General features: G+C 58.0%; 45 protein-coding genes and 1 pseudogene (2 of these 46 cut by a window edge). 21 read left to right on the top strand and 25 right to left on the bottom strand.

From position 1 onward, the window contains the following. The 4 genes from birA to V7Q49_RS15215 all read left to right on the top strand — a co-directional run. Positions 1-134, top strand: partial view of a bifunctional biotin--[acetyl-CoA-carboxylase] ligase/biotin operon repressor BirA gene (gene birA, locus V7Q49_RS15230; protein WP_333853243.1) — the end only. It extends 829 nt beyond the left edge of the window; 134 of the gene's 963 nt are visible here — the last part of the coding sequence; its start codon lies off the left edge, out of view; its stop codon occupies positions 132-134. Between the two features lie 174 nt (positions 135-308). Then, positions 309-2315: a biofilm formation regulator HmsP gene (gene hmsP, locus V7Q49_RS15225; RefSeq protein ID WP_333853241.1), complete on the top strand. Its 2007-nt coding sequence runs from the start codon at positions 309-311 to the stop codon at positions 2313-2315. Positions 2316-2473: 158 nt separating this feature from the next. Continuing rightward, positions 2474-3760, top strand: coding sequence for a C4-dicarboxylate transporter DctC (gene dctA / locus V7Q49_RS15220; protein WP_333853239.1), 1287 nt, complete (start codon positions 2474-2476; stop codon positions 3758-3760). A 226-nt stretch (positions 3761-3986) separates the two neighbouring features. Then, entirely contained in the window at positions 3987-5432 is a 1446-nt protein-coding gene (locus tag V7Q49_RS15215) for a M16 family metallopeptidase (protein WP_333853237.1), read from the top strand. A gap of 105 nt (positions 5433-5537) precedes the next feature. On the opposite strand, the gene V7Q49_RS15210 is transcribed toward V7Q49_RS15215, so the two are convergent. Beyond that, positions 5538-6467: a sugar kinase gene (locus V7Q49_RS15210; RefSeq protein ID WP_333853235.1), complete on the bottom strand. Its 930-nt coding sequence runs from the start codon at positions 6465-6467 to the stop codon at positions 5538-5540. Positions 6468-6699: 232 nt separating this feature from the next. On the opposite strand from V7Q49_RS15210, the gene pdeH reads away from it, so the two are divergent. Both pdeH and V7Q49_RS15200 read left to right on the top strand, forming a co-directional pair. Further along, positions 6700-7470, top strand: a complete 771-nt coding sequence (pdeH, locus tag V7Q49_RS15205; protein ID WP_333853233.1) for a cyclic-guanylate-specific phosphodiesterase — start codon at positions 6700-6702, stop codon at positions 7468-7470. Between the two features lie 116 nt (positions 7471-7586). Continuing rightward, a complete protein-coding gene (locus V7Q49_RS15200) occupies positions 7587-9629 on the top strand; it encodes an AsmA family protein (protein WP_333853231.1) in 2043 nt (680 codons plus the stop codon). Positions 9630-9710: 81 nt separating this feature from the next. On the opposite strand, the gene V7Q49_RS15195 is transcribed toward V7Q49_RS15200, so the two are convergent. The 3 genes from V7Q49_RS15195 to V7Q49_RS15185 all read right to left on the bottom strand — a co-directional run bounded on the left by V7Q49_RS15195 (position 9711) and on the right by V7Q49_RS15185 (position 13299). Next, the gene (locus tag V7Q49_RS15195) at positions 9711-11033 is read right to left on the bottom strand and encodes an MFS transporter (protein WP_333853229.1); all 1323 of its coding nucleotides are present in this window, start codon (positions 11031-11033) and stop codon (positions 9711-9713) included. A 272-nt stretch (positions 11034-11305) separates the two neighbouring features. Next, entirely contained in the window at positions 11306-12346 is a 1041-nt protein-coding gene (gene yhjD / locus V7Q49_RS15190) for an inner membrane protein YhjD (protein WP_442913070.1), read from the bottom strand. 53 nt (positions 12347-12399) lie between these two features. Next, positions 12400-13299, bottom strand: coding sequence for a LysR family transcriptional regulator (locus tag V7Q49_RS15185; protein ID WP_333853227.1), 900 nt, complete (start codon positions 13297-13299; stop codon positions 12400-12402). Positions 13300-13418: 119 nt separating this feature from the next. Here V7Q49_RS15185 and V7Q49_RS15180 point away from each other — a divergent pair, with 119 nt between their 5' ends. Next, positions 13419-14177, top strand: a complete 759-nt coding sequence (locus tag V7Q49_RS15180; RefSeq protein ID WP_333853225.1) for an SDR family NAD(P)-dependent oxidoreductase — start codon at positions 13419-13421, stop codon at positions 14175-14177. A gap of 31 nt (positions 14178-14208) precedes the next feature. Here V7Q49_RS15180 and V7Q49_RS15175 read toward each other — a convergent pair whose 3' ends face one another. After that, positions 14209-14736, bottom strand: coding sequence for a GNAT family N-acetyltransferase (locus tag V7Q49_RS15175; RefSeq protein ID WP_333853223.1), 528 nt, complete (start codon positions 14734-14736; stop codon positions 14209-14211). A 153-nt stretch (positions 14737-14889) separates the two neighbouring features. Here V7Q49_RS15175 and V7Q49_RS15170 point away from each other — a divergent pair, with 153 nt between their 5' ends. Continuing rightward, positions 14890-16494, top strand: a complete 1605-nt coding sequence (locus V7Q49_RS15170; RefSeq protein ID WP_333853221.1) for an STY4199 family HEPN domain-containing protein — start codon at positions 14890-14892, stop codon at positions 16492-16494. A gap of 12 nt (positions 16495-16506) precedes the next feature. On the opposite strand, the gene V7Q49_RS15165 is transcribed toward V7Q49_RS15170, so the two are convergent. Both V7Q49_RS15165 and V7Q49_RS15160 read right to left on the bottom strand, forming a co-directional pair. Then, positions 16507-18156 carry an alpha,alpha-trehalase gene (locus V7Q49_RS15165; protein WP_333853219.1) on the bottom strand — a complete coding sequence of 550 codons (1650 nt, stop codon included), beginning with the start codon at positions 18154-18156 and terminating at the stop codon, positions 16507-16509. Positions 18157-18430: 274 nt separating this feature from the next. Further along, on the bottom strand, positions 18431-18700 hold the full coding sequence (locus V7Q49_RS15160) for a monooxygenase (protein WP_333853217.1): 270 nt from the start codon (positions 18698-18700) through the stop codon (positions 18431-18433). A gap of 391 nt (positions 18701-19091) precedes the next feature. Between V7Q49_RS15160 and V7Q49_RS15155 the strand changes: the two genes are divergently transcribed. Continuing rightward, a complete protein-coding gene (locus tag V7Q49_RS15155) occupies positions 19092-19718 on the top strand; it encodes a helix-turn-helix transcriptional regulator (RefSeq protein ID WP_333853215.1) in 627 nt (208 codons plus the stop codon). Positions 19719-19787: 69 nt separating this feature from the next. On the opposite strand, the gene V7Q49_RS15150 is transcribed toward V7Q49_RS15155, so the two are convergent. From V7Q49_RS15150 to V7Q49_RS15140, 4 genes and pseudogenes are all read right to left on the bottom strand, one after another. Next, positions 19788-26567: an autotransporter-associated beta strand repeat-containing protein gene (locus tag V7Q49_RS15150; RefSeq protein WP_333853213.1), complete on the bottom strand. Its 6780-nt coding sequence runs from the start codon at positions 26565-26567 to the stop codon at positions 19788-19790. A 495-nt stretch (positions 26568-27062) separates the two neighbouring features. Next, positions 27063-27191, bottom strand: a pseudogene (locus tag V7Q49_RS23555) (ESPR domain-containing protein); the annotation flags it as partial. A gap of 671 nt (positions 27192-27862) precedes the next feature. After that, positions 27863-29215: a glutathione-disulfide reductase gene (gene gorA / locus V7Q49_RS15145; RefSeq protein WP_333853211.1), complete on the bottom strand. Its 1353-nt coding sequence runs from the start codon at positions 29213-29215 to the stop codon at positions 27863-27865. 70 nt (positions 29216-29285) lie between these two features. After that, positions 29286-30128, bottom strand: coding sequence for a 23S rRNA (adenine(2030)-N(6))-methyltransferase RlmJ (locus V7Q49_RS15140; protein ID WP_333853209.1), 843 nt, complete (start codon positions 30126-30128; stop codon positions 29286-29288). Between the two features lie 203 nt (positions 30129-30331). On the opposite strand from V7Q49_RS15140, the gene prlC reads away from it, so the two are divergent. Both prlC and rsmJ read left to right on the top strand, forming a co-directional pair. Beyond that, on the top strand, positions 30332-32374 hold the full coding sequence (gene prlC / locus V7Q49_RS15135) for an oligopeptidase A (protein WP_333853207.1): 2043 nt from the start codon (positions 30332-30334) through the stop codon (positions 32372-32374). A gap of 7 nt (positions 32375-32381) precedes the next feature. Then, on the top strand, positions 32382-33134 hold the full coding sequence (gene rsmJ / locus V7Q49_RS15130) for a 16S rRNA (guanine(1516)-N(2))-methyltransferase RsmJ (protein WP_333853205.1): 753 nt from the start codon (positions 32382-32384) through the stop codon (positions 33132-33134). Between the two features lie 98 nt (positions 33135-33232). Here rsmJ and uspA read toward each other — a convergent pair whose 3' ends face one another. Next, on the bottom strand, positions 33233-33670 hold the full coding sequence (gene uspA / locus V7Q49_RS15125; RefSeq protein WP_032615029.1) for a universal stress protein UspA: 438 nt from the start codon (positions 33668-33670) through the stop codon (positions 33233-33235). A 283-nt stretch (positions 33671-33953) separates the two neighbouring features. Between uspA and uspB the strand changes: the two genes are divergently transcribed. Beyond that, positions 33954-34289 carry a universal stress protein UspB gene (gene uspB / locus V7Q49_RS15120; protein ID WP_106995298.1) on the top strand — a complete coding sequence of 112 codons (336 nt, stop codon included), beginning with the start codon at positions 33954-33956 and terminating at the stop codon, positions 34287-34289. Positions 34290-34345: 56 nt separating this feature from the next. On the opposite strand, the gene pitA is transcribed toward uspB, so the two are convergent. After that, a complete protein-coding gene (gene pitA / locus V7Q49_RS15115; RefSeq protein ID WP_333853201.1) occupies positions 34346-35842 on the bottom strand; it encodes an inorganic phosphate transporter PitA in 1497 nt (498 codons plus the stop codon). 230 nt (positions 35843-36072) lie between these two features. Between pitA and V7Q49_RS15110 the strand changes: the two genes are divergently transcribed. Further along, complete coding sequence (locus tag V7Q49_RS15110) at positions 36073-37269, top strand: NAD(P)/FAD-dependent oxidoreductase (RefSeq protein WP_333853199.1); 1197 nt, start codon at positions 36073-36075, stop codon at positions 37267-37269. Between the two features lie 175 nt (positions 37270-37444). After that, on the top strand, positions 37445-38470 hold the full coding sequence (locus V7Q49_RS15105; protein ID WP_333853197.1) for a TerC/Alx family metal homeostasis membrane protein: 1026 nt from the start codon (positions 37445-37447) through the stop codon (positions 38468-38470). 91 nt (positions 38471-38561) lie between these two features. On the opposite strand, the gene V7Q49_RS15100 is transcribed toward V7Q49_RS15105, so the two are convergent. Continuing rightward, positions 38562-39224, bottom strand: a complete 663-nt coding sequence (locus tag V7Q49_RS15100; protein ID WP_307763293.1) for an HAD family hydrolase — start codon at positions 39222-39224, stop codon at positions 38562-38564. A gap of 95 nt (positions 39225-39319) precedes the next feature. Continuing rightward, the gene (locus V7Q49_RS15095) at positions 39320-40114 is read right to left on the bottom strand and encodes an SDR family NAD(P)-dependent oxidoreductase (RefSeq protein ID WP_333853193.1); all 795 of its coding nucleotides are present in this window, start codon (positions 40112-40114) and stop codon (positions 39320-39322) included. Between the two features lie 477 nt (positions 40115-40591). On the opposite strand from V7Q49_RS15095, the gene arnB reads away from it, so the two are divergent. From arnB to arnF, 7 genes are read left to right on the top strand one after another with little or no spacing between them, the layout of a single operon-like run. Beyond that, entirely contained in the window at positions 40592-41731 is a 1140-nt protein-coding gene (gene arnB, locus V7Q49_RS15090) for a UDP-4-amino-4-deoxy-L-arabinose aminotransferase (protein ID WP_333853191.1), read from the top strand. Position 41732: 1 nt separating this feature from the next. Then, positions 41733-42716 (top strand): undecaprenyl-phosphate 4-deoxy-4-formamido-L-arabinose transferase, encoded by a 984-nt coding sequence (gene arnC, locus V7Q49_RS15085; protein ID WP_333853189.1) that lies wholly within the window; start codon positions 41733-41735, stop codon positions 42714-42716. Then, positions 42713-44695, top strand: coding sequence for a bifunctional UDP-4-amino-4-deoxy-L-arabinose formyltransferase/UDP-glucuronic acid oxidase ArnA (gene arnA, locus V7Q49_RS15080; protein WP_333853187.1), 1983 nt, complete (start codon positions 42713-42715; stop codon positions 44693-44695). The genes arnC and arnA overlap by 4 nt, the downstream gene beginning before the upstream one ends. Further along, complete coding sequence (gene arnD, locus V7Q49_RS15075) at positions 44692-45594, top strand: 4-deoxy-4-formamido-L-arabinose-phosphoundecaprenol deformylase (RefSeq protein WP_333853185.1); 903 nt, start codon at positions 44692-44694, stop codon at positions 45592-45594. The genes arnA and arnD overlap by 4 nt, the downstream gene beginning before the upstream one ends. Continuing rightward, on the top strand, positions 45591-47255 hold the full coding sequence (gene arnT / locus V7Q49_RS15070; RefSeq protein WP_333853183.1) for a lipid IV(A) 4-amino-4-deoxy-L-arabinosyltransferase: 1665 nt from the start codon (positions 45591-45593) through the stop codon (positions 47253-47255). Before arnD ends, arnT begins: the two co-directional genes overlap by 4 nt. Next, entirely contained in the window at positions 47252-47590 is a 339-nt protein-coding gene (arnE, locus tag V7Q49_RS15065; RefSeq protein WP_333853181.1) for a 4-amino-4-deoxy-L-arabinose-phosphoundecaprenol flippase subunit ArnE, read from the top strand. Before arnT ends, arnE begins: the two co-directional genes overlap by 4 nt. Beyond that, complete coding sequence (arnF, locus tag V7Q49_RS15060) at positions 47587-47979, top strand: 4-amino-4-deoxy-L-arabinose-phosphoundecaprenol flippase subunit ArnF (protein ID WP_333853179.1); 393 nt, start codon at positions 47587-47589, stop codon at positions 47977-47979. Before arnE ends, arnF begins: the two co-directional genes overlap by 4 nt. Here the strand turns inward: arnF and acpT are convergent. The 10 genes in view from acpT to V7Q49_RS15010 are tightly spaced (at most 3 nt apart) and all read right to left on the bottom strand, a layout consistent with a single transcriptional unit that may run on beyond the window. After that, positions 47942-48544 (bottom strand): 4'-phosphopantetheinyl transferase AcpT, encoded by a 603-nt coding sequence (gene acpT / locus V7Q49_RS15055; RefSeq protein WP_333853177.1) that lies wholly within the window; start codon positions 48542-48544, stop codon positions 47942-47944. The genes arnF and acpT overlap by 38 nt on opposite strands. 2 nt (positions 48545-48546) lie before the next feature. After that, positions 48547-49776: a beta-ketoacyl-ACP synthase gene (locus V7Q49_RS15050; RefSeq protein WP_333853175.1), complete on the bottom strand. Its 1230-nt coding sequence runs from the start codon at positions 49774-49776 to the stop codon at positions 48547-48549. After that, on the bottom strand, positions 49773-50504 hold the full coding sequence (locus tag V7Q49_RS15045) for a 3-ketoacyl-ACP reductase FabG2 (protein ID WP_333853173.1): 732 nt from the start codon (positions 50502-50504) through the stop codon (positions 49773-49775). The genes V7Q49_RS15050 and V7Q49_RS15045 overlap by 4 nt, the downstream gene beginning before the upstream one ends. Next, on the bottom strand, positions 50501-50974 hold the full coding sequence (locus tag V7Q49_RS15040; RefSeq protein WP_333853171.1) for an ApeP family dehydratase: 474 nt from the start codon (positions 50972-50974) through the stop codon (positions 50501-50503). Before V7Q49_RS15040 ends, V7Q49_RS15045 begins: the two co-directional genes overlap by 4 nt. Beyond that, complete coding sequence (locus V7Q49_RS15035; RefSeq protein WP_333853169.1) at positions 50971-52137, bottom strand: beta-ketoacyl-[acyl-carrier-protein] synthase family protein; 1167 nt, start codon at positions 52135-52137, stop codon at positions 50971-50973. Before V7Q49_RS15035 ends, V7Q49_RS15040 begins: the two co-directional genes overlap by 4 nt. A gap of 1 nt (position 52138) precedes the next feature. After that, positions 52139-52723: a DUF3261 domain-containing protein gene (locus V7Q49_RS15030; RefSeq protein WP_333853167.1), complete on the bottom strand. Its 585-nt coding sequence runs from the start codon at positions 52721-52723 to the stop codon at positions 52139-52141. Further along, entirely contained in the window at positions 52720-55038 is a 2319-nt protein-coding gene (locus V7Q49_RS15025) for an MMPL family transporter (RefSeq protein WP_333853165.1), read from the bottom strand. Before V7Q49_RS15025 ends, V7Q49_RS15030 begins: the two co-directional genes overlap by 4 nt. Continuing rightward, positions 55007-55615 carry an outer membrane lipoprotein carrier protein LolA gene (locus tag V7Q49_RS15020; RefSeq protein ID WP_333853163.1) on the bottom strand — a complete coding sequence of 203 codons (609 nt, stop codon included), beginning with the start codon at positions 55613-55615 and terminating at the stop codon, positions 55007-55009. Before V7Q49_RS15020 ends, V7Q49_RS15025 begins: the two co-directional genes overlap by 32 nt. Beyond that, the gene (locus tag V7Q49_RS15015) at positions 55612-56034 is read right to left on the bottom strand and encodes an acyl-CoA thioesterase (RefSeq protein ID WP_333853161.1); all 423 of its coding nucleotides are present in this window, start codon (positions 56032-56034) and stop codon (positions 55612-55614) included. Before V7Q49_RS15015 ends, V7Q49_RS15020 begins: the two co-directional genes overlap by 4 nt. Before the next feature lie 3 nt (positions 56035-56037). After that, positions 56038-57671 carry the 3' portion of a glycosyltransferase family 2 protein gene (locus V7Q49_RS15010; protein ID WP_333853158.1) on the bottom strand. The gene runs 58 nt beyond the window's last position, so the window shows 1634 of its 1692 coding nt (coding positions 59-1692); its start codon lies beyond the right edge, outside the window — the gene reads right to left on this strand; it ends in the stop codon at positions 56038-56040.

Below are 57671 nucleotides of genomic sequence, written 5' to 3'. Positions count from 1 at the left end.
AGCTTATTATTGGTGATAAAGAGATCTACGGCACTTCGCGTGGTATTAACGAGCAGGGCGCGCTGCTGCTGGAACAGGATGGTGTGATTAAACCGTGGGTTGGCGGTGAGATTTCTCTGCGCAGCGCCGAATAAAAGAGGCCGGTTCCCGGTCAGTTATAGAGCCGCTTAGCCCGTGTGCGAAGCGGCAACCAGAATAATCCCTAAACGGTTGGTTACACTCTCTTCTACACATCACGATAAGGTATACTCTGAAAGCAGCAGGGTAACAGTTGATTAACCTGCGTTTCGCGTTTCTGGAGATTCATTTTGCGTGTCAGCCGCTCTTTAACTATCAAACAAATGGCGATGGTGACTGCCGTCACCATGGTGTTTGTTTTTGTCTTTTGCGTCATTTTGCTGTTTCATGCCATTCAGCAGAATCGCTATAACACGGCTTCGCAACTCGAAAGTATTGCCCGCTCAATCCGGGAGCCCCTGTCTGCTGCCATTCTGAAGGGCGACATTCCCCAGGCGGAATCCATTATTAAGAGCATCAGGCCGGCTGGCGTCGTCAGCCAGGCGGATGTGGTGCTGCCCAATCAGTTCCAGGCGCTGCGCATGAACTTTATCCCGGAGCGTCCGGTACCGGTGATGGTCAAGCGTATGTTTGAACTGCCGGTACAAATCTCCCTGCCGGTCTATTCCCTGCAGCGTCCGGCGAACCCGCAGCCGCTGGCCTATCTGGTCCTGCAATCGGACTCCTGGCGGATGTACAAATTCGTGATCAGCTGGGTCTCGACGTTGGTAACCACTTACTTATTGTTGACGCTGATGCTGACCGTGGCGCTGACATGGTGCATCAACCGGCTGATTGTCCATCCGCTGCGCCGGATTGCCCGCGAGCTGGATGCCCTCTCGCCGCAGCAACAGGTCGGGCATCAGCTCCCTGTGCCGCGCCTGCACCATGATGACGAGATCGGCATGCTGGTCCGCAGCTACAACCTCAACCAGCAGCGCATGATGCGCCAGCATGAAGAGCTTAACCACAACGCCACCCGCTTCGCGGTTTCGGATCTGCCCAACAAGGCCTTTCTGATGGCAATGCTGGAGCAGGTGGTGAAACGTCAGCAGGCAACCGCCCTGATGGTCGTGGCCTGTGAAACCTTGCAGGACACCGCCGGCGTGCTGAAGGAGAGCCAGCGCGAAATGGTGTTGCTGACGCTGGTCGAAAAGCTTAAATCCGTGCTTGCGCCGCGAATGGTACTGACTCAGGTGAGCGCCTATGACTTTGTGATTATCGCGAATGGCGTCAAGGAGCCGTGGCATGCCATTACGCTGGGTCAGCAAGTACTCACTGTTATAAATGAACGGCTGCCGGTACAGGGGATCCAGCTGCGCCCAAGCGCCAGCATCGGTATCGCCATGTTTAACAGCAACCTCACCGCCGAGCAACTCTTCCGTCGGGCGTTTTCCGCTGCGTTTACTGCCCGCCAGAAAGGAAAGAATCAGATTCAGTTCTTCGAGCCCGAGCAAATGGAGAAGGCGCAGCAGCGGCTGTCAGAAGAGAACGATATCCTGACCGCGCTGGACCACAGCCACTTCGCCATCTGGCTACAGCCGCAGGTGGATCTGCATACCGGTAAGGTAAAGAGTGCTGAAGCGCTGCTGCGGATGCGCCAGGCCGATGGCAGCTGGGAGCTGCCGGAAGGACTGATCGACCGCATTGAAAACTGCGGCCTGATGGTGACGGTGGGCCACTGGGTGCTGGAAGAGTCCTGCCGCCTGCTGTCAGCCTGGCAGTCGCGGGGGATGATGATGCCTCTGTCGGTTAACCTGTCGGCATTACAGCTAATGCACCCGAACATGGTCCCGGAGCTGCTGGAGCTGATCGGTCGTTACCGCATTCAGCCTGATACCCTGATTCTGGAAGTAACCGAGAGCCGCCGGATCGACGATCCTAACGAAGCCGTGGCGATACTCCGTCCGCTGCGTAATGCCGGGGTGCGCATCGCCCTGGACGATTTTGGCATGGGGTACGCCGGGCTGCGTCAATTGCAGCATATGAAGACCCTGCCGGTAGACGTGCTGAAGATCGACAAGGCCTTTGTCGAGGATCTGCCTGACGACAGCAGCATGGTGGAGGCGATTATTCGCATGGCGCACAGCCTGAAACTGGCCATTATCGCCGAGGGTGTCGAAACCGAAGCCCAGCGGAAATGGCTGGCTGAGGCCGGAGTGGAGTACGGACAAGGTTTTCTGTTTGCCAAAGCCGTTCCGCACGATATTTTTGAAAGTCGTTATCTGCATCAGAATGACAATCAGACTGTTGAATGAAATGTTGCTGGTTTGTGCGAGCCAGCTCAAATTTCTTAACATTCGTGTTTCAAATTCAGCCTGAGTTCCTATTTGTCCTGATTATTGGGTGCTATTTTAAAGCCGCAGGTGAGCAGTAACCCTACACTGCCTGCGGTTTTTCTTCCCAAGGACATCTTATGAAAACCTCTCTCTTCAAAAGTCTTTATTTTCAGGTATTAACCGCCATCGCCATCGGTATTCTGCTTGGTCATTACTATCCTGAATTAGGCGCCCAAATGAAACCGCTTGGCGATGCCTTCGTTAAGCTGATTAAGATGGTGATCGCTCCGGTTATTTTCTGTACCGTCGTGACCGGCATCGCAGGCATGGAAAGCATGAAAGCCGTTGGCCGCACCGGTGCGGTTGCGCTCCTCTATTTTGAAGTGGTCAGCACCCTCGCCCTGATCATTGGCCTGATCATTGTGAACGTGGTTCAGCCGGGCGCAGGCATGAACGTTGACCCCTCGACGCTGGATGCAAAAGCGGTAGCGGTCTACGCGGATCAGGCGAAAGACCAGGGCGTGGTCGCCTTCCTGCTGGATGTGATCCCCGGCAGCGTGATTGGTGCCTTCGCCAGCGGAAATATTCTGCAGGTGCTGCTGTTCGCCGTGATGTTTGGCTTTGCCCTGCATCGCCTCGGCAGTAAAGGCCAGCTGATTTTCAACGTGATTGAAAGCTTCTCGCAGGTGATCTTCGGCATCATCAATATGATTATGCGCCTGGCGCCCATCGGGGCCTTCGGGGCGATGGCCTTCACCATTGGCAAATATGGTGTTGGCACTCTGGTGCAGCTCGGCCAGCTGATTATCTGCTTCTATATCACCTGTATCCTGTTTGTGGTGGTGGTGCTGGGCAGCATTGCCCGCGCCACGGGCTTCAACATCTTTAAGTTCATCCGCTATATCCGTGAAGAGCTGCTGATTGTGCTGGGTACTTCCTCGTCCGAATCGGCGCTGCCGCGCATGCTCGACAAGATGGAGAAGCTGGGCTGCCGTAAATCGGTTGTGGGGCTGGTGATCCCGACCGGCTACTCCTTTAACCTCGACGGCACGTCGATCTACCTGACGATGGCGGCGGTATTTATCGCGCAGGCCACCAACAGCCACATGGATATTTTCCATCAGATCACGCTGTTGGTGGTGCTGCTGCTCTCCTCGAAAGGGGCGGCCGGGGTGACAGGCAGCGGCTTTATCGTGCTGGCCGCGACCATCTCTGCTGTAGGACACCTGCCGGTGGCCGGGCTGGCGCTGATCCTCGGTATCGACCGCTTTATGTCCGAAGCGCGTGCTCTGACCAACCTGGTGGGCAACGGCGTGGCAACCATCGTGGTGGCGAAGTGGGTGAAAGAGCTGGACCACAAAAAACTGGACGATACGCTGAATAATCGTGCGCCAGACGGCAAAACACAGGGTTTGTCCTCATAAAATCTTCTCTCTGGCCCGCATTCCCTTGTCGGGGTGCGGGCTCCTGCGCATAATGGCCCCTAAAGACTTGTCATAATCGGACAAGATTTATTTCGGGTATATTTCACTTCTTGCCGTGACGTTTCGCTTCACGCGCGGTCTAATCGGAGTGTTTTGAACATCATCTTTAGAGTGCGACAGGGCGTGTGGCACTCTTTGTAACCAGGAATGTTGATCAGGGGTTCACATGCAGGGCACAAAAATTCGACTCTTAACCGGCGGTTTGCTCATGATGGCAGCAGCCAGTTATGTGCAGGCTGACGCGCTCCAGCCTGACCCGGCCTGGCAACAGGGTACGCTGGCGAACGGTTTTCAGTGGCAGGTTTTAGCCACACCGCAACGCCCCAGCGACCGCATTGAAATCCGCCTTTCCGTCAATACCGGCTCCCTGACCGAGAGTACGCAACAGAGCGGTTTCAGCCATTTTATTCCCCGTCTGGCGCTGACCCAAAGCGGCAGCCTGCAGGCCGTACAGGTCCGTTCATTGTGGCAACAGGGTATCGATCCTAAGCGTCCTCTGCCGCCTGCCGTGGTCTCTTACGACTACACCATGTTTAACCTCAGCCTGCCAAACAACCGTAACGATCTGCTGAAAGAGGCGCTGACCTGGCTGTCTGATACCGCCGGTAACGTCTCGATTACGCCTGACACCGTGAACTATGCCCTGAGCAACAGCGATATGGTGGCGACCTGGCCGGCGGATACCAAAGAGGGGTGGTGGCGCTATCGTCTGAAAGGCTCTGCGCTGCTGGGTCACGATCCGGCGGAACCGCTGAAGCAACCGGTTGATATTGAGCAGGTGAAATCGTTCTACCAGACGTGGTACACCCCGGACGCCATGACCCTGATTGTGGTCGGCAACGTGGATAGCCGTTCGGTGATCGAGCAGATTAGCAAAACCTTTGGCGAGCTGAAGGGCAAGCGCAGCACCCCTGCGCCGGTTCCAACGCTGTCGCCGCTGCGCGCTGAGCCGGTCAGCATCATGACCGATGCCGTGCGTCAGGACCGACTCTCTATTATGTGGGACAGCCCATGGCAGCCAATTCGTGAATCTGCCGCGCTGTTGCGTTACTGGCGCGCTGATTTAGCCCGTGAGGCGCTGTTCTGGCATGTGCAGCAAACCCTGAGTAAGAACAACGCCAAAGACATTGGTCTGGGCTTCGATTGCCGGGTGCTGTTCCAGCGCGCCCAGTGCGCCATTAACGTTGAGTCGCCGGGCGACAAGCTGAACGCCAATATGGCGGTGGTCGCCAAAGAGCTGGCGAAGGTACGTGAGAACGGCCTGAGTGAAGAGGAGTTCAACGCGCTGGTGGCGCAGAAAAACCTCGAGCTGCAAAAACTGTTCGCCACCTATGCCCGTACCGATACCGATATTCTGATCAGCCAGCGTATTCGCTCGCTGCAAAATCAGGTGGTGGATATCGCGCCGGAACAGTATCAGAAGCTGCGTCAGGACTTCCTCAACAGCCTGACCGCAGAGATGCTGAGCCAGGATCTGCGTCAGCAGCTTTCTCAGGATATGTCGCTGATCCTGATGCAGCCGAAAGGCGAGCCGGAATACAACATGAAGGATCTGCAGGCGACGTGGGATGGGATTATGGCGCCAGCGAAATCGGCATCGCAAGGGCAGTAACTCTGAGGGCAGTGCGGTCTGATGCCCTCACCCTGGCCCTCTCCCACAGGGAGAGGGAACAAACACTAAAAACGGCAACCTCAGGGTTGCCGTTTTGCTTTTACCTTATGCAGGCATCGCCTCACGCGGGATGATCGCGCCGCGATACTGAATCACCGTGCTGGCGGTCAGGTGGCCGCGCTGCGCTGCCGCTTCCGCGGTACCGCCGGTCAGACGCACCGCCAGATACCCGGCGCTGAAGGAGTCGCCCGCTGCGGTGGTATCAATCACTTTCTCTTTTGCCAGCTTCACCGCAGGCACCTCAACAATCGCTTCCCCGGCGACCGCCACCAGGCAGGAGTCTGCTCCGCGCTTAATCACCACTTCGCTGACACCGGCGGCCTGCGTACGGGCGATCACTTCTTCAACCGGCTTTTCGCCCCACAGGGCATCTTCGTCGTCGAGGGTTAAGAAGGCGATATCGGTACACTCCAGCATGCGGGTATAGACCTGCTGCGTCTCTTCGCGGCTGGCCCACAGGCGTGGACGGTAGTTATTGTCGAAAATCACTTTCCCGCCGTTGGCGCGGCATTCGCGCAGCAGGGAGAAGAGTTTCTCACGGCTGGCCGGGCTGAGGATCGCCAGGCTGATGCCGCTCAGATAGAGATAGTCAAAGTGGGCGAGCGTTTCGCAGATGTGGGCCGCGCTGTCGCTCTCCAGCCAGAATTTTGCGGCCGCTTCGTTACGCCAGTAGTAGAAGGTGCGCTCGCCAGTGCTGTCGGTCTCGATGTAATAGAGACCCGGCAGGCGGTTTTCCATCCGCTGGGTCAGGGAGATGTCGACGTTTTCACTCTGCCAGGCATCCAGCATCTGCTGACTGAAATTGTCTGTGCCCAGAGCCGTCACATAGTTGACCGCCAGCGCGTCAGCATCAACCTGACGGGCAATATACACCGAGGTGTTTAAGGTATCGCCACCAAAGCCACGGTTCACTTCCGCGCCTTTCTGGGACAGTTCGATCATACATTCGCCGATCACGGCAATTTTCTTAGACATAGTCGTGAACCTGAACAGTTAAATTAGCGCTAGTGTGCGCTGCAGCCCGGAAGCGGTCAACTGTATTAAAACGACGTTCCATTATTTTTTTGAACCCGGACAAGTTTCGGGTGAGTTTCAGATCCCAGATTTTCATATTCGTCCGCAACCGAACATAAAGTTCTCTTACCTGGGGCCGATAATCCTTTGACCAGTCCCGACAGGCCCTTCCCCATTCAACAGGATATCTGAAATGAAGTTAAGGCAGGACATCCAGCTGCTGAGCATCCCTGAGGCAAGTATTGAGAACTTGCAGGAACATCGCTACTGGCTGCAATGTGAGCGCGCTTATACTTATCAGCCCATTTACCGCACCGACGGTAAATTGATGGCGATCGAGATCCTGACCGTCGTGACGCATCCGTCAAACCCGGCACAGCGCATCGCCCCGGATCGCTATTTTGCGGAACTGCCCGTGCGCCACCGTCTGGATATTCTTGAAGAGCAGCTCAGCATGCTGACGGCCAAAAAGGACTTCTTTGCCGACAACGGCATTCTGGCCTCGGTCAACGTCGATGGGCCAACCCTGCTGGCGGTGCGTCAGGATGAGAGCCTGCAGAAGCTGATCCAACATCTGCCGTGGCTGCGCTTTGAGCTGGTGGAGCACGTGCGTCTGCCGCACGACTCCTCGTTTGCCACCATGTGCGAATTTGGCCCGCTGTGGCTGGACGATTTTGGCACCGGCATGGCGAACTTCTCCGCCCTGAGCGAAGTACGTTACGACTACATCAAAGTGGCGCGGGACCTGTTTATCATGCTGCGTCAGACCCCGGAAGGCCGCAACCTGTTCACTCTGCTGCTGCAGCTGATGAATCGCTACTGTCAGGGGGTGATCGTCGAAGGCGTTGAGACCCTGGAAGAGTGGCGCGATGTGCAAAACTCGCCTGCCGCTGCGGCGCAGGGCTATTTCCTCTCCCGCCCGGTGCCGATGGAAACGCTCGAGAACGTTATCGTCACTCTTTAACCCCGGCTGCTTCCCATAATAGCGCGTGGTTAACGCGTTATTACCGGACGCTGCCGCTCCTTTTTTCCATGTCTGAACTATATTCATGACTGGCAAGGTAAAAAAGGAATTATGGGATGACAAAAACAGCGAAGATTATCACCTGGTCCGGGGGGGTCTTCTTGTTGCTGATTGTGGTGCTCATTGTCGTGATCGCGACATTTGACTGGAACCGCCTCAAACCGACCATCAACCAGAAAGTCTCGACTGAACTCAACCGTCCATTCGCCATTCGCGGCGACCTGGGCGTCGTATGGGAGCGTCAGAAAGACGAAACGGGCTGGCGCAGCTGGATCCCGTGGCCACACGTGCATGCCGATGACGTTGTGCTCGGCAATCCGCCCGATATTCCCGAAATCACCATGGTGCATCTGCCGCGCGTCGAAGCCACGCTGGCGCCGCTGGCGCTGCTGACCAAAACGGTCTATCTGCCGTGGATCAAACTCCAGAAACCCGATGCCCGGCTGATCCGCCTGTCGGAGAAGACCAACAACTGGACCTTTGATTTCGCCGATAGCAAAGACAAAGAGGCCGCAGCCAAACCCTCGTCCTGGTCGTTCCGTCTCGACAACATTCTGTTCGATCGCGGGCGGGTCGCCATTGACGATGCGGTGAGCAAAGCCAATCTTGAGATCTTTGTCGATCCGCTGGGTAAAGCGCTGCCTTTCAGCGAAGTCACCGGCACCAAAGGGAAAGACGGGAAAGATAAGCCTGGCGATTACGTCTTTGGCCTGAAAGCCGAGGGGCGTTACAACGAACAGCCTCTGAAAGGGACAGGAAAAATTGGCGGCATGCTGGCGCTGCGCGGCGAAGGCACGCCGTTCCCGGTGCAGGCCGATTTCCGCTCCGGTAATACCCGGGTGGCCTTTGTCGGCACGGTGAGCGATCCCATGAAGATGGGCGGCGTCGATCTGCGCCTCAAGTTCTCCGGGGATTCGCTGGGTGAGCTGTACGATCTGACCGGGGTACTGCTCCCGGATACCCCACCGTTTGAGACCGATGGTCATCTGGTGGCAAAAATCGACCCAGAAAAATCGTCTGTTTATGATTATCGTGACTTCAACGGTCGAATCGGTGATAGCGATATTCATGGCTCGCTGACCTACACCACCGGCAAGCCGCGGCCGAAGCTGGAAGGCGACATGGAGTCTCGCCAGCTGCGCCTCGCCGATCTGGGGCCGCTGATTGGCGTCGATTCCGGTAAAGGCACCAAAGCGCAGAAGGTGAGAAAGGAGGCTCCGCCGTCCGGGAAAGTGCTGCCTAACGACCGTTTCGAAACCGACAAATGGGATGTGATGGATGCCGACGTGCGCTTCAAGGGGCGCCGAATCGAGCATGGCAGCAGCCTGCCGCTCAGCGATCTCTCGACCCATATCATTCTTAAAAATGCCGACCTGCAGCTGAAGCCGCTGAAATTTGGCATGGCGGGCGGGACCATCTCGGCCAACATTAAGCTGGAAGGGGACAAGAAACCGATGCGCGGTCAGGCGGAGATCCAGGCCCGACGGCTGAAGCTCAAACAGCTGATGCCCGATGTGGAGCTGATGCAGAAAACCCTCGGCGAGATGAACGGCGACGCGACCATCCGCGGGACGGGTAACTCCGTGGCGGCCCTGCTGGGCAACGGTAACGGCAACCTCAAGCTGCTGATGAACGACGGGCTGATCAGCCGCAACCTGATGGAGATTCTGGGGCTGAACGTCGGCAACTTCCTGATTGGCCAGATTTTTGGTGACGATGAGGTGAGGGTCAACTGTGCGGCGGCCAATATCGATCTGGTGAACGGCGTTGCGCGTCCGCAGATCTTTGCCTTTGATACTGAGAATGCGGTGGTCAACATTACCGGTACGGCCAGCATGGCCTCGGAGCAGCTGGATTTGACTGTCGACCCGGAAAGTAAGGGCATCCGCATTATCACCCTGCGCTCGCCGCTGTATGTTCGCGGTTCATTTAAAAATCCACAGGCCGGGGTGAAACCAGGTCCGTTGATTGCGCGCGGTGCGGTGGCGGCAGCGTTGGCCACGCTGGTGACCCCTGCGGCAGCGCTGCTGGCGCTGATCTCACCGTCAGAGGGGCAGGCCAATCAGTGTCAGGTGATCCTGTCGCAGATGAAGAAATAGTTCGGAGGGGTGCCCGGCGGCGCGTTGCTTGCCGGGCCGATGCGTTATTCACCCTCTCCCTGTGGGAGAGGGCATTTTGAATCACAGTGACTGATGGCGGGTCTCGTGGGTCAGCAGCAGAGCAATCAGCGTCAGCGCCGCCATTGCCGCCAGATAGAATCCGACATACGCCAGACCGTAATTCGCCTGCAGCCAGGTAGCGATATACGGCGCAACAGAGGCACCCAGAATCGAGGAGACGTTATAGGAGAATGAGGCTCCGGTATAACGCACTTCGGTCGGGAACAGCTCTGGCAGCAGCGCGCCCATCGGACCAAACGTCAGCCCCATCAGGCTCAAACCAATCAGCAGATAAGCCATCACCAGCGCCGGGTTACCGGAGCCCAGCAGCGGCGGGAAGACGAACAGCGCAAACAGAATGATCAGCGAGGTGATAACAATCATGCTCGGGCGACGACCAAAGCGGTCGGCCAGCAGTCCTGCAATCGGCACCATCACGCCAAAACCAATCACCGCCATCATCAGCATCCACAGCACTTCGTTACGCGGCAGACCCAGACCCACAGGCGCAGCGGTGGTACTAAAGGTCATGGAGTAGACGGTCATGATGTAAAACAGCGTATAGGTCGCCAGCATGATGAAGGTGCCGAGCACCGTCACGCGAACGTGCTTGGTCAGCAGGGTACCGAGCGGAATTTTTACCTGTTTCTTTGCGGCGGCCACTTTGGCGAACACCGGAGTCTCGTGCAGGGAGACGCGCACATACAGGCCGATCAGCACCAGCACCGCTGAGAAGATAAACGGAATACGCCAGCCCCAGGACATGAACTGCTCGTCGGTCAGCAGCCAGGAGAGCAGCAGGAAGGTGCCGTTGGCAAAGAAGAAGCCAATCGGCGCGCCCAGCTGTGGGAAGGAGCCATACAGCGCACGCTTGCGCGGTGGAGCATTCTCGGTGGCCAGCAGCGCCGCACCGCCCCATTCACCGCCCAGACCCAGACCTTGACCAAAACGGGCCAGCGCCAGCAGCAGCGGAGCCAGAATACCGATAGTCTCGTAGGTCGGCAGCAGGCCGATGGCAACGGTGGAGATCCCCATGGTCAGCAGCGAGGCGACCAGCGTTACCTTACGCCCGACGCGATCGCCGAAGTGGCCGAACAGCGCCGAACCAATAGGACGCGCGATAAAGGCGATGGCGAAGGTCGCCAGCGACTGCAGCGTGGCCGCCGTCGGGTCGCCCTGCGGGAAGAAGATATGCGGAAAAACGATGACCGCAGCGGTCGCGTAAATATAGAAGTCGAAGAATTCGATGGCGGTGCCAATCAGCGATGCGACGACGACTTTATTGCGCGAGTTAACCGGGACGTTTTCCTGCTCTGAATTGAATGTTGGGGCTGTGGCTTGCATAAACTTTTCTTATTTTTGGCGAACGAAAGGCCATATTACGCACAGCAAAAGCGACATTTCAATCTGTAACAAACGCAGCGGATGGCGAAAAAGCCAGCAAAAAGTGAATAATTTTCAGGCCGGGAAATTCACATCTATGAAATGCTTCACAGAAATTAATACTTAGAGGATAAAACTGGTTTTCGGTTAAATAAAAGTTACAGGCTGGATTTATATGCTGAAATGATGAATCGGGCTGAAATATTGCATTCATATTCAGCCCGATAAGGTATTTAACGGTGTGATTTGCCCGGCATTCGTCGGTCATCCGGGTACTCGGCGGTGGCTATCCATGCCGCGCAGAACAGCGTCAGTCTGGCGAAGAAGTAGAAGAAGGCCAGCAGCCCCAGCACCGAGCCGAATGCCGCCCCGGACGGAGAGGTCACCAGCGAGGGCAGAGTATAGGTCATCACGATTTTGATGACCTCAAAACCAATCGCGGCGATGAAGGTGCCGCGGATCAGCGCCTTGCGCCGTGGCCGGTGTCGCGGCAGACGCCAGAAGATCCAGAAAAACAGCAGATAGTTCGCCAGCATCGAAATTGCCAGCCCCACCAGATGCCAGACCGGTTTCAGCCACTCGATGGTATCCAGATAGAGCGCGGAGATAATCATCTGCTGCGCTGCGCCTGCCGCAGACGTAATGGAGAGGGTGATAATCAGCGCCACCAGCAGGCCAATCAGCGAGATGAAGTCGCGGAAATACTTGATCCAGATTTTCTCCTCATCCTGCGCTTTACGCTCCCAGACGTCACGGGACTGGGCGCGGATCGCTTCCCGCAGGTTGCCCATCCAGTTAATGCCGGAGTAGAGCGCCACTAACAGCCCGACAATCCCCACGGTGGTACGCTGCTGTACGGCGGTACTGATGGTGTTTTTCAGGGTGGCCGCCAGCGTCGGATCGCTGACGTTGAGCAGAATTTTGCCGAAGATATCCTGCAGCAGGGTCGGGTGCGACACCAGAATGAAACCCGCTGCGGCAAAGGAGAGCATCAGGATGGGGATCATCGATAAGAATGAAAAATAGGTGATCGCCGCGCCAAACTGATTGCCCAGCCGATCGTTAAACCGCTCGGTGGCGCGCAGCAGGTGGGCAATCATCGGACGCTGCTGCAACAGCTGGATGACATCCTTCGCCTTATCCAGCAGGCTGCCCGTTTTGCGCACGGCGGTGATTTTTGGCTCCGGCGGCGCCTCAGGCGGACGGGTTTCCAGTTTTTTAATCGGATCGAAATCCAGATCCTGTGTGGGACGTTGCGCGTTGCTATCCGGCATCAGTCACGTTTTCCTTATTGTTAGCGGGAGGTCTCTGAAATTATAGCCTGCCCTCAGTCAACGTACGCTTTCATGATTTCCGTAAGCCAGGCCATAAACAGATGCACCCGCCGGGAGAGGTTGCGGCGGTGGGGGTAGATGAGCGATACCGGCATCGGTCTGGCGCGGTACTGCGGCAGGATCTCCAGCAGCTTTTTGGCGCGCAGCGCGTCACGCACCCCTACCCGCGGCGCCTGAATTATCCCCAGCCCGGCGCGTGCGGAGGCGTTGTACGTCTCGGTGCTGTTGACCGTCAGCACGCCGCCGGTCTTGATCCAGTGGCTCGACTCGCCGTCGTAATATTCGAACCCCTGTGGCCGGGTGCCGAGGTGCGTCGCGTAGTGCACCACGGCATGAGAGGCTAAATCCTCCAGCCCGTCGGGGTAGCCAAAACGCGACAGATAATCCGGGCTGGCGCAGTTGATCACCGACAGCTTGCCGAGCGGGCGAGCGATTAAACCGGAATCCTTCAGGGGGCCGACGCGGACCACGCAGTCAAACCCTTCCCGGATCACATCCACCAGCCGGTCGCTGCTGCTCAGCTCCAGTTCAATGCCGGGATACTGCTGTAAAAAAAGCGGCAGTCGGGGGATGACTAAATTTCGCGCAATGCTGGCGGGCATATCCACGCGCAATCGTCCGCTGACGCTGGCAGGGTCGTGCAAAAAAAGACCATCCAGTTCTTCCATGTTGGCCAGCAGATCTTTGGCCCGTTCGTAATAAACCATCCCGTCCTGGGTCAGGCTGACGCGCCGCGTGGTGCGGTGCAGTAACTGGGTGCCAAGCCCGTTCTCCAGAGCCTGGATCAGGCGGGATACGCTACCTTTAGGAAGGCCCATTGAGTCTGCGGCGCGGGAAAAACTCTCCAGTTCCGCGACGCGAATGAATAACTGCATTGCCTGAATTTTATCCATAGGGTGCACTCATTGTTGTTGGCTATGAAACAGTGAAGCGTTGTTAGCCATATTTATTGATCTTCTAGCATCTAATAAGCTCTTTCTCAATCACCACCACAGCCGAAACGAGGTTTCTTATGAGTGAACGTATTGTATTAGTGACTGGCGGCAGCCGCGGGCTCGGTAAAAACGCGGCGCTTAAGCTGGCAGAGAAAGGTGTCGGGGTCCTCCTGACCTGGAACCGCAGCCAGCAGGAAGCGCTCGATGTCGTACGCGAAATTGAGCTAAAAGGGGTAAAAGCGGCGGCATTGCAGTTAAACGTCGGCGATATTGCCAGCTTTGAGGCTTTTGCCGGACAGGTTGAAGAGACACTGCACAGAGTATGGCAGCGTAACACCTTCGATTATTTGTTGAACAACGCGGGCGTGGGTTTATACGCCCCCTATGCGGAGACCACCGAAGCGCAATTTGATGAGGCGATGAACATTCATTTCAAAGGGCCCTTCTTCCTGACCCAGCGCCTGTTACCGCTGATAAAAAACGGCGGGCGGATCCTGAATGTCTCCTCGGGCCTGGCGCGTTTTGCCCTGCCGGGCTCCAGCACCTACGCGGCGATGAAAGGGGCGATGGAAGTCCTCACTCGCTACCAGGCAAAAGAGCTGGGGGCGCGTGGGATCACCGCCAATATTATTGCCCCAGGTGCCATTGAAACCGACTTCGGCGGCGGGCGCGTGCGTGATAACAAGGAGCTTAATCAGCACATTGCCTCGCAGACGGCACTGGGGCGCGTTGGATTGCCGGACGACATAGGTGATGCGATTGCAGCCCTGCTGAGCGATGAGCTGGGCTGGATGAACGCGCAGCGGATTGAAGTTTCCGGGGGCATGTTCCTGTAACGCGCGAGCGGGGAGGGATCCCCGCGCATGCTTAGCGGTACGCTTTCTTTAACAGCCCAAACAGCCAGTCGTTGTGCCACTCACCTGCCAGCCAGTAGCTTTCGCGCAGTTCTCCCTCCAGCACAAATCCCACTTTCTCCAGCAGGCGTTTCGAGGCCACATTGCCCGCCGTCACCGTGGCGGTTAAGCGGCGAATGCTCCCCTGGCCGAAGGCGTAATCGCACAGCGCCTGTAACGACTCAAAGCCGTAGCCTTTTCCCTGCGCCTCGGGGGCAAACAGGAATCCCACTTCGGCGCAATCATCATCATGATGAATATACCCGGTGACCCCGAGCGCCAGCTGGCTGACATTATCGCGCACCACCAGGCACAGCCAGTGGTCACTGCCCGGGACCCAGGCCGGCAGACGCGCGGTAAAGGCCTCGCGGATAGCTTCCTCCGGGCGGGCTTCGGCCACGTAGCGCATCACATCAGGATGCTGTTGCAGCGAAAGAAAAAAGGGCCAGTCTGCTTCCTGCAATGGGGAGCAGGTTAAACGCGGGGTGTGCAACACGGGCATGCCAGGTCTCCGGGAACTTTTGTAAATGATTTTAACATTATCACTGAAATAGTACCCATTATCGGGTATGTTTAATCTGGTAGAACCACTTAAAAATAAGACCGCTCCCCGACAGCTGCCTCTGCATAAGTGTGCAGCATTTAAAGGAAAATGATGACCCTCAGTAAATCGCACGTGATCCGCGAGCAGTTTGAACGCTGTCTGGGAATTATTCGTCAGGCCTCCGTGGAGATCCTGCTCCTGTTAAAGGTGCATGTTGCCGAAGGCAAAGATCCCCGTTGGTTCCTTGAGCAGCTCGATTCCGCCAGGCTGGCGCTGGGGGGCTGGGCGAGGGTGGCAAAGCAGCTCAACCTCAACGATGCGGAGCTGTCGCAGTTCACCCTGCAGCTGCGGCTGTTACAGCAGCGGGTACCGCAGTATGAGAGCGGGCAGGAGGTGAGCGACAACCAGCTGATCGCCGCGACGCGCTTTGTGACGGCGCTTGAGCACTTGCGTCTGCAGCAGCCGCTACTGACCTACAGCACGGAGATGGGCCCCAGCGATGACCCGCGCCAGGAGCAGGCGCAAAAGCAGGTGCGCACGCTGGAGCTGATGATTAAAGGGCTGATTATGCAGGCGTGGCCGGATCCGACGCGCCTGAACAATCACCTGAAAACCCTGTTCAACGCCGATCGGGTGCGTGGCTGGCTGCAGCAGGGTGAACGTAACGACGCCCTCGGCGGCATGATGTTCAGCGAGCTGGCCCTGATGCTGGTGGATAAAAAAGAGTACTCCCGCTCCTACTCGACATTGTTCAGCGATCCGTCCCTGCTGACGCTGATGGTGGAGCCGCGTAAAACCCTACAGACCTTCCTTGATGATATCCGGCTGATCCGCAATAAAATTATTGCTCAACAGCCGCTGACCTCCACGCAAATCCTGCTGCTGGACAACTACTACGCCCAGATCGCCAGCCCCGTGCAGCGGGCGTTTAATGAGGGCCGCAGCGCCGTGAATCCGGCGGGCCTGATGGCGGAGGGGACTCACGAGTTGAATCTTTTCTGGGAGAGCGCGCGGAAAAAAAATAACGCCACCGGCGATGATATTTTTGAGGTGCGTGACACCATCGATAAACCGAACCGTCGGCCTGCACGCACCCCGGAGCAACGTGATTATCTGATCTCGGTCGTGCTGTGGGGCGCGGTAGGGGTGATGGTGATGGGGATGATGATGATGGGCACCTGGCTGTTAATTGAAAGCAGCGCCCCAACCCAGGCGGCCAGCAACGTGGCACCCGTGAAGCCCGTGCAGACGGTGGCGGAAGAGATGCGCGAGACCCCTTCCTCCCGCGAAACGCTCACAAGGATGGGCGTCACGTGGGATGAGAATAACTTCCGCGCGGCGATAGATCGCAACGATACCCGGGTGGCGGTGCTGTTCCTGAAAGCGGGGATGGACTGGAAACTCTCCTGGACCGAGCATGCGCTCTCCGCCAACCATCGCGAGGTGCTGGATTTGCTGATGCGCTATCGCCTGCAAATGACCCAGGAGAAGCCCTGTCGGCAGTTTATTACCAACCTCGGCCATGCGATGGCCGCAGGCGAACCCCTGACGGGCGTGCGTAAGGAGTATCTTCAGGCGTTTTGCACCGTTCCGGCCGTCGTCGAGCGCCAGCGCCGCGAGATGGATCAGGCGAAGCGGCGGGCACAGGCGCAGCCGGATGCTGGCACCAAAAAATGGCAGTCGATCCAGACGGCAATTTATGAGGTGATTCGCTGATAGCGTGGGGAGCTACGGCTCCCCGTACAGGCCAATCAGGCGGCGTACCACGCCGTTGGTCCAGCCAAACCCGTCCTGCAGGGGATACTCACCCCCGCCACCTTCCCGAGGCTGGCTGCTGGCGATGTGGTACTTCTCAATCAGCTTGTAGTGCGTCTTGTAGAAATGGTTGACCGTCTGCAGCCAGCTCCAGGCGATTTCGTCCCCCAGCGAGTCGTTACCGTATTGCTTGAACCCCTGGATAGCCATCCACTGCAGTGGCGCCCAGCCGTTGGGTTTATCCCACTGCTCGCCGGTTTCGTACTCGGTAGCGAGAATACCGCCCGGCGTAAGCAGGCGGGCTTTCACCGCATCCGACAGGCGTTCAGCCTGTTCGTGAGTCGCCATGCCGACGTACAGCGGCACGATGCTGGCGGCTGAGAACAGCGCCAGCGCCTCCCGACGCCAGTCGTAATCGCGATAGCAGCCGTTTTCCTCATCCCATAAATAGCGATTGACCGCCGCGCGGCGATCGCTCGCCTTCTGGTGGAAAATCTCCGCGGTCTCTTTGTCCCCTTTCGAGGCCGAGATATTGGCGATGGCGCTCTCCAGCTTAAACAGGAAGGCGTTGAGATCGATAGGGATAAACTGAGTGGTGCGAATACTCGCCAGCCGGCTCGGATCCCGCAGCCAGCGGGAGGAGTAGTCCCAGCCGGACGCGGCCCCGGCGCGCAGATCGCGATAAACCTCGTTGGGCGGACGACCGGAGTGGCGGGCGGTCTCGACGTCCTCTATCCAGGATTCGTCCCGCGGGGTGTCGCGGTCATCCCAGTAGCGGTTGAGCAGAGAGCCGTCCGGCATACGTACCGCGCTGCGGTAGGCCTGGTTGAGCAGCAGCGACTCCGCGCCGTCCATCCAGAAGGCGTACTCCATTTTTAGGTGATCCAGGTAGCGCTTGGCCCCGCGCACGCCGTCCTCTTCAAACAGCTCAACCATCAGGGCAAATACTGGCGGCTGGGAGCGGCTCAGATAGTAGGTGCGGTTGCCGTTGGGAATATGGCCATACTTTTCGATCATCCACGCAAAGTTATCCGCCATGCACTTAAGCATGTCGTGACGGCCGCTTTCGGCCAGCCCCAGCATGGTGAAGTAGGAGTCCCAGTAGTAGGTTTCGCTGAATCGCCCGCCGGGCACAATGTAGGCCTGCGGCAGCGCCAGTAGCGAGGACCAGGGAATGTGATCCTGCGGCTCGCGGGTCAGCACCGGCCACAGGTTGTCGATATGTTCCTTGAGCGAGAGGGAGGGATCGGAAACATACTCGCTCGACAGGACTTCCGGCAGCCAGAAGTGTCTTTCGACAAACTGGCGCAGATCGAAGTCCCGATGACGTTTTACCTTACGGTAGCGGATGAGAATATCCAGCGGATCCATCTTGGGTGCGCAGTCGGGAAAGGTTTTGCTGTCGGCAAACAGTCGCGTCGACTGCACGTGCTCAAAGAGCTCAAGGTAGCGATCGGCAGGGGTGAGCGCATCGGATGCGGGCAACCCTTCAATCATTTCAGGTTCCGGCTCCGCCTCGAGCATTTCATCCAGTTTCAACTCGCAGGGATCGATTTCGTAGAGAAGTTCTTGTTCTATATCGAACTCTACGGTCTCTACAGTGCGTATATTCTGGTTGAACATGGTGGTCAGGACCTCCGGTTAACGTTGTCTCGGGTCTGGTTTTATCCGGTTGCCTACTAAGCTTAGACATTCGCTTCGGTCTGTGAAGAGGTATATGTGCGGTAGATCACATTTCACAAGTCGAGAAAAACCGGCACTGCGGGTGGCATGTTGATGTTATTAAAGGTAATAAACAGCCGATCCAGCAGTGCGGAGGCGATCTAAAATTCGGATCATTCGCTTTGCAACAGCGTATGAATCAGACCGGTTCTTCGCGGATAAGACCCCGGCGCGATCAGTGCGCCTGGCGAGGGTCGCCGGCGATTTTGTCGGTCTTCTGCCTGGTCTCTTCGCTTTGATTCAGGGCATTGTTGGCTGCTTTTTCCGCATGGGCTGCGCTATAGGCCGCCAGATGCGAAACCACGATGGCATAAATACTCATCAGGGAGACCCAGAGGATACTGTTTTTCCACCACAGAAGGGTGGGAATGGTTAACATCGCCCATACAAGGGCAAGAATCAGGTGGAATTTAGCGAGGCTTTTTGCGTTGATCTTCACTTGCATTGTCTTTTCTCTAATCTTAAATAATGGATCCAAATAAGCGCTTAATACTTTTTAAGATTAGCCAGGTCTGGCGCCGTTTCCGGGGAATTTTGTTACCGTTTGTACAGCCTCGCCAGTAACGGCTTCCCTGCTTCACTTCCCGGTCAAGCGGCGTGCTCACTTCAGTCTCATCGGCATCGCACAGCAAGTACTCTGGGTTTGTTGTCTTCCATACTTAACCTGTCCCCGTTGCTGGAGTGAATATATTAAAACCGGCAATGACGCAATCTTAATTACCGTTTCATGACTTAAGATAATTCGCACTTCTAACACCCTTAATCCTATTTGCACCTTGCTCAATTAGCGGCAAAAATACCTCTACCAGATAAATCCCACAAAGGAAGGGATTATTGTGATACTGATTGCCTCATCTTCAGGATTTTTTATTGATGGATTAACGACGGCTCTACAACTGACACAACAGGCGGAATACCATCAACCGTTGGTGGTGCCTCACGATGCTTTTTTTAGCGCATTAAAAGAACATCCAGAGGTAAAAATGTTAATTCTGGATTATCGCCGTTACGAACTTAACCTGTTGAAATTGTTGTTTGAAGCTAAAAGAACCCGGCCAGAGCTGAAGATTATTATCATCGTTGAATCGAAGGAAGCGCTGAACGCGATTGAACAGACTCTGCTTACTACCGCTGTCGATAGCCTGCTCGACAAACACGATACGTTAAAATGCATCATGCAGATTGTCTCTTTTGTCTATAGCGCAACTAAAGTGCCTTTCGATGTCTCACATACGCGCCTGCAAAAATTACTCCATCCGCATCTGAATGAAAAAGAGGCGCAGTTATTTCCCTATATCGTGGCGGGTGAAAAAAATAAATCGATAGCGGCAGAGACGGGAATGGACCCTAAAGTGGTGAGCTATTATCGCACCCGTATTTACCAAAAATATCAGGTTCATAATATTGTTGAGCTGTACGGCGCTTTCAGCAAACCTGGCGATAGCGAGGCGGGCGCTGTATAACATTGCGTCGGTTTTTCCGGCCAATAAAAAAGGAACCTGATTGCTCAGGTTCCTTTTACGTGGTGATTATCAGAAGCCGAATTTAACGCCGAGGCTGGCTTCTACCGGTGTGCGATAGTGGGTCTTATCGCTGCTGTTACTGAAGTGGCTGCCCACTTCGGCATAGACCTGGAAGTCTTTCTGCACGGTCCAGGTCATGCCGGCTGCCACTTCGGTGGTGGAGAACTGTTTGCTTGAGCTGAGCGTGGTATTACCGCCGCTGTTGCTGAAGGTCACTTTATCCGTCCCCCCAAAACCCTGCCACAGGTTCACACGTCCGTAAGGCTGGAATTTGCCGTTATGGGTATCGTAATCCCCTACCAGACGCGCCCCGATACGCGCCGTGACCGCATTGCCATCTTTCACCTTCATCTCGGTTCTGGACAGCCCGTCCATGCTGGCGCCGCTGACGTGGCTGAACTGGTAGATCAGCTGAGCCTGCGGTTCCAGCTGCCATGCGCTCTCGCCCAGACGGAACGGTTTACCCACTTCCACCGAGGCTGCCAGCGAGTGGGCATCCGGGTTATAGGATTGCGAACCGGCGTCTTTTGGCATGATGCGCAGATTATGGAAGCCATACTGCAACACGTTATCCACATAGAAGCCGTTATCCGCAAACCAGGTGGCATAACCGCCCACGTAGAACGCGTTATCTTTCACATCCCCGGTCTGGCCGTAACCTTTTTCTCCCCAGCCATAAACGCTGCTGTTGTTATCCACGAAGCTGGTATAAAGCCCCGCTTTCCAGTCAGGGTCGGCGTAGAGATCGACCCCGGCCTGCATCCCCAGCGAGTAGTTGGTGGTGGAGGTCTCCGTTGCATCATTAAGACCGATTTTATCCATGCGGCTGATCATACGGACCCACACGCGCTGGTTATCACCGTTCTCGCTGTATGCCACATCATCGCCCACACGCTGATGCAGGTTGCCCAGCATCGCCAGGTCGGCGAAGCGGATCTGGCTGTTGATCCCCGAGAAGAGCGATGCTTCGTCGCTGAAGTTATTCACCAGATACCAGTTCTCGCCCGCGCCGTATCTGTCACCGGCGCGCAGACGGTACTGCATGGCACCCGCCTGGAGATAATCGGCGGTTAAGCGGAAGGCATCCTTCGAGCTTTGCGCCGTGGTATCTGCCCCGTTCAGGCCCGTTACCACCTCAATGCCGTTGCCACGGGTGTGGCGGCTAAGCCCGCTGATATCCACATCCAGCAGCGTGCTACCGGTCACCTTGCCGCCGTTGATCACCAGACGATCCGCCACGCCATCGCCACTGCTGCCCTGCTGCGTAGCGTTAATCTGGAGGGTGCCGTTATCACCGTGGTAGTCGCCTTTCACCGTGAGCGCAGAACCCACCCGTTCACCGCGCAGCGTGACGAGACCGCTGTTATCCAGCCCGCCAACGGTCTGGTTCATCCCGCCGGTAGTGAGCGTCGCCCCTTGCGCTACCGCATGCGCTGACGCGTAGCTGAAGCTGTTTTCCGCCCCGGCCTGAAGGGTACCGGCTGCAACCGTCGTTGCGCCGCTGTAGCTGGCAGAGCCGCTCAGCACCGTGGTACCGCTACCTACCTGGCGCAACGCGCCCTCGCCGCTGAGTTTACCGTCCAGCGTCAGCGTGTCGGAACGGTTAACCACCAGCCCGGCATCCTTATCGATAAGCACATCCCCGCGCAAACTCCCTGCCGTACCGCCGATACCCAGCTGGAGGGTCCCCTCCGCCAAATGCGTACCGCCGGTGTAGGTGGCATTGTCCAGCAGGACCGCCGCGCCTTCACCTTTCTTGGTCAGGCTACCGTCACCCACCACTTTTTCATGCACCATCAGGGTATGCTGGCTGGTATCCAGCGTGCCGCCATACCCTTCAACGGTGATACTGGCCAGGGTATCGATCGTGCTTGTGGCAAGATCCGGGTTATATTTCAGCGTACCGCCGTTGAGGATGACATCGGTTACGCCGCTGGCATCATGCCCCAGGTTGGTATCCCCGGAAATCACCAGCGCCCCGCCGTGTACGCGCGTTTTACCGGTATATTCGTTGTCGCCGTTAAGGACTAACGTGCCGTTGCCCATTTTGACGATACCGCTGTCACCGGTTAACAGGTTGTCGATGGTGGCGGTGTAGCGATCCTCCGTGCCGTCGCCCACCACAAAGGCAGTAAAGTTCACGACAGGCGGAGCATCGCTGTGCTCGATCTCGCCATCCTTCAGGGTGATCACGCCGTTATCGATGGTATAGCCCGGCCAGGTGGCGGTCAGCGCGATATCGTCTCCGTAGAGGTGGTAACCCTCGGAGGCAAACTGGATGCCGCTGATGCCCACCTGGCCCAGGCTGTTATCCACCTGTACCTTGCCCCCTTCGGCCATAAAGATGGCAAAGGCGTTATCGCTGTAAGGGGCGTTGATGGCACCGTAGTGTCCATTGCTGTCTTTCTGGTCCACCGTCCAGTTGTCGTTGCCGAGACCGTTCTGCCAGACGCCGTTGCCGCCGTCGATGAGCTGGTTACGCGTGCCTTCACCGTCCCAGAAGCGCAGCGTCAGGCCGTTGGTATAAACCAGGTTCACCTGATGGTCGACCGAGGTCTGGAGGTAGTAGTTATCCAGGTTGTCGAGATTACCGCCCAGCGCCATGCCGTTATTGGTCAGATCCCCGCTGTAGTTGATGACCCGGTAGACCCCGGCAATGGTGAGCGGCTGCTCCTGTTTGATATTTAGCTTACCGCCCAGCGTCAGGTCGCCCTCCACGCGCACCAGGTCGTTCTGGAACGCATCGCCAAGGATGTAGCCGGCGTAAAAATCCACATCTGAACTGAGGTTCGACAGACGGGGATCGTCCGGCGAGTAGTCAGGCGTCGGGTTGCTGAACTGGATATCCAGCTGCGAGCCTTCGTTAAACACCAGACCCCCCAGGGTTAACGTGCCGATACTGCCGACGGTTTCACCGGGGCTGAGGATGCCGCCGTTTCCGACGGTCACGACGCCGCCATGGGTACCTTTGCCGCCCAGCGTTGCCCCCTCAGCGACCATCATCTCACCGGTGGCCGCCTGCTGATTACCGTTCACCAGCAGTGTCCCTTCGCTGACCTGAGTGGTGCCGGTCCAGGTGTTATTACCCCGCAGATCCAGAACGCCAAGTCCCTCTTTGATGAGATTGCCCGCGCCTGAGATGATACCGGAGAGGGTGTCCGCCAGGCCCAAATGGCCCAGGGTCAGGGCTTTACCTGCGTCTGCACCCAGCAGCACGTCGCCCGCGCCGGAGAGGGACCCGATAAAGGTTTCGTCCTCAATGCCGCTGACGTCGACGGTGCCGTTTTCGTTATTGACCACCGTTGCGTCGCGCGCTGCGGCTTGCTTCTGCATAAACATCTCGCCGCCGTTGGTGATGTGGGCAGATCCGCCGCTGGCGTTGTCAGTCAGCGTCAGGCTGCTGGCTGTATCGACGGCGATGGTTGAGTTGTCCGCAGAAGCGCTGTCTTTCAGAGTGGCAGCGGCGTTATCCTTGAGCGCGAGAGTCGCCGTGCCTGCGGAGGCGTTATCAATAAAGTTAAGCTGGCTTCCCGCCACCGCTATGTCATGTGCCTGGGCGCTGGCTTCGCCGGTGAAGTTCAGCGTCGCACCTGCATTAACACTGACATGGCTGGCGGTATTGCCGCCCAGCGCCCCGGTCAGGTTAGCATTAATGTTAACCTGGTTGTCCGTATCGCCGTTGCCGATGATGGTGGTGCTGCCGGAATAGGTGTTCTGCTGGTTCAGATCGAGCGTACTGGGCGCCGCTGTGGTAGAGCTGTTGACTGCCAGGTTACCCGCGCCGCTGATTACGCCTTCCATCGTCAGGGTGTGACTGTTGAGATCCAGCGTGCCGGTGCCCGCGTTAAGCGCCACTTCATGGCTGAGGGTAAAGTCATCCCCCGCCTGAAGGGTGGTGCCATCGGACATCACCACATTCCCATCACCCAACGCATCGTCATCGCTGATTTGTAAAGTGCCACCGCGGATAAGGGTTTCGCCGTTGTAATCGTTCTTACCGTTGAGGATCAGACGCCCGCCGTCCATTTTCACCAGATCCATCATCACATTCTTATCCGCCTGGACAAGAGGCACGTTGAGGGTGGCGGTGATACCGGTATCGGAATCACTGGCCCCGACGCGGATCCAGAACTCCTGTTCCTCGTTCTTGCCAGTGGTACCGTCAATGGAAGGCACAAGCGTGGTGGAGTGGGCCAGGAGGAGATCGTTATCGCCTTTACCCTTAATCTCATAGCCATCGGTCAGGAACTGCATACCGCTCACGTTCACCGGCTGGAATTGCCCGCCGTCCCGCACGTCACCGTCAACCGTGACTACGCCTTTTTCACCGGCAAACACCGCAAACGCGGTTTGTTCCCAGGGGGCATTTTTATTGCCGTCCCAGGCGGTCCATTTGTTCTCTCCGACGGTCTCAACAGGCGCAGTCCAGGTGCCGTCACCGCCCTCGATAACGTTATTGCCGCTGAAAAAGTCTGTGCCGTGCTGTCCCTTATCGTTCGCATCCCCATCCCAGAATTGCAGGTTGATGCCATGGGTGTTCACCAGGTTTACCTGGTTGGCCAGAATGGTTTGCAGGAAGTGCTCGGACGCGTTGTCATCCGGGAAAGAGCCGAAGACAAGTGTCTTATCACCCGTCTCTACGGCGAGGTTGTAATTGTCGCCGTCGGCATTCAGCAATTTTCCTTCATAGTTAAAGAGGCGATAGACTCCTGGTCCGAAGGTACCCCCGTCAGGTACGGAGACGTTCAGCGTGCCGCCGAGCTGCAGGTCGCCTTTGACGTCCACCAGATCGTTATAGTCTCCGCCGATGGCATGCGTTTCCCCAAGCTGGAAATGAGAGGTCGCGGTTTTCGCCAGCGTCAGCTTGCCGTCAATGGTGAGTTGACCGACGGCATCGTTTCCACTGTTATCACTACCCGGTCTGAGGATAGCCCCATCCTTAATCACCACGCTGCCGCCCACGATGCCGTTGCCGCCCAGAGTGGCTCCCGGGTTGACGGTGGTGGTCATGTCTTTCCTGGTATCGCCATTATCGTCTTTTGACAGGTCGCCATTGACGATAAGCATGCCGTTCTTAACCGTGGTGTTGCCGGTCCAGGTACTGTTCCGGCTGAGGATCAGCGTATTTGTACCGGTTTTTTCCAGCAAACCCGTGCCGGAGATCGCCCCGTCGAAAACGGTATTATTGGTGTTATTAAAAATTAACGTTGATACAGGGTTATCAAGCTTAATATCCCCGGCGACTGAACCTGCATCCTTCAGCGCCAGATCGCCGCCCTTCAGCGTGGTAAGACCTTCGTATTCATTGGTACCGGTCAGCGTCAGCGTTCCGGGGCCGGTTTTGGTTAAGCCGCCAACGCCGTGCATTATCTGACCGATCGTTGAGCTGATACCGTTGGTGTCAATGGTACCGCCTTCGTTGTTCAAGGTAATATCCCGGTCTGAATGTATGACTTCAAAGCCATCCAGGAACTTAAGCGTACCGCCATCAAACGTCAGCGGGCCTGAAGATACGCCCAGTTTGCTGTCTGCATTAATCGCCAGCGTCCCGGCATTAATCGTCGTTCCACCTGCATAGGTATTGGTACCGGCAAGGGTAAGTTCCCCTTCGCCTTCTTTAACCACGCCGCCAGCACCGGAAATATCGTTGCTGGAGGTTTGTTCATTGCTGTGGTTAAAGATTAAGGAGGACGTCTCCTTAACGATTTCAATATCGTTCTTTACCGAGCCGGAGGTTAATCCATTGCCCAGCTGTAAGTCACCATTGCTAATGGTAGTGCCGCCGGTATAGCTGCTGTCGCCGGTCAACGTCAGGATCTCATTGCCCGTTTTCTCTACCTTGCCTTCGCCGATGATAATGCCCGTATATTCGTTCTGATCAACGGTTTTATCCTGGTTAAAGACCAGCGTACCGTTGTTATAAATATTAATTTTATCGGGGGATTCCAGGGTTTCGTTTTTAGGCAGGCTTGACGAGTGGGCTTCAACAATAGCGTCTTTGTCCTTATCCTTGACGGAATAAGAACCCTCACCATTAGCTTGAGCATTAATCAACATAATGCCGTTGTAATCCGAGTTATCGGCGGTAAGGATCAGTTTCCCTTCATCAACGTTAACCTCTTTAAAGCGGCCAATATTACCGGTGATCTCCCATGTCCCCTGGTCAGCCTTGGTTAAATACTGGAAGCCAGTGATACTGCCGCTAAAGGAATCTTCTTCCCCTTCTCCCCCACGCAGTCCGAGGAAGTTCTTGTCACCTTCCGCTGTAATATTGCCGTAAACTTTAGAGCCAGCGAACATCTCCAGCGTATCTTCTCCCTGACCGAAGCTGAGCGACCCAACGATATCGCCGTAGTTACCCACAATAATCCCTTCCGCACCGTTTTCACCCTGGCTGCCAAAGACCTTACGTTTCAGGTCGATGGGATTCCCTGCAAGATCGGTCAGCGTCAATTGCTCGTTGATGAGTGATTTGTTCTCTTCCGGGACTTTATCCCAGTTAATCAACGGATTGCCGTCTGCATCGCTGAGGATGCGGCCATCACTGTTCTTCTGCAACCAGTCTGGATTAACAATACCCAGATAGCCGTAGTTATAGGTTTGGTTACGCAGGTCCATTTGCGCGGGCGTGAAGCCGACAGGTTGCGCAGTATCGCTGCGATTATAGTAAGGTAATTCCCGTGCAGAGGTATTCGTCATGTGTTTAGACTGATCTTCAAACCAGAGTGCTGCGTTTGTGCCGTCGCTGTAAATGGAGCCATAGTTAATAATCAGGTTATTAAAACCCATTACGTTAATGGCTTCAGCACTGGATGAACCGCTGTTTGCCGCGGCGCGGGATGAGATAACCTTCCCACCTTTATCAATATAAATCAGCGTATCGTTAGCCGTTTCAATAGTATTGGGGCCAGCCCCATGATAACTGGCATTACTATTTGAATGTATGTTTTGCACGGTGGCATTTTCGGAAATTAAAATATCGGCCCGATATTTCCAGAGATCGGTATTCGTATAATCCATCAACCCAATGCCCTGGTAAATGGAATAGGTTTCTCTTCCATAACTGCCGTTGTACAACGAAATAGCAGGCGCATTCGCGCGGATAATCGTCCCGTTGACGGTGACTTTAGAGGTGTCGGCTATAAAAGTGTTACCAGAGGAATTTGTTGTACGTCCTAAAGTATACCCAAGCGTCGTAGTGTCTGAGCAAACGATGTTGTAAACCTCGTTAGCATTTGTCATAGAACCAGGAGTACAGTCTCCCCACGCGCTCCACGGCAGCATTGCCATGCCAGCCAGCACCAAACCGCGACGTGTTTTCGATTTTGTTTTTTTGCCTTTCCTGGCAAACTCCGATGCAACAACCCACATGCCCCGCGCTGCGTTCCAGACGATGCAATAGATAGTGTTCATAATGACTCCTTTCCGTGCGGTTCTTTTTCAGGCGCAGGTGTCCACTGCTTTTTCAGAAAAGGGCAGCAGTACATCGCAGCCGATGCGCTATTTAAAAATGGTTAAGATGATTCGCAGATTCTTAATGCGTGAAATTAATGATATTGAGTATTTACTTATAGTCACATTTAGACCGAAATAGAAAAGACAATCGAATTGACATTTGACTAAGCGCAAAAAATAAATGCATTTATTAATGATGAATAAGAGGCTTCACAAACCAGATGAAAAGTCTTATTAAGATTCTTCATTTCTATTTTGAAAAATCCGACCCAGTGGGTAATAAGATAAATCTCTATGATCATTAAAAATCTGACAACAAAGGGCGGGATAAAATAGAAACGAAGGGCGCCATTTCACCAGGCGACGGAGAACAAATAAGTATCGCTACGCATGGCTATTTCCAGACGTGAAATAGTGAGAGGGCAGCTATGCCGTTGTTATATTTTAATGATTTAAGGCATTTTTTTAGATCACTCAATTTCTCACTCAGTGAATTGAGGGGATTTTATTTTTTTGGTTCCGACCCCAAAATAAAATGAGTGCGACAGAGAGTGAAATAGCAATAAAAAAACTGGCCTGTTACAGCCAGTTTTTCCAAATCACAAAGGAGTAGAAAACTTTTTTCTACCTCAACGCATGGTGACAAACTCTTCTGCCGCCGTTGGGTGGATCGCTACGGTATTATCGAAGTCTTTCTTGGTGGCACCCATTTTCAGCGCCACCGCAAAGCCCTGCAGGATCTCATCCATACCGAAGCCAATACCGTGAATACCGACGATCTTCTCGTCCGGGCCGACGCAGACTAACTTCATGCGGCACGGCTGACGGTGGGAGGTGACGGCGGTATACATCGCGGTGAAGGCCGATTTATACACTTTCACCTGGTCGTCGCCGTAGTGGGCGCGCGCCTGGGGTTCGGTTAAACCCACGGTGCCGATTGGCGGGTGGCTGAAGACCACGGTCGGGATGTTGCTGTAGTCCAGGTGCTCGTCCGGCTTGTTGTTAAACAGACGTTCGGAGAGACGACGACCCGCAGCGACGGCGACTGGCGTCAGCTCAACGGCGCCGGTGTTATCGCCCACTGCGTAAATGCCTGGCACGCTGGTGTTCTGGAACTTATCGACAACGATATAGCCCTTCTCATTGGTTTTCACGCCCGTGACGGCCAGGTTGAAGTTATCGTTTGCCGGTTCGCGACCAATGGCCCAGATCAGGCAATCAACGGTCTGGCTGCGGCCATCTTCCAGCGCCAGGGTCAGACTGCCGTCGGCGTTTTTCACCACCGCTTTCGGAATGGCTTCCGTATGCAGATGCGGGCCTTCGGCGTTCATCACTTCCACCAGCGTATCGACGATCAGCGGGTCAAAGTTACGCAGCGGGGCGTGTTTACGCACGAACAGATGCGCTTCCGCGCCCAGGCCGTTAATCACGCCCGCCAGCTCCACGGCGATGTAGCCCGCGCCAACGATAGCAACGCGTTTCGGCAGGGCAGGCAATTCAAAGAAACCGTCGGAGTCGATACCGTATTCCGCACCCGGAATAGACGGGTGGCTCGGACGACCGCCGGTGGCGATCAGGATATGATCGGCGGTGATCGTCTCGCCGTTCACTTCGATGGTCTTCGCATCCACAAAACGGGCGAAACCGCGGATCACATCGACGTTATTCTTACCCAGCACGTTGTCGTAGGAGGTGTGGATACGGTCGATATACGCCGTACGGCTGGCGATCAGGCGATCCCAGTCGAAGTTATTGATGGTGGTGTCAAAACCATAGTCCGGGCCATACAGATGGATGGCCTCACGGATCTGCGCCGCATGCCACATCACTTTTTTCGGTACACAACCGACGTTGACGCAGGTGCCGCCGAGGTCTTTCGCTTCAATCAGGGCGCACTTCTGGCCATACATGGCCGCACGGTTAATCGAAGCGATACCGCCGCTGCCGCCGCCAATAGCGATGTAGTCATAATGCTTAGTCATGGTCTTATCCTTAATCGTTAATTGCCGCGATTGTATACCTGAAATCAATAGCTTCCACCGATTGCTGTAATTACTCAGGCACGATCCAGCTGACGGTGGCGTGGCCCGTACCGGCCGGAACCAGCTTTTTGTGCAACCACGGCAGAACGTTGTTCATCTGCGCTTCCAGCTTCCACGGTGGGTTGATCACAATCATGCCCGAGGCGGTCATGCCGCGTCGATCGCTGTCCGGGAGAACCGCCAGCTCAATTTGCAGGATCCTACGGATACCGGTCGCTTCCAGGTCCTTGATCATGCGCTTGATTTGCGAACGCAGCACCACCGGATACCACAGGGCATAGGTGCCGGTGGCAAAGCGTTTGTAACCTTCGTGGATACCCGCGACCACCGCCTGATAGTCACTTTTGATCTCATACGGCGGGTCGATCAGCACCAGGCCGCGACGGGAAACCGGCGGCAGCTTGGCTTTGAGCTGCTGATAGCCGTCCGATTTCTCCACGCGCGCGCGGCTGTCTTTCTGGAATTCAGAGCGCAGCAGCGGGTAGTCGCTCGGGTGCAGCTCGGTCAGCTGGATGCTGTCCTGCTCGCGCAGCAGCTGGCGGGCAATCAGCGGCGAGCCCGGGTAGTAACGTAGCTGGCCGCTGCGGTTGAAGTGGTTAATCACGCTGATGTAGGGCTCCAGCTCGGCCGGCAGGTCGTCCTGCTGCCAGATACGGGCGATGCCTTCGAGGTACTCCCCGGTGCGCTCGGCGTGTTCACCGCTCAGCTGATAGCGGCCCGCGCCGGCATGGGTGTCCAGATAGAGAAAAGGCTTATCTTTCTCTTTCAGCGCCTCGATAATCAGGCTTTGAACGGTATGTTTAAGAACGTCGGCGTGGTTGCCCGCGTGAAAGCTGTGGCGATAACTGAGCATGGGTAGATGTGTTCCGATAATGACGATTGGCCACAGTTTACAGCAGAACGGCACAGATTACCCGCAGGCCCGGCACGCACCGTTGCGGCGGCTGTTTTTCTGTCACCCCAGCCATTGAAATTCACTACACTTAACCCCATCCTGGAAACAATATGCTCGCGCAGGATGCGCGCTTCATTCACTCATTTAACAGGACAGTGCTTATGACCAACCCATTACTGACGCCTTTTTCGCTGCCACCGTTTTCCTCCATTCTGCCTGAACATGTTGTTCCCGCTGTCACCAAAGCACTGGACGATTGCCGTGCCGCCGTCGAGAGCGTGGTAGAGCAGGGCGCGCCTTACACCTGGGAAAACCTCTGTCAGCCGCTGGCGGAAGTGGATGATGTGCTCGGCCGCATCTTCTCCCCGGTCAGCCACCTGAACTCGGTGAAAAACAGTCCGGAGCTGCGTGAAGCCTACGAACAAACCCTGCCGCTGCTGTCGGAATACAGCACCTGGGTCGGGCAGCACGAGGGGCTGTACAAAGCCTACCGCGACCTGCGCGACGGCGATCACTACGCCACCCTGAACATCGCCCAGAAAAAGTCCGTTGATAACGCCCTGCGCGATTTTGAACTGTCGGGCATCGGCCTGGCGAAAGACAAGCAGCAGCGCTACGGCGAAATCGCCACGCGCCTGTCCGAACTGGGCAATCAGTACAGCAACAACGTGCTGGATGCCACCATGGGCTGGACGAAGCTGATTACCGACGAAGCTGAACTGGCCGGCATGCCGGAGAGCGCGCTGGCGGCGGCGAAAGCCCAGGCCGAGGCGAAAGAGCAGCAAGGCTACCTGTTGACCCTGGATATCCCGAGCTATCTGCCGGTGATGACCTACTGCGACAACCAGGCGCTGCGTGAAGAGATGTATCGCGCCTACAGCACTCGCGCCTCCGATCAGGGCCCGAACGCCGGTAAGTGGGATAACACCCCGGTGATGGCGGAAATCCTCGCCCTGCGTCACGAGCTGGCACAGCTGCTGGGCTTTGACAGCTACGCGGATAAATCCCTCGCCACCAAAATGGCGGAAAACCCACAGCAGGTGCTGGATTTCTTAACCGATCTGGCCAAACGCGCCCGTCCTCAGGGCGAGAAAGAGCTGGCCCAGCTGCGCGCCTTTGCGAAAGCGGAGTTCGGCGTCGACGAGCTGCAACCCTGGGATATCGCGTATTACAGCGAGAAGCAGAAGCAGCACCTCTACAGCATCAGCGATGAACAGCTGCGTCCATACTTCCCGGAAAACAAAGCCGTTAACGGCCTGTTCGAAGTGGTGAAACGCATCTATGGCATCACCGCCAAAGAGCGCCACGATGTGGAAGTGTGGCACGACGACGTGCGTTTCTTCGAGCTGTATGACGACAAAAACGAACTGCGCGGCAGCTTCTATCTGGATCTGTATGCCCGCGAAAATAAACGCGGCGGCGCCTGGATGGACGACTGCGTAGGCCAGATGCGTAAAGCCGACGGCTCGCTGCAAAAGCCGGTGGCCTACCTGACCTGTAACTTTAACCGTCCGGTCAGCGGCAAACCTGCGCTGTTCACCCATGACGAAGTGATCACCCTGTTCCACGAGTTCGGTCACGGTCTGCACCATATGCTGACCCGTATCGAAGCCGCAGGCGTAGCCGGTATCAGCGGTGTGCCGTGGGATGCGGTCGAGCTGCCGAGCCAGTTTATGGAAAACTGGTGCTGGGAGCCGGACGCGCTGGCGTTTATCTCCGGCCACTACGAGACCGGCGAGCCGCTGCCAAAAGCGCTGCTGGATAAGATGCTGGAAGCGAAAAACTACCAGGCGGCGATGTTTATCCTGCGCCAGCTGGAGTTCGGCCTGTTCGATTTCCGTCTGCATGCCGAGTTTAGCCCGGAGCAGGGGGCGAAGGTCCTCGAAACCCTGGCGGAGATCAAGAAGCAGGTTGCCCTCATCCCAGGCCCGTCCTGGGGTCGCTTCCCGCACGCGTTCAGCCATATCTTTGCTGGCGGCTATGCGGCGGGTTACTACAGCTACCTGTGGGCGGACGTGCTGGCGGCAGATGCTTATTCCCGCTTTGAAGAAGAGGGGATTTTCAACCGCGCCACCGGCCAGTCGTTCCTCGATCACATCCTGACCCGCGGCGGTTCTGAGGAGCCAATGGAGCTGTTCAAACGCTTCCGTGGCCGCGAACCGCAGCTGGACGCGATGCTTGAGCATTACGGCATCAAGGGTTAGTTAATTCGTGAAGATCCACTTAGTTGATGAAACAGGCGCCGGAGACGGCGCCTTATCTGTTCTGGCGGCCCGCTGGGGGCTGGAACACGATGAAGAAAACCTGATGGCGCTGGTGATGACGCCAGAGCATCTGGAATTACGTAAACGCGACGAGCCCAAACTCGGCGGGATTTTTGTCGACTTTGTCGGCGGGGCGATGGCGCACCGGCGTAAGTTTGGCGGCGGACGCGGTGAGGCGGTCGCCAAAGCGGTCGGGATCAAGGGCAGCTATCTGCCGGACGTGGTGGATGCCACCGCCGGGCTGGGACGCGATGCCTTTGTGCTGGCCTCGGTGGGCTGTCGGGTACGAATGCTGGAGCGTAATCCGGTGGTCGCTGCCCTGCTGGATGACGGCCTGGCCCGCGGCTATGCCGATCCGGAGATTGGTTCATGGTTGCAGGAGCGGTTACAGCTGATCCACGCCTCCAGCCTGACGGCGTTGACGGATATCACCCCACGCCCGCAGGTGGTTTATCTCGACCCGATGTTCCCACACAAGCAGAAAAGCGCGCTGGTAAAGAAAGAGATGCGGGTGTTTCAGTCGCTGGTGGGACCGGATTTAGACGCAGATGGCCTGCTGGAGCCTGCGCGCCTGCTGGCAACGAAGCGGGTGGTCGTGAAACGTCCTGACTATGCGCCGCCGCTGGCGGAGGTCGCGACCACCAATGCGGTGACCACCAAAGGGCACCGGTTTGATATTTACTCCGGTACGCCGGAATAAAAAAGCCGGGTGGCGGCTTCGCCTTACCCGGCCTACGTTCTGTGCTATTTGTGGTAACCGTAGGCCGGGCAAGCGTAGCGCCGCCCGGCAATACAGACTTACTCGTCGTCTTCGTCGCGCAGCGGCACAATCAGCATATCCACATGCACGGTGTTAATCAGCTGACGCGCTGATGACATCAGCTTGCTCCAGAAGTCCTGGTGATGGCCGCAGACCACCAGGTCCATATCGTATTTCTTAATGGCATCAACCAGCACCTGACCCAGGTCGCCGCTGCCGCTCAGGGTTTCGGTGATGGGATAGCCAGCGTTGGTGGAGAGTTCGGTCAGCGCCTGATGGGTCTCTTCGGAGATACGCTTCTGCATGTCGCCCAGATTCACGTCAATCAGGCCGGTATAGAGATCGGAGTAATTCACGTCCACGTGAATCAAGGAAACTTTCGCATTGTACGGACGCGCCATGGATACCGCTTTATCAACCAGCACCTTGCTCTCCGGGGAGAGGTCAACCGCGATAAGAATGTGTTTATAAGCCATAGTGTTACTCCTTCCTTAAGTTATCGATGACCAATGCGTGTAGCAGTCGTCTACCTGCTTTCATTACGGCCCAGTTAAACAAAATTTTCAAGCATTGGTGTTGATAACGATTAACCTTGTGGCAAAAAAATTAGCGGATCTCCTACACTATTGAATAAGCCGTTCGGATAATAAAATGTGAAGCCGATCGGCTTTTGAGTCTCTCTTTCACTGAACCGTCTGTCAGGGCATGGGTGCGGTAGTCCCGGAGCATTGCTTCGCGGGCGGACGCCGGGGAGGAAGTATGATTAGCACCGTCGCATTGTTTTGGGCGTTATGTGTGGTTTGCATCGTGAATATGGCGCGTTATTTCTCGTCTTTACGCGCCCTGTTAGTGGTACTGCGTGGCTGCGATCCGTTGCTTTATCAATATGTCGACGGCGGGGGCTTTTTCACCTCGCACGGGCAGCCCAGCAAACAGATGCGCCTGGTGTGGTATATCTACGCCCAGCGTTATCGCGATCATCATGACGATGAGTTTATCCGCCGCTGTGAACGCCTGCGCCGTCAGTTCATTCTGACCAGCGCGCTGTGCGGCCTGGTGGTGGTGAGCATGGTAGCTCTCCTTATCTGGCATTGAGCGCAAAAAAAAGCGGGCCAGTTTCCTGACCCGCTCTTCGCGTTACCTGCCTGCGATTAGATAAATTGCAGGGAGATCCAGTACAGACCGCCAGACAGCAGAATCGATGCCGGCAGGGTAAACACCCAGGCCATCAGAATGCTGGTCACGGTTTTGCGCTGCAGACCGCCGCCATCAACCAGCATGGTACCCGCCACGGACGAAGAGAGAACGTGGGTTGTGGATACCGGCATACCGGTGTAGCTGGCCAGACCGATAGAGACCGCTGCCGTCATCTGAGCAGACATCCCCTGGGCATAGGTCATGCCTTTCTTACCGATCTTCTCGCCGATGGTTGTCGCCACGCGACGCCAGCCGACCATAGTACCGAGACCCAGCGCCAGCGCGACCGCCATGATAATCCAGATCGGTGCGTACTCGATGGTATTCAGCATGTCGACTTTCAGCTTCTTCAGCAGACGCTGGTCGTCAGAAGAGACTTCAGGCAGCTTAGAGACTTTCTCGGTCACGTCAGAGATGCACAGCATGATGCGACGCATCTGGCCACGCTGCTCCGGAGTGAGTTTGTCGTAGCTTTCGACGTCCGTCAGCATGCCTTTCGCCCGCTCCAGCGCATTGATCGCATTGGCCGGATGGCAATGGAACTCAGCCGGTTTGGTTGCGCCTGCTTCCGGGGAAGGGATCAGCTGATCGACACCGGTCGCCTTTTTCAGCAGGTCGGGACGCTGCTGGAAATAGGTTTCGACGTTGTTGATAGCGTCGCGGGTACGGGTAATTTCGTAACCGGTGGCATTCATATTCACCACGAAGCCTGCAGGTGCCACGCCGATCAGCACCAGCATCACCAGACCAATCCCTTTCTGGCCGTCGTTCGCGCCATGAGAGAAGGCCACGCCGATAGCCGAAACGATCAGCGCGATACGCGTCCAGAATGGCGGCTTTTTCTTACCGTCTTTCTTTTCACGCTCGGCCGGTGTCAGGTGGATACGGGCACGTTTTTTTGTGCCGCTCCAGTAACGACGCAGCAGGAAGATCAAGCCACCCGCCACAACCAGACCGACGATAGGAGAAACAATCAGTGAACCGAAAATACCCAGAACTTTAGGGATATTCAGTGCGTCCACCACAGACGTACCGGTCATCAACGCATTGGTTAAACCAATACCGATGATAGCGCCGATCAGCGTGTGAGAACTGGATGCCGGCAGGCCGAAATACCAGGTACCGAGGTTCCAGATAATTGCAGCAAACAGCAGTGAGAACACCATGGCCAGGCCATGGCCAGAACTGACATTGAGTAGCAGATCCGTTGGCAGCATATGCACAATGGCGTAGGCTACGCTCAGACCTCCCAGAAGAACACCAAAGAAGTTAAACACCGCGGCCATCACAACCGCAACTTGCGATCGTAAAGCACGAGTGTAGATAACCGTTGCGACTGCGTTCGCAGTGTCATGGAAGCCGTTAATCGCTTCGTAGAACAATACAAAGGCCAGAGCAAGCAAGAGTAAAAGCCCGGTATGAAAATCCAGGCCGGCAAACAAATGTAGCATAGGACGTTACGCCATCTTGAGGACATGAACGCGGCGCATTATCCAGGACAAATGCGCAACGGGCAAAGTGAAATATAGACTTTTTTTGATTTGCCTACTGACATAAGCGTAGCAGTAAAAGAATTATTTTTTAAATTTCAATAAAATGAACGAGATCGCGGATATTTACGCTGGCACGCTTCTTGAGGAAACTTTACAATCCGCGCCCTCAAAACCAGGAGAATCGAGACGTGGAAAAGTATGATGCCATCATTATTGGCGCCGGTGCGGCGGGTTTATTCTGTGCGGCGATGGCTGGACAGGCGGGACGCCGGGTTCTGCTGCTCGATAACGGTAAAAAACCTGGTCGAAAAATCCTGATGTCTGGCGGGGGCCGCTGCAACTTTACTAACCTTTATATCGAGCCTGCGGCCTATCTGAGCCAGAACCGTCATTTTTGCAAATCTGCCCTTGCCCGTTATACCCAGTGGGACTTTATTGACCTGGTGGGTAAACACGGTATCGCCTGGCATGAAAAAACCCTCGGCCAGCTGTTTTGCGACGACTCGGCACAGCAGATTGTCGATATGCTGGTGGCAGAGTGCGAAAAAGGGCAGGTTACCCTGCGACTGCGCAGCGAAGTGCTGGAAGTTGCCCGCGACGAGACGGGATACACCCTGCAGCTGAATGGCGAAACGGTGAGCGCGGAAAAGCTGGTGATCGCCAGCGGCGGGCTCTCGATGCCGGGGCTGGGCGCATCGCCTTTTGGCTATAAAATTGCCGAGCAGTTTGGCCTGAAAGTGCTCCCGACCCGTGCCGGTCTGGTGCCGTTCACCCTGCATAAGCCGTTGCTGGAGCAGCTGCAAACCCTGTCCGGCGTCTCGGTGCCTTCGGTGATCGCCGCGGAAGATGGCACCGTATTCCGTGAGAACCTGCTGTTTACCCACCGCGGCCTCTCCGGCCCGGCGGTGCTGCAAATCTCCAGCTACTGGCAGCCGGGGGAGTTCGTCACCGTTAATTTAGTGCCGGACTGCGATCTGGCGAGCTTCCTGGATGAACAGCGCACGGCGCACCCGAACCAGAGCCTGAAAAACACCTTAGCCATGCAGCTGCCGAAGCGGCTGGTGGAGTGCCTGCAGCTGCTGGGGCAAATTCCCGATCTGTCGCTGAAGCAGCTCAACAGCCGTGACCAGCAGGCGCTGGTGGAGACCTTAACCGCCTGGCGCGTCCAGCCCAACGGCACCGAAGGGTATCGCACCGCGGAAGTGACGCTCGGCGGTGTAGACACCAACGAACTCTCCTCCCGTACCATGGAGGCCCGCAACGTGCCGGGACTCTATTTTATCGGCGAAGTCGTGGACGTCACCGGCTGGCTGGGCGGGTACAACTTCCAGTGGGCGTGGGCCAGCGCCTGGGCCTGCGCTGAAGCCCTGGCGGCCGGTGAATAAACACTGGCCGGTTATGCAGAACCGCATGGATGTGAGTTAAAATAGACTTTCCGGCGCAGGGTGATCCTGCGCCGGTTTACTTCTTAAGGGGAGAAGGCTGTTAACGGCCCCCCCTTTTCTTTACTGGCCTCGCCAGTCTGCATGGTTTGTATTTTGTCTGCAAAAAGGGTTGTGTATGTCATCTGCTCATCTCGGTTTCCCGACGGAAACCGTTGTTGTATTTGTGGTTATGGCGGTGGGGGCGATGTTCATCGACCTCTTCATGCATCGCCATGACAAACCCATCTCACTGAAAAGTGCTGCGCTGTGGTCCATCTTCTGGGTGATGACCGCGATGGCGTTTGCCGGGTTCCTGTACGTTCATCACGGTGCCGAAGTGGCGAGCCTGTTCCTCACCGGTTACGCGCTGGAAGAGGTACTCTCTGTTGATAACCTGTTCGTGATGATGGCGATCTTCGCCTGGTTTGGCGTGCCGGATCGCTATCGTCACCGGGTGCTCTACTGGGGGGTGATTGGCGCGATCGTCTTCCGTGGCATCTTCGTTGCTATCGGCACCAGCCTGCTGAGCCTCGGGCCGTACGTTGAAGTGGTCTTTGCCCTGATTGTGGCCTGGACAGCGGTGATGATGCTTAAGCGTGGCGAAGAGCAGGACGAGATCGAAGACTACTCTCAGCATCTGGCCTACCGCGCGGTCAAACGCTTCTATCCGATCTGGCCAAAAATCACCGGCAACGCCTTCCTGCTGAGCCAGAAAGAGGTGGATGCCGAGCTGGAAAAACCGGAGAACCAGGATGTGATGGTGGGGCGGGTGAAGAAGGCGAAGCGCTATGCCACGCCGCTGCTGCTCTGCGTGGCGGTGGTGGAGCTTTCCGACGTGATGTTCGCCTTTGACTCGGTGCCAGCGATCATTGCCGTCAGCCGCGAGCCGCTGATTATCTACAGCGCCATGATGTTCGCGATCCTCGGCCTGCGTACCCTCTACTTTGTGCTGGAGGCGCTGAAGCAGTATCTGGTGCATCTGGAGAAAGCGGTGATCGCGCTGCTGTTCTTTGTGGCCTTCAAGCTTGGTCTGAACGCCACGGATCACTTCTGGCATCACGGCTATGGCATCGGTGCCACGGCGAGTCTGTTAGTGGTGCTGGGCGTGCTGGCGGCAGGGATTGTGGCGAGTTTACTGTTCCCGGGGAAACGGGAAGCCTGAGGATATTGCCCGGCGGCGCTTCGCTTGCACGGGCCTACAAAGGGATCCGCATTTGTAGGCCGGGTAAGGCGAAGCCGCCACCCGGCAGGTTTTACGGCTTAATGGGTGAATTCCGGCGCGCGCGCGGCGGGTGGAAATGTCGCCAGTGGGGATCCTGCGCGGCGGCCAGCAGCTCGTGATCGCCGCGGGTATCGCCCCAGGCGCGCACGTGGTAGTTGGTCAGGCTGCCGTAGACGTGCTCCAGTCGGGCGACCTTCTGCGCGCAGCGGCAGTTATGCCCGGTGATACGCCCGGTCAGCTTGCCGTCTTTCACTTCCAGCTGGGTGCCGATAAGCTTAATGCCGAGCTTGTCGGCCCAGGGCTGCAGTACCAGCGCCGGGGAGGCGGAACAGATCGTCACTTCCGCACCGGAGTTCACTTCCGCAGCCACCGCCAACACGCCCTGCGGGCGCATCAGTTTGTCCCAGTATTTCTCGCAGAACAGCTCCGCCTGCTGGCGCAGCCAGTGCTCATCCACGCCGGTCAGGAAGGTCCTTATCAGCACCTCTTTCAGCTCGTCACGGGTCAGCTTGCGGCGGACGCAGTGCAGGGTAGGCAAGGCCATCCGCACCAGGCGACCGGCAAAATAGCGTTTGCCGAACGCAAAGCGTAAGAAAGGGATAAAGCTGTCGTGATGCGTCAGCGTGCCGTCGAAGTCGAATACCGAAAGTACGCTGGATTTTGCCACTGCCTCATCGGCAATCATATTGGTCATAGCTACGTCTTAGCTGAAATACACATTCTGCCCATCAGTTTACCTGCTTTAGCGTCAGATGCCACCCGCCAGCGGGCGGGTGGTTATCGCCATGGCTAGATAATATCGTCCACCACGCCGCCATCGACGCGCAGCGCCGCACCGGAGGTGGCGGACGCCTGCTGTGAGCAGACGTAGACCACCATGTTAGCCACCTCTTCGACCGTGGCGGCCCGCTGAATGACCGAGCTTGGGCGGTGGTGCATTACAAACTCTTTCGCCAGCGTCTCCAGCGATTTGCCGGTTTTCTCGATCTCGTCTTTCATCATCTCCGCAAAGCCGTCCGACATCGTCGGGCCTGGCAGAACGCTGTTGACGGTGACGCCGCTGCCGGCGACAAATTTTGCCAGCCCGCGCGCCAGCGACAGCTGGGCGGTTTTCGTCACCCCGTAGTGGATCATATCCGCCGGAATATTGCAGGCCGACTCTGAGGAGATAAACACCACCCGGCCCCAGCCTTTTTGCACCATGCCGGGCAGCAGGGCGCGCGACAGGCGCACGCCGGACATCACGTTGGTTTGCCAGTAGTTATTCCAGGTCTCGTCGTCGGTGGCGTAAAAATCCTGCGGTCCGTAAATCCCGGCGTTGTTCACGAGGATATCCACGTCCGAGGCGACCTTCAGCAGGGTCTCCACCCCCTCGGCGGTACTGAGATCGGCAATGGCCGCCCGCACCTGCACGCCGGGTATCACCTGCTGCAGCTGCTGGATCCCGCGGTTGACCGAGTCGGTGCTGCGTCCGTTAACAATCACCTCTGCGCCGCTCTCCGCCAGCCCTCTGGCGATGGCGAAGCCAATGCCGCCGGTTGAGGCGGTCACTAACGCCACTTTCCCCGTAAGATCGATTTTCATGGTCTGCTCCATGTTGTTAATAAAGTCAGACCATTAAGCGTAGCAGGTGATGACCCGTTAGCGGGGCTTAATACTCTTCGCAAGATTGTATTCATATTAAAAAGTTCAGCATTTAAATTATATTTTTAAATGTGCAAATGATACTTCGTTGATTATTCGTTTAACTTCAGCGCCTCTCTTTGCGCCGTCATTGTTTAATGCAGTGTGCGTTACCACACAAAATTAAGAAAAAAGTATTATGGATATATCTTTGTTATACATGTGTTTTTATTTTTAGGTTCAGCACCAGAACAATAATATTTTTAACCTTAATTTTTTCCTAAGAAAAGCGCGCTAGTTTGATAGGGCTTCTGAAAAAGAGGAAGTCATGCGCCGCAGTTATTTTATTTTATTTAATGCGCCTGTCGTAAAACGGTCATGCTGCGGGTATTACCCGCGCCAAAAAAAGACGCCTTCAATCGTGTAAGGAAATTAATAATGAGTGATTTTCTGCCTTTTTCTCGTCCGTCGATGGGCGCAGAGGAACTTGCCGCGCTGCAGGAGGTGCTGGCGTCCGGCTGGATCACCACGGGCCCTAAAAATCAGGCGCTTGAAGAGGCCTTCTGCGCGCTCACCGGCAACCGTCACGCCATTGCCGTGAGCTCCGCGACGGGCGGCATGCATGTCACCCTGATGGCGTTGGGCATCGGCGCAGGCGATGAGGTGATCACCCCGTCGATGACCTGGGTGTCGACGCTGAATATGATCGTTCTGCTGGGTGCCACGCCGGTGATGATCGATATCGATCGCGATACGCTGATGGTGACGCCTGAGGCGATTGAAGCGGCCATCACGCCGCGCACCAAAGCCATTGTGCCGGTCCACTATGCCGGTGCGCCTGTGGATATCGACGCGATCCGCGCGATTGGCCAACGCCACGGTATTCCGGTGATTGAAGATGCGGCCCATGCCGCTGGCACCCATTATAAGGGCCACCACGTTGGCTGGCAGGGCACCGCAATTTTCTCCTTCCATGCCATCAAAAATATGACCTGCGCAGAAGGCGGGTTAGTGGTGACGGATGACCAACAGCTGGCGCAGCGGATCCGCAGCCTGAAGTTCCACGGTCTGGGCGTCGATGCGTTTGACCGCCAGACCCACGGCCGCGCGCCGCAGGCGGAGGTGATTTCCCCGGGCTTTAAGTACAACCTCGCGGACATCAACGCCACCCTGGCGCTGGTGCAGCTAGGCAAGCTGGAACAGGCGAACCGCCGCCGCCGTGAGATCGCCAGCCGCTATCTGCAGGCGCTGAACGATACTCCCTTTTTACCGCTGCAGATCCCTGAGTGGCCGCACCTGCACGCCTGGCATCTTTTTATTATCCGCGTGGATGAAACGATCTGCGGCTTTAACCGCGATGCGCTGATGGAGACGCTGAAGGCCCAGGGGATTGGGACCGGGCTGCATTTTCGCGCGGCGCATACGCAAAAATACTATCGCGAACGCTTTCCCGGCGTATCGCTGCCAAATACCGAGTGGAACAGCGCGCGCATCTGCTCGCTGCCGCTTTTCCCGGATATGACCGATGACGACACCACCCGCGTGATTACCGCGCTCCATCAGCTGGCAGGACGATAATATGTTTAGCGCACCACCCGTAAAAAAAGTCTCCGTGGTGATCCCGGTCTATAACGAACAGGAGAGCCTGCCGGAGCTGATTCGCCGCACGATTGCCGCCTGCGATACGCTGGGCCGGGCCTATGAAATTTTGCTGGTCGATGATGGTAGCAGCGATGAGTCCGCCACGCTGCTCACCGACGCGGCGAATGTGCCAGGCAGCCCGGTTGTCGCGGTCCTGCTCAACCGCAACTACGGCCAGCACTCCGCGATCATGGCCGGCTTTAGCCATGTCACCGGCGATCTGGTGATCACCCTGGATGCCGACCTGCAAAACCCGCCGGAGGAGATCCCACGCCTGGTCGCCAAAGCCGATGAAGGGTACGACGTGGTCGGCACCGTGCGGCAAAACCGTCAGGACACCCTGTTTCGCAAGCTGGCGTCGCGCACCATTAACCGGCTTATCCAGCGCACCACCGGCAAAGCGATGGGCGATTACGGCTGCATGCTGCGGGCCTATCGCCGCCACATTATCGACGCCATGCTGCACTGCCATGAGCGCAGCACCTTCATTCCGATCCTCGCCAATACCTTCGCCCGTAAAGCCACCGAGATCCCGGTGCTGCACGCCGAGCGGGAGTTTGGCGAGTCGAAGTACAGCTTTATGCGGCTGATCAATCTGATGTACGACCTGATCACCTGCCTGACGACCACGCCGCTGCGCCTGCTGAGCGTCTTCGGTAGCGTTATCGCCCTGGCAGGATTTGCGCTTTCCGTTCTGCTGGTGGTGCTGCGTCTGGCCTTTGGCCCGCAGTGGGCGGCAGAAGGGGTCTTCATGCTGTTTGCGGTGCTGTTCATGTTCATCGGTGCCCAGTTTGTCGGGATGGGGCTGCTGGGTGAGTACATTGGCCGTATCTATAACGATGTCCGCGCACGTCCGCGCTACTTTATCCAACGTGTTGTCCGTCAGGAACACACGGCATCTCAAGAGGAAGTTCACCCATGAAAGCTGTTGTTTTTGCCTATCACGATATGGGATGCACGGGCACACTGGCCCTGCTTGACGCGGGCTATGACATCGCGGCGATCTTCACCCATTCCGACTCCGCCGGTGAGAACCACTTCTTTGGCTCGGTTGCGCGTATCGCCGCCGAGCGCGGGATCCCGGTCTACGCCCCGGACGACGTTAACCATCCGCTGTGGGTGGATCGCATCCAGACGCTGGCACCGGATGTCATTTTCTCATTCTATTACCGCAACCTGTTGTGCGATGCGATCCTCAATACCGCCCGTCAGGGGGCCTTTAATCTGCACGGTTCGCTGCTGCCGAAATACCGCGGGCGTGCCCCGCTGAACTGGGTGCTGGCTAATGGCGAAACCGAAACCGGCGTCACCCTGCACCGCATGGTTCAGCGCGCGGATGCCGGGGCTATCGTCGGACAGGAGCACGTCAGCATTGACCCGGATGACACCGCCCTCAGCCTGCACCATAAGCTGTGCGCGGCCTCGAAAACGCTGCTCAACGATCTGCTGCCCGTCCTCATCCAGGGCGGCATCAGCGAAACCGAGCAGGACCACAGCGCGGCGACCTGCTTTGGCCGCCGCACGCCGGAAGACGGACGTCTCAACTGGGCGCGGCCCGCGCAGCAGCTTCACAACCTGGTGCGTGCGGTGACCGATCCCTGGCCGGGGGCCTTCAGCTTTGCCGGGGCGAGCAAGTTTATCGTCTGGAAATCACGTATCCGCCACGACCTGCCTGCGGCAAAACCCGGTACCGTGATATCGGTTTCGCCGCTGGTTGTCGCCTGCGGCGAGCAGGCGCTGGAGATTGTCACCGGGCAAACCGACAACGGCGTTTATGTGCAAGGGGCTCAGCTGGCCCAGGCCCTGGGGCTGGTTGCCGGGGCGCTGATCACCAGCGATCCGATGGTGGCCATCAAGCGCCGCACGCGCGTCCTGATCCTCGGCGTGAACGGCTTTATCGGCAACCATCTCACCGATCGTCTGCTTCAGGACGACAACTACGACATCTATGGTCTGGATATCGGGACGGACGCCATCGGCCGCTTCCTCACCAACCCGCGCTTCCATTTTGTGGAAGGGGATATCAGCATCCATTCCGAATGGATCGAGTACCACATTAAGAAGTGCGATGTCGTGCTGCCGCTGGTGGCGATCGCCACGCCGATTGAATATACCCGTAACCCGCTCCGGGTCTTCGAACTCGATTTTGAAGAGAACCTGAAGATCATCCGCGACTGCGTGAAGTACAACAAACGCATCATCTTCCCGTCCACGTCGGAAGTGTACGGCATGTGTACCGATAAGGTGTTTGATGAAGATACGTCAAACCTGGTGGTGGGGCCGATTAACAAGCAGCGCTGGATCTACTCGGTCTCCAAACAGCTGCTGGATCGGGTGATCTGGGCCTATGGCGAAAAAGCGGGGCTGCGCTTCACCCTGTTCCGTCCGTTTAACTGGATGGGGCCGCGTCTGGATAACCTGAATGCGGCGCGTATCGGCAGCTCGCGGGCCATCACCCAGCTGATCCTCAACCTGGTGGAAGGCTCCCCGATCAAGCTGATCGAAGGCGGGAAGCAGAAGCGCTGCTTCACCGATATCAGCGACGGTATCGAAGCCCTGTTCCGCATTATCGAGAACAAAGACGGGCGCTGCGACGGGGAGATCATCAATATCGGCAATCCGAACAACGAAGCCAGTATTCGTGAGCTGGCCGAAATGCTGCTGGCGAGCTTTGAGCGCCACCCGCTGCGGGATCGCTTCCCGCCGTTCGCCGGTTTCCGCGAAGTCGAAAGCAGCAGCTATTACGGTAAAGGCTATCAGGACGTCGAACACCGTAAGCCGAGCATTCGCAATGCGAAGCGCTGCCTGCAATGGGAGCCGCGGGTGGATATGCAGCAGACCATTGAGGAAACTCTCGATTTCTTCCTGAGCACCGTTGAGCTGACGGAACACGTATCATGAAAAAAGTCGGTTTGCGCATTGATGTCGATACCTTTCGCGGTACCCAACAAGGCGTACCCCGACTGCTGGACCTGCTGAGGCAGCACGGTGTGCAGGCGAGCTTCTTTTTCAGCGTCGGGCCAGACAACATGGGCCGACATCTGTGGCGCCTGCTGAAACCCGCGTTCCTGATGAAAATGCTGCGCTCGCGCGCGGCATCCCTGTACGGCTGGGATATTTTACTGGCGGGCACCGCCTGGCCGGGGAAACGAATTGGGGCGGGCAATGAAGGGATTATCCGTGCCGCCGCGCTGTGCCATGAGGTCGGGCTCCACGCCTGGGATCATCACGCCTGGCAGACCTGGTGCGGGGTCTGGGACGCTGAGCACCTGAGCCGGGAGATCAAACGCGGGGTCGTCGAACTCGAAGCGATCCTCGGCCGGCCCGTCAGATGCTCAGCCGTGGCGGGCTGGCGTGCCGACCAGCGCGTGGTGCAGGCGAAGGAGCCGTTTGCCTTCTACTACAACAGCGACTGCCGCGGTACCGGGCCGTTTATTCCTCTGCTTGGCAACAACCGCCCCGGCACGGTGCAGATCCCGGTGACACTTCCCACCTGGGATGAGGTGGTCGGCCGGGAGGTGTCTGCGGATAACTTTAATCGCTACATTCTGGACCGTATCCACCGCGACAGCGGCACGCCGGTCTACACCATTCATGCCGAAGTGGAAGGCATTGCGTACCGGGAAAAGTTTGCCGCGCTGTTGCAGATGGCGAAGGAGGAGGGGATTCGGTTCTGCCTGTTAAGTGAGATGCTGCCGGACGACCTCAGCACGCTGCCCTTCGGCAAAGTGGTCCGCAATGAAATAGCGGGCCGGGAAGGGTGGTTAGGCCATCAACAAACAGTGAGTCGTGCCTCATGAAAGCCACCCGTCCTCTCTACGCCTTTTGCGCCCTGTTTGCGCTGTTTGCCGTTTACTATCTCCTGCCGGTGGATGTGCGTCTGCTCTGGCAGCCGGATGAGACCCGTTACGCCGAAATCAGCCGTGAGATGCTGGCCTCCGGCGACTGGATCGTGCCCCATTTCCTCGGGCTGCGTTACTTTGAAAAGCCGATTGCCGGCTACTGGATCAACAGCCTCGGCCAGCTGCTGTTTGGCCATGGCAACTTTGCGGTGCGTGCCGGGGCGATATTTTCCACCGGGCTGACCGCGATGCTGGTGATGTGGCTCGCGTGGCGTCTCTGGCGCGAAACGCGTATTACCCTGTTCGCCGGGCTGATCTTCCTGACGCTGTTCCTGGTGTATGGCATTGGCACCTATGCGGTGCTGGATCCGATCATTACCCTCTGGCTGGTGGCGGCGATGTGCAGTTTCTGGGCTGCCGCGCAGGCGAAAACCGTCGGCGGTAAAGCGGCGGGCTATCTGCTGCTGGGGCTGGCCTGCGGAATGGGGGTGATGACCAAAGGCTTTCTGGCGCTGGCGGTGCCGGTGATCGGCGTGCTGCCCTGGGTTATCGCGCAAAAACGCTGGAAAGAGGTGCTGATCTTCGGCTGGCTGGCCATTCTCAGCTGCGTGCTGATCGTGCTGCCCTGGGCGCTGGCGATTGCCCACCGGGAGCCGGACTTCTGGCGCTACTTCTTCTGGGTGGAACATATTCAGCGCTTTGCGCAGAAAGATGCCCAGCATAAAGCACCGTTCTGGTACTACCTGCCGTTCCTCGTCGCCGGCAGCCTGCCGTGGCTGGCGCTGCTCCCCGGGGCGCTGAAAACCGGCTGGAAGAACGACCGGGAGGATCGCGGCGGTCTGTATCTGCTGGGGTGGGTGGTCATGCCGCTGATCTTTTTCAGCATTGCGAAAGGCAAGCTGCCGACCTACATATTGCCCTGCTTCGCCCCGCTGGCGATCCTGATGGCGCGCTATGCCTGTGAGGCGGTGGATCGCTCGCGCAAGGTGTTGCGGATCAACGGGGCCATCAACCTGGCGTTTGGCGCGACAGGCGTGGTGGCAGCGCTGGTGTTATCACCCTGGGGGCCGACAAAACATCCGGTCTGGACCTCCGTCGAGCTGTATAAAGTCTTTTGCGCGACCCTGGGATTTCTCGTCTGGGCGGGCGTGGGTCTGTTTACCCTGCGGGAGGCACCGCGGCGCTGGTGGCTGGCCGCTTTCTGCCCGGCTGGCCTGGCGCTGCTGATTGGCTTCGCTATCCCGAACCGGGTGGTGGATTCGAAACAGCCCCAGTCGCTGGTGGAGACCGTGCACGAAACCCTGGCCGACAGCCGCTATATTCTGGCAGATAACGTCGGGATTGCCTCGGGTCTGGCGTGGGAGCTGAAGCGTAATGACATTATCCTGCTTGGCCAAAGCGGCGAGCTGAAATACGGGCTCGATTACCCGGACGTGAAGGGGCGCTATGTGCGGGATGATGACTTTGCCGCCTGGCTGGCGACGCATCGCCAGCAGGGCAGGGTATCGGTGGTGCTGCTGCTGGCGAAAAACGATGATATCGCCCGCAGCGGCCTGCCTCAGCCCGACAGCCTCTATATTCAGGGACGGCTGGCGTACCTGCAGTATCTGCCAAAATGACGACGTGGCTCGGGCTGATCCTGGCGAGTCTGCTGAGCGTCGTCGGCCAGCTGTGTCAGAAGCAGGCCACCCGACCAGGGCCCGCGGCAAGACGCGGGGCGCATACCCTGCGCTGGCTGGGGCTCGCCGTTCTGGCGCTGGGCAGCAGTATGGTGCTGTGGCTGATGGTGCTGCAGCGGGTGCCGGTAGGGATTGCCTACCCGATGCTGAGCCTGAATTTTATCTGGGTGACGCTGGCGGCGAAAATCGTCTGGCATGAAGAAATCGCAATGCATCACTGGCTGGGGGTGGGCCTGATTATGGTAGGTATTTTTTTACTCGGCGGTAGCCAGTGAGGGGCGTGCTCTGGGCGTTGTGCAGCGTGGTGCTGGTCAGCGTCGCGCAGCTGCTGTTGCGTCATGCCATGGTGACCTTGCCCCCCGTTGACGAGGCGTTATCTTTCCTGGTGGCTTTGATCCATCTCGCCCCCGGCAGCGGTGCGCTGGCGCTGGGGCTGATGGGCTATGTTGCCTCGATGGGCTGCTGGTATCTGGCGCTGCACCGCCTGATGCTGAGCAAAGCCTATGCCCTGCTGAGCCTCAGTTACCTTCTGGTATGGAGCGCCGCCCTGCTGCTGCCAGGGAGCGAGGAGAGCTTCTCATGGCGAGGGCTGGCGGGGGTCGGTTGTATCATGCTGGGCGTACTGGTTATTTTTGCTCCCGGCGCCACTCAGGAGAAGCGATAGCCGCGGGGGTCAGCTCAAAGGGCGTCGGGGTACAGACGGCCAGACTCAGCGAGCCGAACAGAATATGGCTGACGGAATGGGCCCGCGTTGCCGTGCTGTCGACGCTGACAATCTGCCAGGCGCTGCCGCCGCGCTGTTTAACGATCGCCTCTTTGCGCGTCCAGATGCGCCAGAAGGCCGCCAGTTTTGCCTCCGGTGCCTCCCGCTCCAGCTCAGCATGTTCCGCGACGCTAAAGACGGCGTTGGCCAGCGCCTGCCAGTTATCCCGGGGGCGGATCACTTCGATGTCGCAGCCCACTTCACCCTCATCGCTTAACAGCAGGGCAATATCATCCCCGCTGTGGCTCAGGTTAAACCAGTACGGATGGGCGTCGACGAACGCCGGTTTTCCCTGTTCGCCGAAGACGATTTCCGGCACCGGGGAAGGGGATAACGCCCGGGCGAGCAGCGTCCGCCCGGCCAGCCAGGGGGTGCGACGCGCGCCCTGGGGTGCCTGCTCGGTCAGCGCTGACGCCAGAGGGTCAGCGCTGAGGGTAGAAATTTTTCCCAGTAGAAACCGGTACATAGTTACGCCCAGCGTTTAATGATAATGGAGGTATTAATGCCGCCGAACGCGAAGTTGTTGCTTTGCAGATATTCGCAATCAATGTGACGGGCTTTCCCCATAATATAATCTAACGCGCCGCATTGCTCATCTGGTTGTCTTAAATTGATTGTCGGCGCGAACCAGCCCTCACGCATCATCTGCAGGCTCATCCAGGCTTCCAGCGCGCCGCAGGCCCCTAAGGTATGGCCGAAATAGCTCTTTAACGAGGAGATCGGCACGCCATCGCCGAACACGGCGGCGGTGGCCTGACTTTCGGCGATATCCCCCCGATCGGTGGCGGTGCCATGCGCCGAAATATAGCCCATATCCTGCGGGCTCAGCCCGGCTATGTGCAGCGACTTCTCCATGCAGATCTGCATGGTTTCCCGCTGCGGCTGGGTGATGTGCGCCGCGTCGCAGTTGGTGGCGAAGCCGACGATCTCTCCGTAGATCGTCGCCCCACGCGCCTTCGCGTGCTCCAGCTCTTCCAGAATCAGGGTGCCTGCCCCCTCGCCAATCACCAGACCGTCGCGCTGGATATCGAAGGGTGCCGGAGTGGCTTGTGGCGCGTCGTTACGCTGGCTGGTGGCGAACAGGGTATCGAACACCGCCGCTTCTGACGGACAGAGCTCTTCGGCTCCGCCTGCCACCATCACCGTCTGATAGCCGTGGCGGATGGCTTCCCACGCATAGCCAATCGCCTGGCTGCCGGAGGTGCAGGCGCTGGAGGTGGGGATCACCCGCCCGCGCAGACCGAAGAACAGACCGGTATTCACCGCCGTGGTGTGCGGCATCATCTGCACATAGGTGGTGCCGGTGATGTTATTGGTGTGCTTCTCGGTGAGCATGGTGGCGAACTCGCTCACCGGGCCGGTGCTGCCGGTCGACGAGCCGTAGGCAATACCGGTTTCGCCCTCGGTCAGGATGGGGTCGTCAATCAGCCCCGCCTGCTCCAGCGCCAGTTCCGTGGCGCGGGTCGACAGCAACGAGACGCGGCCCATGGCGCGGATGCGCTTGCGGGTATAGTGATCCGGCAGGGTAAAATCATCAATCGGCGCGGCCAGTAAGGTATGCAGACCCTCATATATCGTCCACTCCGGCATCTTGCGTACCGCGTTTTTATACGCCAGCAAGCGGGCAGAAACCGACTGCCAGTCGTCCCCGAAGGCGGTGACGCCGCCCATACCGGTAATCACCACCCGACGCGTCATAACATTCCCCCGTTAATGGAGATCACCTGGCGGGTCACATAGCCCGCACTATCCGACATCAGATAGCTGGCCAGCCCGGCCACCTCATCCGCCTGACCCATCCGCTTCATCGGGATCATCGCCATCGCCTCTTTTAGCGCGGCCTCTTCCATCTCGATCATCCCGGTATCAATCAGCCCGGGCGCGATGCAGTTGACGGTGATGTTGCGCTTCGCCAGCTCCATCGCCAGGGCTTTGGTGGCACCGATAATGCCTGCTTTGGCCGCGCTGTAGTTCACCTGGCCGCGGTTGCCCATCACCCCGGAAACCGACGACAGGGTGATAATGCGTCCGCCCTGGCGGGTACCGATCATCGGCATGATGCAGGGGTGAATGACGTTGTAAAAGCTGTCGAGATTGGTGTGGATCACGCTGTCCCAGTCCTCTTCACTGAGCGCCGGAAAGGCACCATCCCGGGCGATCCCGGCGTTACTGACCACGCCATACCAGGGGCCATGGGCCTCGATATCCTGCTCCAGCACCTCGCGGCACTGCGTGCGATTGCCCACGTCAAACGAGAGCAGACGCCCGTTGCCGCCTGCCTGTTCAATAGCATTCAGGGTTTCCTGTGCGCCCGCAGCGTCGCGGTGGTAATGCACGCCGAGGGTAAACCCGTCGGCGGCAAGTTTAAGGGCGATAGCCCGGCCAATGCCTTTGCTGGCACCGGTGACCAGAACGGAACGACTCATTGACTTACCCCTTGTTTAAACAGTGATGCTAATTCCTGCTGGCTGGGCTGGAAGGTATTGACCCGCCCGGTTGCCAGCGTGGCTCCCCCGGCGATGATGGCACACTCGAAGCTGCTAAAACGCTCATCCTGCATCAGCAGCGTGGCCGTGATGGTTAACAGGCTGCCGGCCGGGAAATGCCCGGCGGCGCACACCAGCTCGCGCGCCCCCAGCACCATGCCGAGCGACATGCTCTCCTCGCCCTTCTGCAGGCGATGCCAGCCTGACCAGACGCCAACGGTCTGGGCCATCAGCTCAAGGGCATACCAGCCCGGCAGATCGCCTGCGGCATTGATGAAGGGAGCCAGCACGCCCTGCGGACCGACGGTGACGCGGCAGGCGGCAGACTCTGCGTTCACGCTCTCGACCGACGCCAGCAGCAGCATGGGGGCATCGTGGGGCAGGTACTCGGACGGGGATAAATAACTCATGACGCTCTCCCCAGCAGGATGCTGGCGTTATTGCCGCCAAAGGCGAACGAATTGGACAAAATCACCGCTTTTTTCAGCGCGGCGGGCTGATGCAGCACGCCGCAGGGGGCGAGGGTCGGATCCGGCGTATAGCGGGTGAAATCCTGGGCGGGCAGGGGCAGGTCGCGGGTCAGGATCAGCCAGCTCAGCGCCGCTTCGGTGATCCCCGCCGCCCCCAGCGTATGCCCGGTCAGGTGCTTGGTTGAACTGCAGGGCACCGCCTCGCCAAACAGATCGTGTATCACCTGGGATTCAATCTGGTCATTTAGCGGCGTTGCCGTACCGTGCAGGTTGATGTAGCCCACCTCGTCCGGCCTGATGCCGGCTTCCTTCAGCGCCTGGTTTATGGCGCTGATGGCCCCTTCGCCCTGCGGATGGGGGGCGGAAATATGGTACGCATCGCTCGACTCGCCGGTCCCCAGCAGCGCCACCGGCTGCGGCTCGCGGGTGAGGACCATCAGCGCCGCCGCTTCGCCAATGGTGATCCCCCGGCGGTCGCGGCCAAAGGGCTCGCACAGGGTGGTGGAGAGCGATTCCAGGCTGTTAAAGCCATTTACCGGCATCCGGCTCAGGGTATCCGCCCCGCCGACGATGGCGATATCCACCAGCCCGGCGTCAATCAGGCGACGCCCGCTGATCATCGCCCGTGCGCTGGAGGAGCAGGCGGTGGAAAGGGTAAAGGCGGGGCCGTCCAGACCGAGCCAGTTCGCCAGAAAGCGCGACGGATCGCCCAATTCCTGTTGGGCGTAGCGCCAGTTGACGCTCGCTTCGCCCTTCATCGACAGGTGCACATGCTTGTCGCCCTCGTCGAGTCCGGAGGTGCTGGTTCCCAGCACGACCGCCACCCGATCGGAGCCGTAACGGGCAATGGCCTCATCGACGACAGGCTGGATCTGCGCCAGCGCCGCCAGCAGCAGCTGATTGTTACGCGAGCGGTGCGCGACGGCGCTCTCCGGGATGGCGGGCAGGTCGCCATCGACGCCGCCCAGCACCGCGTCCTTTCCCTGCAGCCAGCCGCTGCGCAGGCGCATGCCCGGGGCCACGCCGCGCGTCAGGTTAACGGCAATCTCATCGGGCGAATTCCCCAGGGCGTTGATCAGGCCAACGGCAGAAATGTAGATCATCTCAGTCATCCAGATATTGAATGGTGATGTGGTAGTGGAACACGTACTGCTCGATGCTGATCGGCACGCGCTTGCCCTTGCGCTGCAGGTAGATAATCTCCGTTACCCGCTTGCCGGCGGCATTGCGCAGCTCGCGGCGGTCGCCTTTATCCTTCAGCGTCCAGCCCTTCGGCAGCTGCGGCAGCCAGGCGTCGATTGGCCAGTGGCTGAGCATCACGTCCGCCAGCACCTGGCTGGCCGGAGGCAGCTCTGGCGCAACAATCGACTGTTCAGTATGGATACCCGTTTCATTATAGGTGGCGAGGAACAGCCGGATCCCCACCGATGACAGCCCGGCGAGGGTCACCTTCTGCGCATCGGCGTTCAGCATCACCAGCAGCGACTGGGTCTTGCCGTTAACGCTGGCGGTCAGTAACTGCTGGGAGCTCAGCGCCGGGGTAATGCCCGGCGGCGGCAGCGTCACTCGGGTGCCCGGCTGGAGCCACGCCTGCGGGCGCGCATCGTTATTGTTCTGGGCCGTGTGGCTGCAACCGGCCAGCAGCAGCGCGCCGATCAGCGCCACGGCGCGGTAAAAAGGGGACTTCATCGTTCTCTCTCTTTTTTGTCTGGCATCGCCAGCGGTGCCAGCAGGAAGGCAGTAAAAATACCGCTGACCAGCACAATGCCGAAGCTGCTGATGGCCTGGGTGGCGCTGAAGACCAGCATGCCGAGGGTTAACAGGGTGGTTATCATCGCCAGGGTAATGGCCAGCAGGGAGGTCAACGGCGTGCCGCGCGGGTTGTTGAAGAATAGCGTGTAGTTGATCCCGATGCCGAGAACCAGCACCAGCGCCAGCAGCGAAAACAGGTTAACCGGATGATCCGTGACCGCTAGCGCGGCGAGCCCGCAGCCCAGCGACACCAGCGAGGGCACCAGGGTGATTAGCCCCTTGCGCCAGCCGAGGCGCAGCATGGCACCGCAGGCGATGGTCGCCAGGGCGACCGCCAGCAGGCCGGTCAGCACGCTGCGGTAGAGGGCAAACAGGCTGTCGAAGCTGGCTTTGCGATCCACCCACACCACGCCCGGCTGCTTATCTGCCAGCTCGCGCAGCGCCGGGCTGTTTTTCACGCCATTCACCGGGACCAGCACGCCGCTTTCGCCGTCGGGCAGGGTGAGCCACAGCAGACGCCAGCCTTCACTGGCCGGGCTGGCAAGCCAGGCTTCAACCTGAACCGGCATGGCATGCAGATCCGGCGACACGCTCGTCAGCCCGGCATGTTGTAGCACCCGGCTCACCGCTGGCGCTGCCTGACGCAGCAGGGCCAGATCGCTCTCCTGTCGCGCCAGCGAGTTCAGCGGCAGGGTGCGCCAGGACGCCAGATCGCCCGCCTGCTGCGCCCTGGCCAGCGCCGGGGTAAAGGCCTCCAGCCGCTCCAGCGTCTGCTGGGCCGACGCGCCATGCACCACGAACCATTTCTGATCGACACCCTGCCCGGTCAGGGCGGTAATGGCTTTCTCCTGGGCCAGAATATCCTGCGGCAGGGCCTGCAGCTGGGCGATATCGTCATCCACCCGCAGCGTGGCCATCCCCGCCAGGGCGACCAGGGCCAGCGCCACCGGCAGGCCAACCGACACGCGCCTGTCGCGCCATGCCGCCAGCCAGCGCCGCATGGGGATCTGCATCGGAACCGGACGCACCGGTAAGCCGCGGCACAGCCACGGATGCCAGAAGATCACCGTCAGGCACGAAGCGCCCAGCCCCGCAGCGGCAAACACCGCCATCTGGCGGATGCCCGGGAAGGGGGCGAGCATCATGATGAAATAGGCCGCCACGGTGGTAAGCAGCGCCAGCAGCAGCGCTTTACGCACTTTTGCCAGGCTTTGCCACGGCGAGGCCTGCCCGCCGTGAACCATCCGCTCGGTCAGGTAATAGAGCGTGTAATCCGCCGAGATGCCGATGATGCTCATGCTCATCACCAGCGTCATCAGATGCAGTTCGCCAAACAGCAGCAGGGTCGCCACCGTGCCCGCCAGCGCGCCCGTGGCGATGGAGAGCAGGCACAGGAGCAGCGGGCGCAGGGAGCGGAACACCGCCACAATCAGCAGGATCACCCCCAGTACGGTGGCGACGCCGAGGGTCGAAATATCCCGTTTGGCCTGCTGGCTGGCGTAGTCGCTGTAAAACACCGTCCCGCGCGACAGCAGCTGCGCCTGCGGATACCGGGTTTTGAGTTGGCCTTCCAGCCCGTGCAGCGTCGTGACAAGCCGGTGGGTTTGCTGCATATCGAATGACGAACCGGCCAGCTCGCCGTGCAGCAGATACCAGTAATTACCCGCCTCATCTTTCGTCACCAGCCAGCCGTCCATCAGCCGCAGCTTCTGGCTGTTTTGCGCCAGCGCCAGCTGTGAGCCGCGCATCAGCATCAGCGGATCGTTTTGCAGCTCTTTGCCGCTGACCCCGGAGAACGCCGAGTAAAGCTGGGATAAAATCCACTGGGCCTGCGCTTCGCCGCCGTTTTGCAGGCGCGCGCGGGTGGCGGGGTCGATCAGGCCGTTGCGGTGCTGCCAGAAAAATTCGCCCCAGGCTTTCTGCCCGGCGGCGTCCATTGGCCCTTTTACCTCGTGCAGAGACCCCGATCCCTGCAACAGGCTCAGCCACTGCTGCGCCACCTGCGGATCGGGATGTTTACCAGGGCTGACCAGCCATACCAGCTGGCGATCGAGGCGCGCAATAAAGCCGTCGTTCAGGGCCGGAGGGATCGCCCCGAGGCTCTGTTTGGGCAGCATCGCCAGCACGCTGCTGTTCAGCCGCGCCCCTGGCAACAGCGTCAGCAGTATGCCCAGCAGCGCCAGGCACACCGCCGCCCACACCAGCGCCGGACGTCGGGAATTACGGTGCGGCAAAACGTTGACGTTCGGCATCGGTCAGGCTGGCGGGCGTGAGCTGGTGGCGGGAGAGGGTGATAGCGGTGCGGTCGCCCTGCTTGTCGTTCAGCACGATGGACTCCAGATACGTTGCGCCACCCAGATCCATCGAGGCGAAAATCTTGTCCAGCGGGGTGGTGGTAGGGGTCAGCACCAGCGACCAGCGGCCATTGCCGAGGTCTTTAAAGTCGATGCGGAAGTTCTCCTCCAGCACCTTGCGATCCGCCTGGAACAGGGCGCGCAGCAGGTGGTTGAACTGGAACATCTGCGGGTTGTTGTCAGCGGTGATGGTCTGCGGCGGCTGGCCGTTAATGACCTGCACCATCCGTGTGTCGTCCATCAGCAGCGTCATCGGGAAGGGAGCTTTTTGATCCCACAGCAGACCGCTGTCGCGGGCGATCAGCATCTCGCCGTTGGATCGCAGCGGCTGGGGCAGATCTTTGATAGTGCGGGTCTGCTCAAAGTGGGCGCGGACCACCGGCTGTTCGGTAAAGCGCTGCTGTAATTCGTCCAGCGTCACGGCGCTGACCCACGGGCTGACCAGCAGCAGGACAAACAGCGATAATCCCTTCATGGCGTGACTCCCATCCGCTCAAATAGCACCGCCGGGCTGACAAAACAGAGCTCGCGGCTCTTCTCTTCCACCGCCACCTGAATGGTGTAGCCGGTGGTGGTCCGTTTGCCGCTGGCGGCGTCAAAAATCTGATAGGCGATGCGCAGACGGTTCTCAAACTCTTCGATGTGGGCCCGGACGCGGATCCGTTGCTCGAAGGTGAGGACATCGCGGTATTTCACCCGGGTATCAACGACTGGCCAGAGATAGCCGGACGCTTTCATCTGGCGATAGCCATAATCGAACTGGTTGAGCAGCGCCTCGCGGGCAATCTCAAAATAACGGAAATAGTTACCGTGCCAGACCACGCCCATCATATCGACGTCGTGAAACGGCACGGTCAGCTCTACTTCGGTCGTAAAGCGGGGATCGGTCAGCACCCTTTACTCCTTCTCTTTAGCATCCGGCAGACGCCAGAAATCGAAAAAATTAAACCAGTCGAGCGGGGCCAGTAGCGCAAAGTGCTCCAGCCGTTGGGCATAACGGTCGACGGCCTGCTGCAACGCCTGCTGGCGCTCGCTGCGCGGTAACAGCAGCGGATCGGCAAAGTCTTCGCAGTGGATATGCAGCTTCTGCTGCTGGCGCAGGGCGAAGATCAGCATCACCGGGCAGCGCATCAGCGAGGCGAGAATAAAGGGCCCCTCGGGGAAGGGGGCAGGCTGGCCCATAAAATCGCTCCACACCACGCGCCAGCTGCCGCCGCGCTGCGGATCGACGGCGATCCGATCCCCGACGATCGCCACCCATTCCCCGCGATCGATCTTCTCTTTCAGCAGGATGGCGGTCTGCGGGCCAATATGGGTCACCGGGATCAGGTTCAGCCCGGCCTGAGGGGCCATCTCCTGCATAATCTGCCTGAAACGCTGGGCGTTATCGCTGAAGACCAGGGCATTGATGGTCTTGCTGCCGTCGAGCTGCGCCAGCGCGCGGCAGGCCTCGACATCGCCGAGATGGGAAGCCAGCAGCAGCTTGCCCTCAGGCACCCTGAGATCGAGCTTTTCCCGTGCGCCGGGGGCAAACACCACGTCCCGGCCCAGCTTAAGCTCGCCCCGCCAGCTGGCGACCTTATCCAGCATCGCATTGCCGAAACGCAGGAAGTGGAAAAAGCTGTTCAGACGCGCGGGCTTGGGCTGCTGGCGCTGCGCCAGCGTCTCGCGCACCCGGGCAAGCCACTGTTGCGATGCCTGGCGTGCCGGGCGGGCCGTCAGCCAGTAAACGCCAATCACCGGCCACAGCAGGAGGGTAAACGCCCGGCGGCCCAGCAGCTGCCAGACCCGCAGCATCAGGCGCATACCGAACAGGCCTTTTACCTCCTGCTGCTGCGCCCAGTGCAGGCTGCGGCGGCGAAAGAGCAGGGAAGGGATGCGCGGCAGCATGCCGAAGAACAGCCGGGTATGCATCCAGGAGATGCGCAGGTTGTCGTTCAGGGCATCGAAATGGGAGATGCCATCCTGAGGATAGGTCACCCGGGTAGGCAGGAAATAGCTGGTATTGCCCTGCCAGTAGAGGCGCACCATCACTTCGGTATCGAAATCCATCCGCTTGCCGATGGGTACGCTGTTAATCACCTGTAGCGTCGGGGCCACCGGATAGACCCGAAAGCCGCACATGCTGTCCTTGAGCTGCAATGACAGGGTTTCGATCCACACCCAGACGTGGGTGATCCAGCGGCCATACAGGCGTGAGCGGGGGATGGAGTCATCAAAGACCGGCTGGCCGGAGATCAGCGCCTGCGGGTGGCGCGCCGCCAGCGCCAGCAGCTGGGGGATGTCCTCAACGGCATGCTGGCCGTCGGCATCCACCTGTACCGCATGGGTAAAACCGGCCCCGGCGCAGACCTTCAGCCCGCGGATCACCGCCGCCCCTTTACCGCCGTTGTGCGTCAGCCGCACCAGCGTCACCTGCGCATTGTCGGCCGCCAGGCGATCCAGCTCCTGACGGGTGCGGGCGTCGCTACCATCGTCGACCACAATCACCGGTAGCTGAAACGGCGCCAGGCGGCTGAGGACGCTCGCCA

The sequence above is a fragment of the Leclercia sp. genome (genome assembly GCF_036780805.1).
GTDB lineage: Bacteria > Pseudomonadota > Gammaproteobacteria > Enterobacterales > Enterobacteriaceae > Enterobacter.
This window is presented reverse-complemented; position numbering and strand designations above follow the sequence as displayed.

What these genes read in the sequence shown, in the direction of transcription:
- V7Q49_RS15140 (WP_333853209.1), bottom strand. Translation starts at nt 30,128, where the DNA reads ATGCTCAGTTATCGCCACAGCTTTCACGCGGGCAACCACGCCGACGTT.
- V7Q49_RS15100 (WP_307763293.1), bottom strand. Translation starts at nt 39,224, where the DNA reads ATGACCAATATGATTGCCGATGAGGCAGTGGCAAAATCCAGCGTACTT.
- V7Q49_RS15150 (WP_333853213.1), bottom strand. Translation starts at nt 26,567, where the DNA reads ATGGGTTTTAATAACCTGATTATTAACTATGGCTCCATTTACAGCGAC.
- V7Q49_RS15160 (WP_333853217.1), bottom strand. Translation starts at nt 18,700, where the DNA reads ATGCAAGTGAAGATCAACGCAAAAAGCCTCGCTAAATTCCACCTGATT.
- arnC (WP_333853189.1), top strand. Translation starts at nt 41,733, where the DNA reads ATGTTTAGCGCACCACCCGTAAAAAAAGTCTCCGTGGTGATCCCGGTC.
- uspB (WP_106995298.1), top strand. Translation starts at nt 33,954, where the DNA reads ATGATTAGCACCGTCGCATTGTTTTGGGCGTTATGTGTGGTTTGCATC.
- acpT (WP_333853177.1), bottom strand. Translation starts at nt 48,544, where the DNA reads ATGTACCGGTTTCTACTGGGAAAAATTTCTACCCTCAGCGCTGACCCT.
- uspA (WP_032615029.1), bottom strand. Translation starts at nt 33,670, where the DNA reads ATGGCTTATAAACACATTCTTATCGCGGTTGACCTCTCCCCGGAGAGC.
- V7Q49_RS15180 (WP_333853225.1), top strand. Translation starts at nt 13,419, where the DNA reads ATGAGTGAACGTATTGTATTAGTGACTGGCGGCAGCCGCGGGCTCGGT.
- V7Q49_RS15025 (WP_333853165.1), bottom strand. Translation starts at nt 55,038, where the DNA reads ATGCCGAACGTCAACGTTTTGCCGCACCGTAATTCCCGACGTCCGGCG.
- arnB (WP_333853191.1), top strand. Translation starts at nt 40,592, where the DNA reads ATGAGTGATTTTCTGCCTTTTTCTCGTCCGTCGATGGGCGCAGAGGAA.
- yhjD (WP_442913070.1), bottom strand. Translation starts at nt 12,346, where the DNA reads ATGCCGGATAGCAACGCGCAACGTCCCACACAGGATCTGGATTTCGAT.
- V7Q49_RS15175 (WP_333853223.1), bottom strand. Translation starts at nt 14,736, where the DNA reads ATGCCCGTGTTGCACACCCCGCGTTTAACCTGCTCCCCATTGCAGGAA.
- pdeH (WP_333853233.1), top strand. Translation starts at nt 6,700, where the DNA reads ATGAAGTTAAGGCAGGACATCCAGCTGCTGAGCATCCCTGAGGCAAGT.
- V7Q49_RS15185 (WP_333853227.1), bottom strand. Translation starts at nt 13,299, where the DNA reads ATGGATAAAATTCAGGCAATGCAGTTATTCATTCGCGTCGCGGAACTG.
- pitA (WP_333853201.1), bottom strand. Translation starts at nt 35,842, where the DNA reads ATGCTACATTTGTTTGCCGGCCTGGATTTTCATACCGGGCTTTTACTC.
- V7Q49_RS15105 (WP_333853197.1), top strand. Translation starts at nt 37,445, where the DNA reads ATGTCATCTGCTCATCTCGGTTTCCCGACGGAAACCGTTGTTGTATTT.
- dctA (WP_333853239.1), top strand. Translation starts at nt 2,474, where the DNA reads ATGAAAACCTCTCTCTTCAAAAGTCTTTATTTTCAGGTATTAACCGCC.
- V7Q49_RS15050 (WP_333853175.1), bottom strand. Translation starts at nt 49,776, where the DNA reads ATGACGCGTCGGGTGGTGATTACCGGTATGGGCGGCGTCACCGCCTTC.
- V7Q49_RS15020 (WP_333853163.1), bottom strand. Translation starts at nt 55,615, where the DNA reads ATGAAGGGATTATCGCTGTTTGTCCTGCTGCTGGTCAGCCCGTGGGTC.
- prlC (WP_333853207.1), top strand. Translation starts at nt 30,332, where the DNA reads ATGACCAACCCATTACTGACGCCTTTTTCGCTGCCACCGTTTTCCTCC.
- V7Q49_RS15215 (WP_333853237.1), top strand. Translation starts at nt 3,987, where the DNA reads ATGCAGGGCACAAAAATTCGACTCTTAACCGGCGGTTTGCTCATGATG.
- V7Q49_RS15200 (WP_333853231.1), top strand. Translation starts at nt 7,587, where the DNA reads ATGACAAAAACAGCGAAGATTATCACCTGGTCCGGGGGGGTCTTCTTG.
- V7Q49_RS15195 (WP_333853229.1), bottom strand. Translation starts at nt 11,033, where the DNA reads ATGCAAGCCACAGCCCCAACATTCAATTCAGAGCAGGAAAACGTCCCG.
- arnE (WP_333853181.1), top strand. Translation starts at nt 47,252, where the DNA reads ATGACGACGTGGCTCGGGCTGATCCTGGCGAGTCTGCTGAGCGTCGTC.
- V7Q49_RS15165 (WP_333853219.1), bottom strand. Translation starts at nt 18,156, where the DNA reads ATGTTCAACCAGAATATACGCACTGTAGAGACCGTAGAGTTCGATATA.
- V7Q49_RS15170 (WP_333853221.1), top strand. Translation starts at nt 14,890, where the DNA reads ATGACCCTCAGTAAATCGCACGTGATCCGCGAGCAGTTTGAACGCTGT.
- arnA (WP_333853187.1), top strand. Translation starts at nt 42,713, where the DNA reads ATGAAAGCTGTTGTTTTTGCCTATCACGATATGGGATGCACGGGCACA.
- V7Q49_RS15035 (WP_333853169.1), bottom strand. Translation starts at nt 52,137, where the DNA reads ATGATCTACATTTCTGCCGTTGGCCTGATCAACGCCCTGGGGAATTCG.
- gorA (WP_333853211.1), bottom strand. Translation starts at nt 29,215, where the DNA reads ATGACTAAGCATTATGACTACATCGCTATTGGCGGCGGCAGCGGCGGT.
- arnD (WP_333853185.1), top strand. Translation starts at nt 44,692, where the DNA reads ATGAAAAAAGTCGGTTTGCGCATTGATGTCGATACCTTTCGCGGTACC.
- V7Q49_RS15210 (WP_333853235.1), bottom strand. Translation starts at nt 6,467, where the DNA reads ATGTCTAAGAAAATTGCCGTGATCGGCGAATGTATGATCGAACTGTCC.
- V7Q49_RS15040 (WP_333853171.1), bottom strand. Translation starts at nt 50,974, where the DNA reads ATGAGTTATTTATCCCCGTCCGAGTACCTGCCCCACGATGCCCCCATG.
- V7Q49_RS15030 (WP_333853167.1), bottom strand. Translation starts at nt 52,723, where the DNA reads ATGAAGTCCCCTTTTTACCGCGCCGTGGCGCTGATCGGCGCGCTGCTG.
- arnT (WP_333853183.1), top strand. Translation starts at nt 45,591, where the DNA reads ATGAAAGCCACCCGTCCTCTCTACGCCTTTTGCGCCCTGTTTGCGCTG.
- V7Q49_RS15045 (WP_333853173.1), bottom strand. Translation starts at nt 50,504, where the DNA reads ATGAGTCGTTCCGTTCTGGTCACCGGTGCCAGCAAAGGCATTGGCCGG.
- V7Q49_RS15095 (WP_333853193.1), bottom strand. Translation starts at nt 40,114, where the DNA reads ATGAAAATCGATCTTACGGGGAAAGTGGCGTTAGTGACCGCCTCAACC.